We start from the raw sequence: 55,233 nt of genomic DNA on the forward strand, positions 1-55,233 counted from the left end.
TCTTTTTCAAAATGTCAGCGCTGCTGCAGAACTGAAGCCGTACATCTCATGTTTGCTGCGCGACAGCGCAGCCCGGAAGGGCTGGGTGATCTCCCACAGGGAATCACTGCCCTCAGGTTTGGTGATATCACTGTGGGAGCGGGCAAGCCCGCGAAGAGGCCAGCACAGGTAGTACAAAGCTCAGCCCAGCGGATACTTCTGCAAATTCGCCATCATCTGCTGCAGCGCCTGCAAGCTGTCTTGCGGGTGTACCGCTCCATCGAAGTCGCCAATCCGTGCCCAGTTCTCCGCCACCTGTTCCGGGGTAAAACCTTCGCGAGGATCGAAGCCTACCCCCAGGCTACGCTCCCAGCGCACCTTGCCCACCCAGCCGCCACCCACTTCGAACAGCTCGCCAGTGCCCTGGCACTGCTCGCTGCCCAGGTACACCACCAGTGGGCTGACCAGCTCAGGCTTGAGCCGCTCGAACACCTGGGGCGGGATCAGTCCTTCGGTCATCCGCGTGCCACCCGTGGGGGCGATGGCGTTGACCAGGATGCCATGCTTGCGCCCTTCGATTGCCAAGGTACGCGTCAACCCGTACAGGCCCAGCTTGGCCATGCCGTAGTTGGCCTGGCCGAAGTTACCGTAGATGCCGGAGGTGGAAGCGGTGAAGATCACCCGCCCCCAGTTCTGCTCGCGCAGGTGCGGCCAGGCAGCGCGGGTGACCTTGTAAGCCCCCTCGACATGCACCTGATAGACTTGCTCCCAGTCGCTGTCGTCCATCTTGTGGAAGGTCTTGTCACGCAGGATGCCGGCATTGTTCACCACTACATCGACCCGGCCGAAGCTGTCCAGGGCCTGCTCGACGATGCGCGCGCCATGGCTGACCGAATCATGGTTGGCGATTGCGCTGCCCCCGGCAGCGCGGATCTCCTCTACCACCCGGTCGGCGGCGGAGGCGCTGGCACCTTCACCGTGGGTAGAGCCGCCAAGGTCGTTGACCACCACCCGGGCGCCACGCGAAGCGAACAACAGCGCATGCGCACGGCCCAGGCCGCCGCCGGCTCCGGTGACGATCACCACGCGATCTTGCAGACGGACAGGCTCGCTCATGCTCATGGCTCCAGGCAGGTTCAGGTCAGCCGAGTGTCCGCCGCCAGCGGTGGGTGGACAATCAAGCTCACGCAGGCTGAATGCCTGGCAATAACGCAGGGCGATGGTTATGGGGCCGCTGTGCGGCCCATCGCCGGCAAGCCAGCTCCCCACACCGACCGCGCCAACCTCAAGACCTGTGGGAGCCGGCTTGCCGGCGATGAGGCCCTGTCAGGAGCACGCCACTTTCTGCCGGGAATGGTTCAGCGACTGTTCACGAAAGGCCAGGTAATGGCGCAGCACCTGCACCGGCGCTTCGGTATGCGGGTAATGGCCGATGCCCTGCAACTGCACGGTGTCGGGCTCCGGCACCAGTTGCCGGTAGCGCTCCACCATGTGCCCGCCGGAAAGCGGGTCGACCACGCCATTGATGAAGCGCAGCGGCACGCCTTGGCGCTGCATCGCGCCAACCCAGCGGGCGCGATGCAACCTGCGCTCTGGCATGTAACCCACCAGCTTGTGCAGGATGCGCGTGCCATGATTGGCGACGATCAGGCTCCAGAAGTCATCCAGCACGCTCTCACTGGGGTAGGTACACGGGCCGTAGACCTGAGTCACGCTGCGCACCAGATCGTCGCGCCCGAACGAGCGCCCTACCAGCCAGCCCAGGCGGCTGAGCAGCAGCTTCTGGATCAGCAGCATGCGGCAGCTTTCGGGGAACAACCCGCTGTTGAGGAACACGCAACTGGCGATGTCGGCGCGCTGTTCATGATGCCGCGCCAGCAGTTCCTGAGCCACACTGCCGCCGTAATCATGAGCCAGCAGATGTACTGGCTGGTCGACCTTCAGTCCGGCGAGCAAGGCCTGCTGCAGGTCGGCCTGCTCGATCAGGCTGTAGACGTGATCGACCGGCTTGGCCGAATCGCCGAAGCCGAGCATGTCGCAGGCGATCACCCGAAAGCGCTGGGTCAAAGGCCCCCAAAGGTAGCGCCAATCCCAGCTGGCGGTGGGGAAGCCGTGCAACAGAAGCAAGGGCTCTCCTTGCCCTGCGGTCCAGTAGCGGATGCTCTGGCCCCGGAAATCGAAACTCTGTCCCCGGGTACGCCAGATGCACAATGGAATTTCGGCCATGGGCATCAGAACGGTCCCGGTGAAGTGGTGATGGCGGAATAGAGCAAGGCTGCGGTCATTGCATGTCACCTCGGCACATACATGTGCTCTCTATGTCGAGGCTGAGTCTAACCAGCGGTCCAAGGGCTGGGACTTGCGTTGTCAGCCAGCTTGATGACTTGGCGAGTCAGTGGCACGAACGGTCAGAGCAGCATGGCCAGCAGCGGTGCCGCAAACAGGTTCAGCAGCCCGGTAAGGACCATGACCAGGCCGGCCACCGAGCCTTCCTCGCGGCCCACCTCCTGTGCCCGGCTGACCCCGGCGCCATGGGCGCCGACACCGAACAGCGCTCCCCGTGCCAGCGGCGTGCGCAGCGGCAACCAGCGCAGCAGCACGCCGCCGAACATCGCCCCCAGCACACCGGTGAACATCACGAACACTGCCGTAAGCTCCGGTACGCCGCCCAGGTCGTGGGCCAGTGGCATGGCAAAAGGTGTGGTGATCGACCGCGGCACCAGCGACAGGCTGGTCGCGCTGTCCAGCGCCAACAGATGCGCCAACCCCCAGGAACTGGCGATCGAAGCACTGCTGCCGACGACCATACCCACCATCAGCGCCGGCCAGTGGCGCGCCAGCATGCCGCGTTGCTGCCAGATCGGTACCGCGAATGCCACGGTTACCGGGCCAAGCACACTCATCAGCCAGTGGGTGTTGCGGGCGTACTCGGCATAGGCGGTGTGCAACGGCACGGCCACCGCCAGCAACAGTACCGGCACCAGAATCAGTGGCGACAGCAGGTAGCGGCCGCTGCGCCGGTACAGCCAGCGGCTGCCCAGGTAGGCCAGCAAGGTCAGGGCCAGCCAGAACAGCGGCATGGGTTCAAGGCTCATGGCGCAACCTCCAGCGGCACACCAGTTCCACAGTCAGTGCGGTCACCACCATCACCATCAGGGTGCTCACCGCGATCACCAGCAGGATGCGCCAGCCCTCGTCACGGATCAGGGCGCCGTAATCGAGCAGGCTCATCAACGCCGGGATGAAGAACAGCAGCATCTCAGCCATCAGCCAGCCGGCGCCCAGTTGCAGCGTGGCCGGCTTGAGCACACCCGAGGCGAACAGCAACAGCAGCAATGCCAGGCCCATCACGCCGCCGGGAATCGGCCAGCCTAGCCAGCTGGCAAGCTGGCCGCCGAGCAGGAACAGGCCACAGAGGATCGCCAGCTCGACGAGCAGGCGCAGGGCTTTTTTCAGTAACGCGGGTTTCATGGGGGAGTCCTCGACAGGCCCTCATTTTAAGATTCGGCTGTGTAGGCCAGAAGCGAATTGTTAGACTGAACGCCATTCCAGAATGGAATTGCGATCATGGAATTCAAACAGCTGCGCAGCTTTATCGAAGTGGTCCACCGCGGCGGTTTTACCCAGGCGGCGCAGACTCTGCACATCAGCCAGTCGGCGGTGAGCAAACAGGTGGCCCAGCTGGAGCAAGATGTGGGCCAGCCACTGCTGGAGCGCCAGGCCTCGCAGCTGCACCTGACCGCTGCCGGGCGCATCGTGCTGGAGCGCGGCGAGGCCTTGCTGCGCCAGCGTCAGGCACTGCTCGGCGAACTGGACGATCTCAGCCAGATGGCCCGCGGCGAGCTGCGCCTGGGCTTGCCGATGCTGGGCAGCGACGCGCTGTTCGCCGGGTTGTTCGCCGAGTATCGGCGGCGTCACCCGAACATCGCGGTCCACTTGCTCGAAGGCGGCAGCCGCAGTATCGAACAGGCGGTCCGGAGTGGCGAACTGGAGCTGGGTGGTAGCCTGACGCCCGCTTACGAGGCGTTCGACTATCAGCCGTTCTGCAACGAACCGATGGACGCCCTGTTGCCGGCCGGTCATGAGCTTGCGAGCCAAGGCGGAGTGGACCTGCGGCAGTTGGCTGATACGCCGTTCCTGCTTTACCAGCGCAGTTTCGTGCTGAATGACCGGCTGCTGAAGGCGTGCCAGCAGCAGGGCTTTACTCCGAAGGAAGGCGGGCGCAGCGGCCAGGCGGACTTCCTCGCGGCGCTGGCGGCGGCGGGCCAGGGCGTGGTGTTGCTGCCCCGTGTGGTGGCAAAAGCGCTGGAGCGCCCAGGTGTGGTGCGCTTGCCGCTGCGCTCGCCGGGGGATTTGCGTTGGGATATCGCGTTCATCTGGCGGCGCGGTGCGTACCTGTCACGGGCGGCGCAGGCGTGGTTGGCGTTGCTGCGCGAAAGCCACGGCTGACGCGCTTCTTTGTGGGAGCGGGCGTGCCCGCGAAGAATTCAACGCGGTGGATGGCACCGGCTGCGCCGGTGTTCGCGGGCACGCCCGCTCCCACATGGATTGCACAAGCTCTTGGATTTTGTGGAAGACGGTTGCGCCCACAGAAACCGCGCCTGGCTTGGGGTCAGGAGGCTTTCAAGGCAGCAGCCAACTCAGCCAACCAAGGCTCTGCATCCGCCTCCGGGGTCACCGTCTCGCTGGCATCCAGGCGCAGCATCGGCTGCACTTCCCGCACGCCCAGTTCGGCAAACAGTTCGCGCATCTGCTCGCCACCACCGCAATAGGTATCGCCATAACTGCTGTCACCCAACGCAATCACCGCACCTGGCAGGCCACGCCAGGCCGCAGGCAGGGTGTCACGAATGCTGCTGTACAACGGCATGAGGTTGTCCGGCAGTTCGCCCATGCCAGTGGTCGAGGTCACGGCCAGCAAGGCATCGGGGGCAAAACCTTCAAGGTCCTGCAAGGTGGCGCGCGCCGCATGCCAGGCCTCCAGGCCTGCAGCCTTGAGCAGCGATTGAGCGTGGCGGGCGACTTCTTCGGCGGTGCCGTAGACCGATCCGGAAATAATGGCGACTTTCATCGGGTAGAGGATTCCGAAACTGAGTGAAAACGTAGGATACTAGCATCCGGCGCTGGCAAAAGGCCGCCTCTACCAAAGTCACCATCTTCAACCCTGCTTCGCACCCTTGTTTACTCAACGGCCCGAACATGATCAACGCGCAACTGCTGCAATCCATGGTCGATGCATCCAATGACGGCATCGTGGTCGCCGAACAGGAAGGCGACGACACCATTCTCATCTATGTGAACGCGGCTTTCGAACGCCTGACCGGCTATAGCCGTGACGAAATCCTTTATCAGGATTGCCGCTTCCTGCAGGCCGAAGACCGCGACCAGCTTGGCCGCGCCCGCATTCGCAAGGCCCTGGCCGAAGGCCGGCCGTGCCGCGAAGTGCTGCGCAACTACCGCAAGGATGGCAGCGCCTTCTGGAACGAACTGTCGATCACCCCGGTCAGGCACGACGCGGAACAGCGCACCTACTTCATCGGTATCCAGAAAGACGTCACTCGCCAGGTCGAACTGGAGCGGGAACTGGCGCAACTGCGCGTTCGTCCGAAACCCGACGAACGCACCTGAACCAAGTACGCCACGCACGGTCAATCGCGTTGAAGAAATCGCTATCGAGTTCGATCATGCAAGCAGAAGCGCTCCTTACCCAGGACGAGCTGGATTTCATACAGAACATGCAGCATTCGCCGCAGTTGAACCTGGCCGACCCCATGTCGAGCCTGCTGGTCAATGGCGACCGCCGCATCCAGAGCCTGCTCACCCGCTTGGTCGCCAACGAGCAGGTAACCCTGCAGGCCCAGTTCAACAACCAGCAGATAAGCTTCCCGCTGCAACTGGTGGAAGACGAATTCCACGCCCTGCACCTGCAACTGGGCTCACCGGAAATCTACGAAGACGGCCCTATGCTGCGCCCCTGGCGCCTGTCGATGGAAAAGCCGAGTGCACTGCTCGATGCCCATGGGCAGGAAAGCGGCCTGTGGGTTCGCGATATTTCGTTCAAGGGTACGTTGCTGGAAGTCCGTGGCCTGCCAGCGGCGCCAACCCGCTTCGAACTGCGCTTCGCCCCTGGCAGCATCCCTCCCATCGAACTGCATGGCGTGCTGGGCAGGCGCATCGGCCCGGACCTGGCCGCCTACGACCTCAGTCAAAGTCCGGCCGAAGAGATCGAACGCCTGCGCGACTACATCCTCCAGGCCCATCGCCGGGCCCACCCCGAGCTTCACACTCAGGTATCGAGCTGACCGGCCAGAAATTGCCGCAAACGCTGGCGCATAACGCTGCCCTGCGCGCCCAGGCAGGCGATCGGGCTGCCAGCAAGGCTGTCCTGTGCCAGTTCCGCCGCTTCACCCGCCAGTAACAACGGGCATTCCAGCCCTGCCACCAGGCGCGTCAGGCGCCGGGTGAGTTCCGTGGTGGGCGGCTGGTGGGAAAACAGCACCAGGGCATCCGGTTTCAGGCGCTCGCAGACCAGTGTCAGCTCTGCCAGCGGCTGCCCGCTCGCCAGTGGCGTCACGCCAACTTCATCGCTGCCCAGGGTCAGGCTGGTCACCAGCAATTCCAGCTCGTGGCACTGCCCCGGCAACGGCGCCAGGAGCACCTTGTGGGTGCGCGGTGCACGGGCAAGTTGCAAGCGGGCAAACACCCGGCCACGCAGGAACTGATCGAAGAACAGCCACTCGCTGGGCTGCCCGTAGCCGCCATGGCCGACCGCCAGTTCATGCCAGACCGGCATGAACACTTCGCTGAACACCTGGTCCAGGGCGCAGGCGGCAAACACCTCGTCGAACAGGCGGTCCAGGCCAGCCACGTCAAAACACTGTAGCGCCTGGCGAATCTGCTGCTGCCAGTGCACCCAGGTGCCCGTCGCGCCACCTGCCTGCCCGGCAACAGCGTGGCCGCGCGCAAGGATGCTGGCAACCTTGCTCACCGCCACACCGCGCGCCAGCCAGCCCAGGATACGTCGGATATCATCGATGTCGGCCTGGGTATACAGGCGATGGCCACTTTCGGTGCGGGTTGGCTGGATCAGACCGTAGCGGCGCTCCCAGGCGCGCAAGGTCACGGCGTTGACGCCGGTCAGGCGGGAAACCTCACGGATCGGAAACAGGTCCTGCTGCGCGAGGCCCGCATCGATAACCGGATTCAGTCCCTGTTCGTTCATCTGCAAGGTGTACCTTGTGTGCCCAAGTTGAACACCTAGTCTACTACGGCAATACCACACGCTGTGCCGCAACCGTTTGCCGGCTGACAGTTGCCGAAGATCGCACATGGGCGATAATCCGCGCCCGATTCTTGCATGCACGCCTGCGTTGCCCACCACCCCGGGCCACACAGCCAAAGGGGCCGGCTACCCGCCAGCCCCGTTGCCAGGAGATACACGATGTCTACCCCTCCCGTCACCCTGATGGTGTCGCGCCGCGCCGCCCATGGCCGCTACCAGGAACTGCTGGCCTGGCTGCATGAAGGCGAACAGCTGGCCACCGACTTCCCCGGCTACCTTGGCTCGGGCATCCTGGCGCCACCCCGCGACAGCGACGAATTCCAGATCATCTTTCGTTTCAGCGACGAACCGACCCTGCAGGCCTGGGAGCATTCCGCCTCGCGCCGGGCCTGGCTGCAGCGCGGCAACGGCCTGTTCGAACGCCCCAAAGAAGCGCGCGTGAGCGGCATTGACGACTGGTTTGGCACCAACCTGGTGCAAAAACCACCGCGCTGGAAGCAGGCGGTAGCCATCTGGCTGGCCTTCTTCCCGGTCTCGCTGGTATTCAACCTGGTGTTCGGCCACTGGCTGGCAGCACTGGGCCTGGTACCACGGGTATTGCTCAGCACCCTGGGCCTGACGCCGGTGATGGTCTACCTGTTCATCCCCCTGTCCACCCGCCTGCTGGCCGGCTGGCTGCATGCATCCCCGGCCCCCGCTGGCGCCCTGCGCAGCCGCTAAGGCCAGGCCGTACACACGGTAGACAGTTCGGGTATGCTGGGCGGCAACCAAAGGACAGACAAGTTGACCGCCCCGAACATGAACAGCCCCATTCTCGTTACCGGAGCCAGCCAGCGCGTCGGGCTGGCTCTGGCCCTTGAACTGGCGCAGGCCGGCCATACGGTAGTCAGTGCCAGCCGAAGCCTTCAGCCACAGGCGGCCCACCCGAACATCGTGCAGTTCCAGGCCGACCTGTGTCAGGCGGCTGACCGCCAGGCCCTGATCGACTACCTGCACAACCATTACGACGGCCTGCGCGCGATCATCCACAACGCCTCGCTGTGGCTCGACGATGGCCTCGAAAACCTCGAAACCATGTTCCGCCTGCACGTCGAAGCGCCCTACCATCTCAACCTGGCCCTGGGCGACCTGCTGGCCAAGGTGGAAAAGGCCGACATCATCCACATTTGCGACGAAACCTCTTCGCGCGGCAGCAAAAGCCACATCGGCTATGCCGCGACCAAGGCCGCGCTGCAGAACATGGTGCTGTCGTTCGCCGAAAAATATGCGCCCAAGGTGCATGTGAACGGTATCCTGCCCGGGCTGCTGATCCTCAAGGAAGGGGGTGACGAAGCCTACCGCCAGCAAACCCTGAAAAAGGCCCTGCTGGAGTTCGAACCCGGCGCCGGCCCGCTGATCGAGACAGTCAAGTACCTGCTCGCCAGCCAGTACAGCACCGGCAGCCAGGTGGTCATCAACGGTGGCCGCCACCTGAAGAACCGCATGACCTGAGAGAAGCCCATGACCCCACAGCAACAGCTCGAACTCGAGGCCGCCGCGTTCCGGCGCCTGGTCGAACACCTGCAAAAGCGCACCGACGTGCAGAACATCGACCTGATGAACCTGTCCGGCTTCTGCCGCAACTGCCTGTCCAAGTGGTACAAGGCCGCGGCTGACGAGCGCCAGCTCGACCTCAGCCTGGATGACGCCCGCGAAGCGGTGTACGGCATGCCCTACGCCGAGTGGAAAGCCCAATATCAGAAAGAAGCCAGCGCCGACCAGCAAGCGGCGTTCGAAAAAGGAAAACCCCGTGACTGACCTGAACACCCTGCGCGCCAGCCTGGCCAGCGGCCAACACGTGTTTGCCGACACCCTGGCGTTCATTGCCGACAACTACAGCTACCAGCCACAGGCCTTCGACAATGGCGGCGTGGCAAATGCAGCCGGGCAGAACGAAGGTTCCTGCAAGACTCTGGGCCTGGCGCTGCTGGAAGGGCTGAGCGACCAGGAAGCGCTGCTGGCCTTTGGCGAGCACTACCGTGACGTGGTGGCCACGCCCGAGGGCAGCGACCATGGCAACATTCGTGCGCTGATCAAGCATGGTTTGGCGGGCGTGAAGTTTGCCGAGCTGCCGCTGTCGCGCAAGGCGTGAGATAGCCGGGGCCGCTTTGCGGCCCTTTCGCCGGCAAGCCAGCTCCCACAGGTACCCCACTGCCTTCAGGCTTGATGATATCCCTGTGGGAGCTGGCTTGCCGGCGATGAGGCCGGTGCAGGCAGCATCAACCCATGATCTTTCCTGGGACGTCACCCGCCAACCCACCCCGCTGCAACCACTGCAACGCCACCGGCCACAAACTTTCGCGAAACCGGTCATGGAAGAACGCGAAATGGCCAATTTCCTCGACCGAGATATCCTCAGGCGCAATGCGCAGGTGCTGGCGCTCGGCCCGCTGCAGATAACCCAGCAAACGCTCGGTCGCCGCCACAGTGCCAAAGGGGTCATCGGTCAGGCTGATGGCCAGCGTCGCCGCCCGTACCTGGGCGAACGGTAGTGCCTCCAGCGCACGCCCACTGGGCCGCTGCTCATAGCGCGGGGTACGGGTGGTCCAGTCGTGCACCACGCCGGATGGCGTGTCCTCCAGCCAACCCAGGCGCTTGCCGGGAAAGTAACCGAACAACCGGGTGAGCAGCGGCATTACCACATGCCACTTGCCGAACAGTTGCCAGCGCTGATCAACCGCGTAATCGCGCCAGTAGGCAAATTGCGCGCCGACCATCACCACCCGGCGCACCTTGCTTGCCGACGGTGCCAGCCCCACTGCGCAGCCGCCAAAACTATGCCCCACCACGTCCACCGGCTGGCCCGGGAAATGTTCTGTGGCGTGCACCAGCATGGCTTCGAAGTCCAGCCGGCCCCAGTCGCTCCAGGACGCCTGGAAGCCGCGCAACGAGAGCGGTCGGGATTCGCCGATGCCACGGTAGTCGTAGGTCAGCACATCACAACCCTGGGCGAACAGGTAGTCGGCGAAACGCGAGTAGTAGCGGCAGCGTACCGAGGTGGCAGCGTTGATGATCACCAGCGGGCGCTGGGGATCAGGTCGGGCGTGGCGCCAGCGGAAGCCGCCGAGGCTGTAGCCGTCGGCTGCGGTGTGGCGAAAGGCAGTGGCGGGCTGGGTGAGGCTGCTCATGGCACATTCCCTGTTGTTGTGCGCCAAAGCTAGCAAAGTTTTTATAACCTGTACCGGCCTCTTCGCGGGCTTGCCCGCTCCCACAGGGATCTCACCAAGCTTGAAGGCAGTGGGGAACCTGTGGGAGCGGGCGTGCCCGCGAAGAGGCCGGTACAGGCCGGCAGCGGTTACAGCTCGATGCAGTCGAACTTCACCTCGGTAGCCACGTCTTCGTCGTAGTTGACGTCAGCGCGCTCGAAGCCGAACAGGTTGAGGAACTGCTTCTTGTAACCGGCGTAGTCGGTCAGTTCGAACAGGTTCTCGGTGGTCACCTGTGGCCACAGCGCCTTGCAGGCATCCTGTACGTCATCACGCAGTTCCCAGTCGTCCAGGCGCAGGCGGCCCTTTTCGTCGACCTCGGCCGGAGCGCCGTCGGCACGGTACATGCGGTCACGGTACATGCGGTCCAGCTGGTCCTGGGTGCCTTCGTGAACACCCTTCTCCTGCATGATCTTGAACACCATCGACAGGTAAAGCGGCATCACCGGGATGGCCGAGCTGGCCTGGGTAACCACCGACTTCAGCACCGCCACGTTGGCGCCGCCCTTCACTTCTTCGGCCAGTTTCTTGTCCAGGCGCAGGGCAGTTTCGTCCAGGTCCTGCTTGGCCTGGCCCAGCGCACCGTGCCAGTAGATTGGCCAGGTGATATCGCTGCCGATGTAGCTGAAGGCCACGGTGCGGGCGCCTTCGGCCAGCACGTTGGCGCCAGCCAGGGCGTCGATCCACAGCTGCCAGTCCTGGCCACCCATGACGGTGACGGTGTCGGCGATTTCCTGCTCGGTAGCCGGCTCGATGCTGGCCTCGATGATGGTGTCCTTGTTGGTGTCGATGGCGGTCGACTTGTACGGCTGGCCGATCGGCTTCAGGGCCGAACGCACCAGCTCACCGGTCTGCGGCAGCTTGCGCACTGGCGAGGCCAGCGAGTAGATGACCAGGTCGACCTTGCCGCCCATTTCGTTCTTGATCAGTTCGATGACCTTGGCACGGGCTTCGTCAGAGAAGGCGTCACCATTGATCGACTTGCTGTACAGGCCCTCGGCCTTGGCAAACTTGTCGAAGGCTGCAGCGTTGTACCAGCCAGCAGTGCCGGCCTTGGTCTCGGTGCCTGGCTTTTCGAAGAACACGCCCAGGGTGTCGGCCTTGAAGCCGAACGCCGCGGTGATGCGGGCTGCCAGGCCATAGCCGCTGGAAGCACCGATGACCAGGACCTTCTTCGGGCCATCCTCGCGCACGCCCAGCTTGCGGGTGGCTTCGATCTGGTCACGGACGTTGAGCTCGCAGCCCTTCGGGTGAGTCGTGGTGCAGATGAAACCGCGAACCTTAGGATGAATGATGGCCAATGTCTGTACCTCGTCAGGTTTATGCCGGGGGAAGCGCCGCCTTGGGCGATTCCGGTTGATCAGAGGGTGAGACTACCCCCGCAGGTTATCCGACACATATTACGGGGTGATCAGAGGGATTCAAAACCGAGGTTTTCCTGTCCGGCCGCTTCGCGGGCTCGCCCGCTCCCACAGGGACGGCGCAAATCCTGAAGGCTGCGCAGTACCTGTGGGAGCGGGTGAGCCCGCGAAGAGGCCGGCACAGTCAGTCGCGATGCCGACGGCGCCCGGTGATCATCGACCACGGCAGGTTTTCCCGCATGCGCACGCTCTCGTAGATGGCCGCCAGCACATGCACGCAAACCAGCACCAGCAGCGCGTTGGCCAGCCAGCTGTGCAGGTCCATCGGCCAGTCGACACCAAACAGCGCGTCCACCTCCTGCGACGCCCACCCGGTAAGGCCCAGGCCGGCGATGCAAGTCAGCATCAGCACCATCACCAGGGCGCCAATCGGCGAATGCCCCATGTGATGGTCAAGCTCCCCATGCAGCAGCGCCCGGGCATGGCCGACCAGGCTTGTCGGGGTTGGCCAGAAGTCGGCCCAACGCGCGCTGCGTGGCCCGACAAAGCCCCAGATCACACGCACCACCACAACGGCCAGTGCGTAGTAACCCAGCCACTGGTGCCAGTCTTCACCCTCTTCGTTGAAGAAGTAGTTGGCGAAGAACACCAAGGCGATCGACCAGTGGCACAGCCGCAGTAGAGGGTCCCACAGCTGCACCGTACCGTCGCTGTTCAATCGTGGTACTCGGTCTTGACTGCCTTGCCCGTCACTGGGTCATGGTAGATCTCGACCTTCTTGCCATCCTTGTCGAAACCGTAGATCTCGTAGCAGTTACCCTTGGTGACCTTGAACTTGTTGATCTTGTAGCCCTGCTCCTTGAGCTGCGCCTGGAATTTTTCCTGATCCTGCCAGGTGCTTTTGTCAGCAGTGGTACATTCGGTGGCGGCGAACACAGTGCCGCTGCCAATCAGGAGAGTCATGGCGATCAATGTACGCATGGGCATGAACTCCATTCAGATGGATGCAAAAGTGCATCCCTTAGCATAGTTCTGCAGGCCGCTTTACGCTCATTCATTGGCTTTACACATTAATCGCAAAGAAAAACAAACTTAACAAATGAGCCAAAGCCACCGATGCTTGCGGCATTACGCCCATCGCACGGAGAACAACAACATGAACGACGTGGTCATCGTCGCCGCAACCCGTACCGCCATTGGCAGCTTCCAGGGCGCCTTGGCCAATGTGCCTGCAGTAGACCTCGGTGCCGCCGTGATCAAGCGCCTGCTGGAGCAGACCGGGCTGGCCCCGGCACAGGTCGACGAAGTCATCCTCGGCCAGGTGCTCACTGCCGGCGCCGGGCAGAACCCTGCACGCCAGGCAGCGATCAAGGCCGGCCTGCCCTTCAGCGTACCGGCACTGACCCTGAACAAGGTCTGCGGCTCGGGCCTCAAGGCACTGCACCTGGGCGCTCAGGCCATTCGCTGCGGCGACGCCGAGGTGGTAATCGCCGGCGGCCAGGAGAACATGAGCCTTGCCCCCTACGTGATGCCCTCGGCCCGCACTGGCCAGCGCATGGGGCATGGCCAGTTGATCGACAGCATGATCACCGATGGCCTGTGGGATGCCTTCAACGACTACCACATGGGCATCACCGCCGAAAACCTGGTGGAGCAATACGGCCTCAGCCGCGAGCAGCAGGACGCCTTCGCCGCCGAGTCGCAGCGCAAGGCGGTGGCGGCGATTGAGGCCGGCCGCTTCGATGATGAAATCACCCCGATCGTGCTGCCGCAGAAAAAAGGCGACCCCAAAGTCTTCGCGCGGGACGAGCAGCCGCGTCCGGATACCACTGCCGAGTCCCTGGGCAAACTGCGCCCGGCGTTCAAGAAGGACGGCAGCGTCACCGCCGGCAACGCTTCAAGCCTGAATGACGGTGCCGCCGCCGTGCTGCTGATGAGCGCTGCCAAGGCCAAGGCTCTGGGCTTGCCGGTGCTGGCCCGGATCGCGGCCTATGCCAGTGCCGGTGTAGACCCGGCGATCATGGGCATTGGCCCGGTTTCGGCCACGCAGCGCTGCCTGGACAAGGCCGGCTGGCAACTGGCCGAGCTGGACCTGATCGAAGCCAACGAAGCCTTTGCCGCGCAGGCGCTGGCCGTGGGCAAGGCGCTGGAATGGGATGCCGCGCGGGTCAACGTGAATGGCGGGGCGATTGCCCTGGGCCATCCGATTGGTGCGTCCGGGTGCCGGGTGCTGGTGACCCTGCTGCATGAAATGATCAAGCGGGATGCGAAGAAAGGCCTGGCCACCTTGTGCATTGGCGGCGGGCAAGGCGTGGCCTTGGCGATCGAGCGTTGATCACAGGCTGATGTGAGCAGGCCCGGCCTCTTCGCGGGCTTGCCCGCTCCCACAGGGACCCCACTGATGCTTGATCCAGTGATATCCCTGTGGGAGCGGGTTCACCCGCGAAGAGGCCGGCACAAACAGCAAAAAATCAGACAGTGGCACGCAGCTCGCGGGCAGCTGCGACCATGTTCACCAGCGCTGCCTCGGTCTCCGGCCAACCCCGGGTCTTCAGCCCGCAATCCGGGTTTACCCACAGGCGCTCGGCCGGGATACGCCGGGCAGCCTTGCGCAGCAGCTTGACCATTTCCTCACGGGTCGGCACCCGTGGCGAATGAATGTCATACACCCCCGGGCCGATCTCGTTGGGATAGGCAAAGCGCTCGAAGGCCGCCAGCAGCTCCATGTCGGACCGCGAGGTCTCGATGGTGATCACGTCGGCATCCATCGCCGCGATCGACTCGATCACGTCGTTGAACTCGCTGTAGCACATGTGGGTGTGGATCTGGGTTTCGTCACGCACCCCCGAGGCACACAAGCGGAAGGCCTCGGTGGCCCATTCCAGGTAATGGGCCCAGGCGCCATGGCGCAGCGGCAGGCCTTCACGGAAGGCCGCTTCGTCGATCTGCACAATCCTGATACCCGCCGCCTCCAGATCGACCACTTCGTCGCGGATTGCCAGTGCCAGCTGGCGCGCCTGCACTTCGCGGCTCACGTCTTCACGCGGGAACGACCACATCAACATCGTCACCGGGCCGGTCAGCATGCCCTTCATCACCTTGCTGGTCAGGCTCTGGGCATAGGTGATCCATTCCACGGTCATGGCTTTCGGCCGGCTCAGGTCGCCAACGATCACCGCAGGCTTCACACAGCGCGAACCGTAACTCTGCACCCAGCCGAAGCGGGTGAACGCATAGCCATCGATCTGCTCGGCGAAGTACTCGACCATGTCGTTGCGCTCGGCCTCGCCGTGCACCAGCACATCCAGGCCTAGGTCCTCCTGGATTTTCACCGCATGGCGGATCTCGCTGTGCATGGCCTCGACGTAATCGGCCTCGGTCAGCTTGCCCTGCCGGTAGGCCTGGCGTGCCAGGCGAATCGCCGAGGTCTGCGGGAACGAACCGATGGTGGTGGTCGGAAACGCCGGCAGGTCGAGCCCCGTACGTTGCTTGACGATACGCTGGGCAAACGCCGACTGACGCTGGCTGTCAGCGGGCTTGATGGCTGCCAGCCGGGCCTGCACGCCAGGCTTGTGAATACGCGGCGAAGCGGCGCGGCTGGCCTGCACGGCCTGGCTCTGGGCCAATGCGGCGGCCACGTCGGCGGCGTGCGGGGCATTGATGGCCTTGGCCAGCAGCGCCACTTCCTGGCACTTCTGCACGGCGAAGGCCAGCCAGCTGTGCAGTTCGGCATCGAGCTGGTCTTCACGGTCCAGGTCCACCGGGCTGTGCAGCAGCGAGCAGGACGGCGCCACCCACAGCCGCTCACCCAGGCGCTCATGGGCATGGCGCAGTACCTCCAGCGCCTTTTCCAGGTCGCAGCGCCAGACGTTGCGGCCGTTGACCAGGCCCAGCGACAGCACCTTGTAGGCCGGCAGGCGGTCGAGGATGGTCGGGTACTGTTCGGGCGCCCGCACCAAGTCGATGTGCAGGCCATCGACCGGCAGGTTCGCGGCCAGGCCCAGGTTGTCTTCCAGGCCGCCGAAATAGGTGGCGATCAGCTTCTTCAGTGGCGCCCGCTGAAGGATGTTGTAAACGCGCTCGTAGGCATTCTTCCAGGCCTGAGGCAGGTCCAGGGCGAGGATCGGCTCATCGATCTGTACCCATTCCACGCCCTGGGCAGCCAGGCGATTGAGAATCTGGTCATACACTGGCAACAGGCGGTCTAGCAGCTCCAGCTTGTCGAAATCGCCGCCCTTGGCCTTGCCCAGCCACAGGTAGGTCAGCGGGCCGATCACCACCGGCTTGACCGCGTGCCCCAGGGCCTGGGCTTCTGCCACCTCTTCGAACAGCTGCTCCCAGCTCAGGGCGAACTGCTGGTCGACGGTGAACTCGGGGACCAGGTAGTGATAGTTGGTGTCGAACCACTTGGTCATTTCCTGCGCATGGGCGCCGCCGCAGCAGCCATCACCCACGGCGCCACGGGCCATGGCGAACAGGGTTTGCAGCGTTGGCCTGGCGCCGTCATGGCTGCGAAAGCGCTGCGGGATCACGCCGAAGGTCAGCGAGTGGGTCAGCACCTGGTCGTACCAGGCAAAGTCGCCGACCGGCAGCAGTTCGATGCCGGCGTTTTTCTGCACCTGCCAGTGGCGGGCACGCAGCTCGCGGCCGACGGCGCGCAGGCCGGCTTCGTCGAGTTCACCCTTCCAGTAGGCTTCCTGGGCCTTTTTCAGCTCGCGGTCGCGGCCGATACGTGGAAAGCCCAGGTTGTGTGCCAGTGCCATGTCTTGTCCCTCAGCATGCAGAAATGAATGAGGGGATTCTCCGGGCACTGGCATCTTGAGACAAACTCATTAAATTTGAGATGAACTCAAGATTTACTCATGATCATGAATGTGTACTGCCTGTACCGGCCCCTTCGCGGGCATGCCCGCTCCCACAGGGTTCGCCACAGGCTTCAAGGTTCATGCAATACCTGTGGGAGCGGGCGCGCCCGCGAAGAGGCCGGCACAGGCACACACATGTCTCATTCAGAGCATGACCCCACCCGCCTTCTGCCGCACAATGCCACCCTGACCACACCAGGTACCCGGCCCCATGAGCCTGCTGAAAACCGCGCTGCGCGAAAACACCTTCGTCTGCATCATGGAGTTCGTCCCCAAGCCCTCCGCAGAACGCTTCGCCGCCATGGACGCGATCCTGGCCCGTGCGCACCTGTGCGGCTGGCCAATGACTGTGGCCATTGGCGACCGCGTCGGCAGCCCGCTGGACATGTCGCCACTGGACGCCCTCGCCTCGTTCGGCAACCCGGTACCTGCCCTGCCGCATTTCTCCGGCAAGGACCGCGAACGCCACCACCTGCTCGCCCAACTGCAACGCATGGATGCCGCCGGCCTCGACCAACTGCTGCTGCTGACCGGCGACCGTCTGCCCGGCCACCAGCCTGGCCAGCGCCCGGTGCGCTACCTGGAGTCGGTAGCAGCCCTGCAGATCGCCCGCCAGGCCTGCCCGCACTGGCTGCTTGGCGCGGCGCTGAACCCGTTCAAGTACTGCGAGGAAGAAGGCGGTGCCCAATACTTCAAGGCCGAGAAAAAACTGGCGGCAGGCGCCGACTTCCTTACCCTGCAACTGGGATTCGATGCCGGCAAACACCAGGAAGCCATGCACTGGATGCGCCGCCAGGCCACGCCCCGGCCGATGCTGGCCTGCCTGATGAGCCTCACCCACGGGCGTGCGGCGATGCTCGAGCACGTGGCGGGCGTGACCGTCACGCCGTCCATGCGCGACATGCTGGAAGCGGAAGCGGCGCAGTCCAAGGCCTTTGCCCAGGCGCGCAGCGTCGACCGCCTTGCTTTGCAGATCATCGGCGTGAAGCTGATGGGCTACGCCGGCGTGCATTTGTCGGGGGTTCACGAACTCAAGCAACTGCTGGCCCTGGAAGCACGCATCGAGCACTGGCAGGCGCAAATCCACACGCTGGAACAATGGGCGCCGGCCTGGCAGGCCAGCTGGCAGATGCCCGGCCTGCCGGCAGTCAGCTTCCATCCGCCGCAGGCAAGCTGGCGCCAGGGCGAATCACGGGTCGATGCCTCGTTCAAGGAGAAGGCGCGCTATCACCTGATGCACGGCATGCATTCGCTGCTGTTCAGCCGCCGCAATGGGCTGAGCAAGGCATTTGGCTGGGCTGTGCGCCAGCCGATGTGGGCCACCCGCCTTGGCGCGCAGGTGCTGCACAAGGTGGAACACACGGTGAAGAAACCGCTGGTAGGCTGCGACACCTGCGGCCGCTGCCGCCTGGAAGACACCCTGTACATCTGCCCGGAAACCTGCCCCAAGGGCCTGGCCAACGGCCCCTGCGGCGGCACCGCGCTGAACCGCTGCGAGTTCGGCGACCGCGAGTGCATCCACAGCGTCAAGTACCGCACCGCCAAGGCGGTGCGGCAGACAGCACTGCTGACCGAGCGACTGATCCCGTGCATCGAGCTCGATACACGCCACCGCAGCTCGTGGCCGCAGTGGTTCCAGGCCCAGACGCCGCGTCAGTTCAGCCCGCAGCCAGCGCCTCGAAGCCAGCCCGAATCGTAGCTTCGGGCAATTCGTCGGCGATGAACACCATCACGCTTTCGCGGGTTTCACCCTCGGCCCACTCGGCGTCCCAGTCGAAGCCATAGAGCTTGAGTACGCCCTGGAACACCAGCTTGCGCGCCTCTCCGGCAATGTTCAGCACGCCCTTGTAGCGCAGCAGCTGCTTGCCGTGGGTTTCCAGCAGTTCGTTCATGAAGTCGCTGAGGCGGTCGATGTCCAGCGGGCTTTCCGTGCGCAGCACCAAGGTGGAAATCCGGTCCGGGGTAGCGGGCTTGAGCAGCGGGCGTAGCGCTGGCTTCAGGTTCGCGCCCAGATCCGGGTTGAGGTTGAAACCACGCACATCCAGCAGCTCGGCCAGGTCGATGCGACCATGCTCGACCACGCGGACCGCGGCCCGGCCATTGATGCGCGCCAGGCGCTCGCGCAGGGCCTCGACTGCAGCGGGCTCGACCAGGTCGGTCTTGCTCAGCAGCAGGCGATCGGCAAAGCCGACCTGGGCCTGGGCGATGGTCTGGGTCAGGTGCAACTCGGCGTGAGCGGCATCGACCAGGGTGATGATGCCGTCGAGGATGTAGCGCTCACGCAGTTCCTCGTCGATGAAGAAGGTCTGGGCCACCGGCGCCGGGTCGGCCAGGCCGGTGCACTCGATTACCAGGCGGTCGAAGGCGATCTCGCCGGCATCCAGGCGTTCCAGCAGCAGGTACAAGGCGCGGGTCAGGTCGCCATGGATGCTGCAGCACACGCAGCCATTGGCCAAGGTCATTACCTGCACCGGGTCGTCGCCCAGTAGCTGGCTGTCGATGCCGGCCTCGCTGAATTCGTTCTCGATCACGGCGATCTTCAGGCCGTGCTCGGCCTTGAGCATGTGCTTGAGCAAGGTGGTCTTGCCGGCACCGAGGAAGCCAGTGAGTACGGTTACGGGAATAGGCGTCTGCACGCAGAACATCTCCTGTGCGGAAAAAACACTGGCCTCATCGCCGGCAAGCCAGCTCCCACAGGTACCGCACAAACCTTGAGGCCTGTGCAATACCTGTGGGAGCCGGCTTGCCGGCGATGAGGCCGGGACAGGTTAACGCTTGAGGCTCAACAACACTTGGGCCCGGACTTGCCGCCGTAGCGCGCTTCCTGGCGTTCGCGGAAGAACTGCTCGTACGTCATGACCGGCTTGTCCGGGTGCGTTTTCTGCATGTGCTCGACGTAGTTGTCGTAGTCGGGCATGCCGACCATCAGGCGGGCTGCCTGCCCCAGGTACTTACCCAGTCGACCCAGGTCGTTGAACATCGCAGCAGTCCTCTCAAGCTTCAGGCAGGGCCTGGAACGGGGTTTCCTTGTCGGTGCGCTCCTTGCGGCCGAGGGCGGCGAAGCCGACCTTGACAGCGAAGAACAGCACACTGAACACCACAACCAGGAACAGGATCGTCAGGCCGGCGTTGGTGTAGGCGTTGAAAATCACGTGCTGCATCTGTCCGATGTCCTTGGCCGGGGCCAGTACCTGGCCGGCGTCCAGCGCAGTGCTGTATTTCTTGGCCAAGGCCAGGAAACCAACAGCCGGGTTCGGGTCGAACAGCTTGATCAGGCCTGCAGTGGTGGTGCAGATGAGCAACCACACGGCCGGCAGCAGGGTGACCCAGACGTAGCGCTGGCGCTTCATCTTGATCAGCACCACGGTGCCGAGCATCAAGGCGATACCGGCCAGCATCTGGTTGGAAATACCGAACAGCGGCCACAGGGTGTTGATGCCACCCAGCGGGTCGATCACGCCCTGGTACAGCAGGTAGCCCCACAGGGCCACGCAGCCGGCAGTACCAATCAGGTTGGCAGTCCACGACTCGGTGCGCTTGAGCGCCGGCACGAAGCTGCCCAGCAGGTCCTGCAGCATGAAGCGCCCGGCACGGGTGCCAGCGTCTACCGCGGTAAGGATGAACAGGGCCTCGAACAGGATTGCGAAGTGGTACCAGAAGGCCATGGTGTTTTCACCCGGCAGCACCTGGTGCAGGATCTGCGCAATACCCACCGCCAGGGTCGGCGCACCACCGGCACGGGCCAGGATGGTGTGCTCGCCAATGTCGCGGGCAGTGGCCTCGAGCTGCTCAGGGGTAATCAGGAAGCCCCAGCTGCTGACCGTTTGCGCCACCGATGCCACGTCGGCACCGACCACCGCGGCCGGGCTGTTCATGGCGAAGTACACGCCTGGTTCGATCACCGAGGCGGCGACCATGGCCATGATGGCAACGAACGATTCCATCAGCATGCCGCCGTAGCCGATGTAGCGGGCGTTGGTTTCGTTGTCCAGCAGCTTGGGCGTGGTTCCCGAGGAGATCAGCGCATGGAAGCCGGACACCGCGCCACAGGCGATGGTGATGAACAGGAACGGGAACAGGGTGCCCTTCCACACCGGGCCGGTGCCATCGGTGAACTGGGTCAGCGCCGGCATTTTCAGCTCGGGCGCGATGATCAGGATACCAATGGCCAGGCCGACGATCGTGCCGATCTTGAGGAAGGTCGACAGGTAGTCACGTGGCGCCAATACCAGCCATACCGGCAGCACGGCGGCGACGAAGCCATAGCCCACCAGCATCCAGGTGATCTGCACGCCGGTGAAGGTGAACGCCGGGCCCCAGGTCGGATCTGCGGCAATCTGGCCCCCCAGCCAGATCGAGGCCAGCAGCAGCACCACGCCGATGACCGAGATCTCACCGATATGGCCCGGGCGGATGTAGCGCATGTAAATGCCCATGAACATCGCGATCGGAATGGTCGCCATCACCGTGAACATGCCCCACGGGCTCTCGGCCAAGGCCTTGACCACGATCAATGCCAGCACCGCCAGGATGATGATCATGATCAGGAAGCAGCCGAACAGGGCGATGGTGCCCGGGATACGGCCCATCTCCTCACGTACCATGTCGCCCAGCGAGCGGCCGTTGCGGCGGGTGGACAGGAACAGGACCATGAAGTCCTGCACCGCACCGGCCAGCACCACGCCGGCGATCAGCCACAGCGTGCCGGGCAGGTAGCCCATCTGCGCGGCGAGCACCGGGCCGACCAAGGGACCTGCGCCAGCGATGGCGGCGAAGTGGTGACCGAAGAGGATGTGTTTGTTGGTCGGGACGTAGTCCAGGCCATCGTTGTTGAGCACCGCCGGGGTGGCACGGCGCGGGTCGAGTTGCATCACCTTGGTGGCGATGAACAGGCTGTAGTAGCGATAGGCGACCAGGTAGATGGCCACTGCCGCGACCACGATCCACAAGGCATTGATCGCCTCGCCGCGACGCAGGGCAACCACGCCCAGCGCACAGGCTCCTATGACTGCCAGCGCCAGCCACGGAATGTGGCGTAGCAGGCTATTATTGTTGTTCATGGTTTGCTTCCAGCTGGTGGATTGGAAAAGACCGCCCATCGAGTCTAGGGCGAGTCATCGCGCATTGCCACACTTGCTTTGGTCTAGAGCCTCTGCGGCCAGATTGCGGTACCTGATGTACATACCACTCTAACTATAGTCAGGATGTCACCTGAGGACCTATGCGAGGATCTACCCCATGAGCGATCACGACGAACGCCGCCGTTTCCAGCGCATCGATTTCGATGCCCCCACCGAGCTGCGCCAGGGCGACCGCCGCTGGCCGGTAAAACTCCTGGATCTGTCGCTGAAGGGCCTTCTGGTCAATCGCCCCGAGCCATGGGACGCCGACCTGACCCAGGATTTCGATGCGATCATCCACCTCGACCGCGATGTGCGTGTGCAAATGCAGGTTGAATTGCGCCATGAGGAAGCCACCCGCCTGGGCTTTATCTGCCTGTACATCGACGTCGAATCGATGACCCATTTGCACCGTCTTGTGGAATTGAACGTGGCCGACAGCACCGAAATGATGCGTGAGCTGCGCGAACTCATCGAATAATGAAATCTCTTAGCTAGCTAATGGCTCCCCCGCGTTGTGTTTCTTGTCTACCCAGACAGCTTTAAGCCTGGGTAGCGGCGCTTTGTACACACCCCTCTAGCACAGCCTCTGACGAGTTGGTACGCCTTCTGCATTAGATTCCAGCGCATCTTGCGGGCACTCTTGTGCGCGCTACGATCAAAATATTGTATACAATTCTTGTGGCAATCATTTGCCGGAAGTGTCTACAGTAGCGCCACAACAATAAACAGAGAGCCTGCTCCATGACTACGTCCCCTAGCACGTCTCCCGCCAAGCGGCCCGAGGATGAAAACCTCGGTCTTGGTGCCAACCTGGCCTATGGTCTGCAGCATGTGCTGACCATGTACGGGGGGATCGTCGCGGTACCCCTGATCCTGGGGCAGGCCGCAGGCCTGAACGGCGCCGAAATCGGCATGCTGATCGCCGCTTCGCTGTTTGCCGGTGGCTTGGCCACCCTGCTGCAAACCCTTGGCCTGCCGTTCTTCGGCTGCCAGTTGCCGCTGGTGCAGGGCGTTTCATTCGCCGGTGTGGCGACCATGGGGGCCATCCTCAGCAGCGAGGGCGGCGGTGGCCTGCCGGGCGTGCTCGGCGCGGTCATGGCAGCGTCGCTGATCGGTTTTCTGATCACGCCGGTGTTCTCGCGCATCACCAAGTTCTTCCCGCCGTTGGTGACCGGCATCGTCATCACTACCATCGGCCTGACCCTGATGCCCGTGGCCGCTCGCTGGGTAATGGGTGGCAACAGCGCCTCGCCGGAATTCGGCAGCGTGGCCAACATCGGCCTGGCAGCCCTGACCTTCGCCATCGTGCTGCTGCTGAGCAAGCTTGGCAGCGCGGCGATCTCGCGCCTGTCGATTCTGCTGGCCATGGTGGTCGGCACCCTGATCGCCTGGGCGCTGGGCATGGCCGACTTCAGCAAGGTCACAGAGGGCCCGATGTTCGCATTCCCCACGCCGTTCCATTTCGGCATGCCGGAATTCCACATCGCCGCGATCCTGTCGATGTGCATCGTGATCATGGTGACCCTGGTGGAAACTTCGGCCGACATCCTCGCGGTGGGCGAGATCATCGACACCAAGGTCGACTCCAAGCGCCTGGGCAACGGCCTGCGCGCCGACATGGCCTCGAGCATCCTGGCACCGATCTTCGGCTCGTTCACCCAGAGCGCGTTTGCCCAGAACGTCGGCCTGGTAGCCGTGACCGGGGTCAAGAGCCGCTACGTGGTGGCCACCGGTGGCGTGATCCTGGTGGTGCTCGGCCTGCTGCCGATCATGGGCCGGGTAATTGCCGCGGTCCCTACTCCGGTACTGGGTGGCGCCGGCATCGTGCTGTTCGGCACCGTGGCAGCCAGCGGTATCCGCACCCTGTCCAAGGTCAGCTACAAGAACAACGTCAACCTGATCATCGTCGCGGCCTCACTGGGCTTCGGCATGATCCCGATTGCCGCACCGACCTTCTACCATCACTTCCCGAACTGGTTCGAGACCATCTTCCACTCGGGCATCAGCTCGGCGGCGATCATGGCTATCCTGCTGAACCTGATTTTCAACCACTTCACCGCCGGCAATTCGGACCAGCAGTCGGTGTTTGCTGCCGCGTACGAGCGCACCATCCAGTATTCGGACATTTCAGCGCTGCGTGATGGCGACTACTTCAAGGACGGCAAGCTGTTCGATGCCGAGGGTAATGAAGTGCCGATGCTGGAACAGGACGAGCATGGCAATGAAACGGTCAGGCGCAGTGCGGTTGCCGAGCATTGACCGCTGACTGAGCGGTGAGGTGGGGGGCCGATGCGCATCGTCGGCCCCTTTTTCATTTACCGGTACCGGCCTCTTCGCGGGCGCGCCCGCTCCCACAGGGACTGCACAAGCTTCGGAGACCGAGGTGATCCTGTGGGAGCGGGTTTACCCGCGAAGAGGCCGGTACGGGCCACGAATTACTCGAACAGCGCATCCAGGGCCTGCTCCAGCCGGGTAACGGCAATCACCTGCAACCCCGCCGGCGCCTCTTTAGGCGCATTGCCCTTGGGCACGATGGCTCGCTTGAAACCATGCTTGGCGGCTTCCTTCAAACGCTCCTGACCACTGGGCACCGGCCGCACCTCGCCAGACAGGCCAATCTCGCCGAATACCAGCAGCCCATGGGCCAGGGGCCGGTTGCGCAGGCTGGACATCACCGCCGCCAGCAGCGCCAGGTCCGAGGCGGTTTCCAGCACCTTCACCCCGCCCACCACGTTGAGGAACACGTCCTGGTCATGGGTGGGAATACCGCCGTGGCGGTGCAGCACCGCCAGCAACATCGCCAGGCGGTTCTGGTCAAGGCCCAAGGTCACCCGGCGCGGGTTGGCCAGGTGGCTGTCGTCGACCAGCGCCTGCACCTCCACCAGCATCGGCCGGGTGCCTTCCCAGGTGGCCATCACCACGCTGCCCGGTACTTCCTCCTGGGTGCGGTTGAGGAATATCGCCGAGGGGTTGGACACTTCCTTCAGGCCCCGGTCGGTCATGCCGAACACACCCAGCTCGTTGACCGCGCCAAAGCGGTTCTTGACCGCCCGCAGCAGGCGCAGGCGGCCATCGGACTCGCCCTCGAAATACAGCACGGTATCGACCATGTGCTCGAGTACCCGCGGGCCGGCGAGCGAGCCTTCCTTGGTCACGTGGCCGACCAGGAAGATCGCCGTGCCGCTCTGCTTGGCGTAGCGCACCAGCAACGCCGTGCTTTCGCGCACCTGGGCCACGCCGCCGGGTGCCGATTGCAACTGCTCGGTGAAAATGGTCTGGATCGAGTCGATCACCATCACTCGCGGTTTCTCGACGCGGGCCGTGGCGATGATGGTCTCGATGCAGGTTTCGGTCATCACCTTGAGCTGGTCCTGGGGCAGGCCCAGGCGCCGTGAGCGCATGGCCACCTGCTGCTGCGACTCCTCGCCGGTGACATACAGCGCCGGCATGCCCACGGCAATGTTGCACAAGGTTTGCAACAGGATGGTCGACTTGCCGATACCCGGGTCACCACCGATCAACACCACCGAACCATCCACAAGGCCACCGCCCAGCACTCGATCCAGTTCAGTGCTGCTTGTGGTGAAGCGCGGGATTTCCTCGACGCTGACTTCGGCCAGGGTCTTGATCTGCGCCTGCTGCCCGGTCCAGCCGGCACGGCCGCTACTGGGCGCAGCCGCACCGCCGCTTTCGATCATGGTCTCGACCAGGGTGTTCCAGGCCCCGCATTCGCCACACTGGCCGGCCCATTTGGGAAAGGTCGCACCGCACTCGGTGCAGCCATACAAGCGCTTGGCCTTTGCCATGGCTGGGGTCTCCTGGAAAAAACCGCCATGATAGCCGAGCTGGACGTGCCTCGAACGTCTCGGGATGCGACAAAACTATTCGTTCTAACAGCGGTCTGTGGCCCTGAACACAACGCATGAAGCGTTTAAGTGGCTTACAATGCGTAAACCTTACCTTTTGTTACAAGGAACCAGACATGGGCATGATCAGTGAATTCAAGGCCTTCGCGGTCAAAGGCAATGTCGTCGATATGGCGGTTGGTATCATCATCGGCGCGGCCTTCGGCAAGATCGTCTCGTCTTTCGTCGGTGACGTGGTCATGCCGCCACTGGGCCTGTTGATCGGTGGTGTGGACTTCAGCGACCTGGCAATTACCCTGAAGGCTGCCGAAGGTGACGTTCCGGCAGTAGTGCTGGCGTATGGCAAGTTCATCCAGACCGTGATCGACTTCGTCATCGTGGCCTTTGCCATCTTCATGGGGGTGAAGGCGATCAACCGCCTGAAGCGCGAAGAGGCGGTGGCGCCGTCTGCGCCGCCAGTGCCTTCGCCTGAAGAGACCTTGCTGACCGAGATTCGCGACTTGCTCAAGACGCAGAACCAGAATCGGTTGTCTTAAGATCGCTGGGGCCGCAACGCGGCCCCAACGGCCTTACCAGTAGTTTTCCACAGCCACCTGCCCCGGCCGCTTGCTCAGGCTCAGCTGCAGGTCCCGCGCCTTCAGTACCTTGCGCGTTTCATCAATCATCTGCGGGTTGCCACACAGCATCACCCGCGAATGCTCTGGCGACAGTTCCAACCCCGCCGCCTTCTCCAGTTCGCCATTCTCGATCAGCGTGGTAATACGCTGGTTCAACGCCCCCGGATGCTGTTCACGGGTCACCACCGGAATGAACTGCAACTTGCCGGCGAATTCGGCCAGGTAATCGCGCTGCTCCAGCCCGGCGATTTCATCTACATAAGCCAGTTCCTTCGCCTCGCGCACCGAATACACCAGTTTGATGCTGTCGAACCGCTCCCAGGCTTCAAAGTCCTGCAGAATCGACATGAACGGCGCAATGCCAGTACCGGTCGCCAGCAACCACAGGTCGCGGCCACCAACGAAGCGGTCGAGGGTAAGGAAGCCGAAGGCCTGGCGGTCGATCAGCAGGGTATCGCCTGCCCCCAGTCGGCTCAGCTCGCTGGTGAACTCCCCGCCTGGCACCACGATGGAGAAGAAGTCGAGGTGCTCGTCATGGGGCGCGCTGACCATGGAGTAGGCGCGCCACACTACACTGCCATCGGCCTTGGTCACGCCCAGGCGGGCAAACTGGCCGGAACGGAAGCGGAACCCCGCGTCGCGCGTAACCCGCAGGCTGAAGAGGTTCGGCGTCAGCGGCTGAACATCGAGCAGGGTCTGGCGGGTGAACTTTTCGGCGCTTGCGGTCATATCGGACTCCAGGTTTGGCGTGCGCACAGTGTCGCGCAAAGTGACGCGGATAAAAACCACTGCTTTGTAGGGCCTCATCTGCGGCGATCCTGCCGAAGTCATAGAAAATCGTGATCGCTATAACAAAAAATTCCCAACGTTTTGGTAAGTCTTTTCCTACACTCAACCGGGTGTTCAAACGGATTGAAATCTGCATCGCCTGGGAGCGTTAAAGATGCCTGACTGGAAACCCGAACATCTTCATGCGTTTGTCAGCGAACGCAGCCCACGGAAGCTGTTCGACATAGCAGTGCACCTGGCTCAGGACCTGGGCATGGAATACCTTGGGCTGAACATTCGCATCCAGATCGCCACCCAGACGCCCAGGGTCTTCCTCTATAGCAACTACCCGGCCGCGTGGATCGAGCGTTATCAGCGCGATGAGTTCTACAAGCAGGACGCAGCTGCCAGCCTGAGCCACGGCACTACCGAGGCTGTGCTGTGGACCGACGAGTTGTACCGCGAGGCCCCCCAGTACCGTGAAGCAGCCTGCCAGCATGGACTACGGCATGGCTGGACCCAGTCGCTGTACGACTTGCAGCACAATGAAAGCCAGATCAGCGTTGCCCGGCCGGTCGGCAACATCGATATCGTTGAATTCTATGGCAAGGCCGGCAACGTTCAGTGGCTATGCCACACGCTGCATGCCGTGCTGGGCGAGCACCACCTGAGTGCGCTGTGCCCACCGCCGCCGAAAATGAGCGAGCGCGAACTGGAAGTACTGAAATGGTCAGCCGCCGGCAAGACAGCCAGCGACGTGGCCTGCATCCTGTCGCTGTCGCAGAGCACGGTGAACTTCCATATCCGCAGTGTCATCACCAAGACCAACGCCGCCAACAAGGCCGGCGCCATTGCCATCGCCGCCCTGCGTGGCTGGATCTGACCTTCAAACCTGCGACCTTGGGCAAAGCCCTGTAGAATCGCCCGGCAAAGCCCGGGGCGAACCGCAACGGGCAGTTTCGTACCCGAGCCAGACGCCATGCCCCTGTTGACCACCCCCTACGCCGAACTCGACCTGATCCGCCAGCCGGAACAGGCCAACGACCCGCTGCAGGCTTTCGATGCCGCCGACGAGTACCTGCTTGCGCAGCTGCACGAACAGGCCCTCGATGCCACCTGCCGGGTGCTGGTGCTCAATGACAGCTTCGGCGCCCTGGCCGCCAGCCTGGCGGGCAAGTTGCAGGTGGTCAGCAGTGGCGATTCGCACCTGGCGCACCTGGCCCTGGAAAAGAACCTGGTGCGCAATGGCCTGCCCTTCGACAGCGTGCCGTTCGTGCCGGCCAGCGAACACTGGCAAGGACCGTTCGATCGGGTGCTGGTGCGTGTGCCCAAGACCCTGGCCCTGCTCGAAGAACAACTGATTCGCCTGCAAGGCCACCTGGCGCCCAATGCCCAGGTGATTGCCGGGGCGATGATCAAGCACTTGCCACGGGCTGCCGGTGACCTGATGGAGAAGTACATCGGCCCGGTGCAAGCCTCGCTGGCGCAGAAAAAGGCACGCTTGCTGACCGCGACGCTGGCCGAACGGCCTGTCGCCCGCTCGCCCTACCCTAGCCGCTACAGCCTCGACGCGCCGCCGCTGGAGCTGGTCAACCACGCCAACGTGTTTTGCCGTGAGGGCCTGGACATTGGCACACGGGCGTTCCTGCCACACCTGCCCCGCGAACTGGGCCGCGCGCGGGTGGCAGACCTGGGCTGCGGCAACGGCGTGCTGGCGATCGCCAGCGCGCTGGTCAACCCGGATGCCCAGTACACCCTGGTCGACGAGTCGTACATGGCGGTGCAATCGGCGCGGGAGAACTGGCAGGCCGCGCTGGGTGAGCGCCCGGCGGCGTTCGAAGCAGCCGATGGATTGGCGGGGGTAGAGAAGCAGTCACTGGACGTGGTGCTGTGCAACCCGCCATTCCACCAGCAGCAGGTGGTGGGTGACTTCCTCGCCTGGCGCATGTTCCAGCAGGCGCGTGAGGCGTTGGTGGTGGGCGGGGCGCTGTATATCGTGGGTAACCGGCACCTGGGCTATCACAGCAAGCTGGCGCGGTTGTTCCGGGGGGTGGAGCAGGTGGCGGCGACGCCCAAGTTCGTTATTCTGAAAGCCCGCAAGTAAAAGCGCCGCCGCCCCTGTGGGAGCGGGCATGCCCGCGAACACCGGCGAAGCCGGTGCCATCTATCGCGTTGTCTGCTTCGCGGGCACGCCCGCTCCCACAGGTGCCCCCATTGGTTCAATGGGTGGTCAGCCCCGCAGCCCCCATGAACAGGCGCATCACCCAGGCCGCCACACCCAGGGCCGCCACACTCATCGCCCAGATCAGCAGCAGCCAGCCCAGCCGCTGCCACAGGGGTTTCTTCTCGTCCAAACCATGCTTGCCGGTCATCATGCGGCCCTCCTAGTGATAGCCGTCTTCATGGGTAACCTTGCCGCGGAACACGTAATAGCTCCAGAAGGTATACATGAGGATGAACGGCAGGATGAACAGGGTACCCACCAGCATGAAGCCCTGGCTCTGCGGTGGCGCCGCGGCATCCCAGATCGAGATCGACGGCGGGATGATATTCGGCCACAGGCTGATGCCCAGGCCGCTGTAACCAAGGAAGATCAGCACCAGCGTCAGCAGGAACGGTGTGTAGTGCGCATTGCGCGCCACCGCCTTGAGCAACCCGTAGAAGGTGACCAGCACCAGGATCGGCACCGGCATGAACCAGACCAGGTTAGGCATGCTGAACCAGCGCTCGGCAATCTGCGGGTAGGCAATCGGTGTCCACAGGCTGACGATGCCGATCACCACCAGCAGCACCAGCGCCAGCGGCCGGGCGATGTCGTGCATCTTCTGCTGCAGCGGCCCTTCGGTCTTCATGATCAGCCAGGTACAACCCAACAGGGTGTAGGCAACGATCAGCCCCAGGCCGCAGAACAGGCTGAACGGGGTCAGCCAGTCAAGGGTGCCTCCGGCGAAATGCCGGTCGACCACCTTGAAGCCTTCGAGGAAGGCGCCCAGTGCCACGCCCTGGAAGAAGGTGGCAACCAGCGAGCCTCCGATGAACGCCTTGTCCCAGATATGGCGCTTGTCGGCGGTGGCCTTGAAACGGAACTCGAAGGCCACGCCGCGGAAGATCAGACCGATCAGCATCAGGATCAACGGCAGGTACAGCGCCTCCAGCACTACCGAGTAAGCCATCGGGAATGCCCCGAACAGCCCGGCACCGCCCAGCACCAGCCAGGTTTCGTTACCGTCCCATACGGGGGCGACGGTGTTCATCATTACATCGCGGTCCCGCTCGCCCTTGACGAACGGGAAGAGCATGCCGATACCCAGGTCGAAACCATCCATCACCACGTACATCATGACGCCGAAGATGATGATCACGGCCCAGATCAGCGAAAGGTCGATACCCATGGCTCAGTGTTCCTTGCTCAGGCTGGCGGAATTGGCCTCATGGCCATCATCGGCGGCAGACAGCGGCCGCGCCGGTGTGCGTTTGGTGCCAGGGCCACCGGGGTTGTGTTCGTCCCCTTCACCGGTTTTCGGCCCTTTGCGCACCAGGCGCATCATGTAGCCAAGGCCGGTGCCGAACAGGGCGAAATACACCACCACGAAGGCCACCAGGGTGAAGCCAAGCTGGGCGTAACTGTGGTTGGACACACCGTCTGCCGTGCGCATCAGGCCATATACCGCCCAGGGCTGGCGGCCGATTTCCGTTGTGAACCAGCCGGCCAGCAGTGCGATCAGCCCGGAAGGCCCCATCCACAGGGCCAGGTGCAGGAACGGCCGCGAGGTGTAGAGCGTGCCGCGCTTACGCAGCCACAGGCTCCACAGGCCGACGAAGATCATCAGGAAACCCAGCCCGACCATGATCCGGAACGACCAGAAGACGATGGTCGAGTTGGGCCGGTCTTCGGGTGGGAACTCCTTCATCGCCGGTACCTGCTTGTCCAGGCTGTGGGTCAGGATGAGGCTGCCGAGCGCCGGGATCTCGAGCTTGAAGCGGGTGGTTTCGGCCTGCATGTCGGGGATGCCGAACAGGATCAGCGGGGTCGGCTCGCCGGGCACGTTTTCCCAGTGGCCTTCGATCGCTGCAATTTTCACCGGTTGGTGCTTGAGGGTGTTGAGGCCATGGAAGTCACCGATCACCGCCTGGATCGGCGCGACGACCAACGCCATCCACATGGCCATCGACAGCATCTTGCGCACCGCCGGGTTGTCACGCCCGCGCAACAGGTGCCAGGCCGCCGAGGCACCGACGAAGAACGCGGTGGCAACGAACGCGGCAGTGGCCATGTGCATCAGGCGGTAGGGGAAGGAGGGGTTGAACACCACCGCAAACCAGTCCACCGGCACCACCCGGCCATCGATGATCTCGTGGCCTTGCGGGGTCTGCATCCAACTGTTGGAGGCGAGGATCCAGAAGGTCGAGACCAGGGTGCCGAGTGCCACCATCACCGTGGAGAAGAAGTGCAGGCCACGGCCAACACGGTTCCAGCCAAACAGCATGACCCCCAGGAAGCCAGCCTCGAGGAAGAACGCCGTCAGCACCTCGTAAGTGAGCAACGGGCCGGTAATGGCGCCGGCGAAGTCGGAGAAGCGGCTCCAGTTGGTGCCGAACTGATAGGCCATGACCAGACCGGAAACCACGCCCATGCCGAAGTTGACGGCGAAGATTTTCGACCAGAAGTGATAAAGGTCACGGTAGACCTGGTTGTTGGTCCGCAGCCAGAGGCCTTCGAGAACGGCCAGGTAACTCGCCAGGCCAATGGTGATGGCCGGGAACAGGATATGGAACGATACGGTAAAGGCAAACTGCATTCGGGCGAGCTCTAAGGCCTCTATTCCGAACATGGTGCTTCCTCTTCAGATAATCCGGCGTCCGGGCCGCTGGCCCAATCGCCCACTGCCCCCACGGTAGTCGAGTGCGGCGCGTTGGAATTGTTCTGTTCGATCGCAGGGATTTCGGCCCAAGGGCCCGATCGTTACATCTGGAACGATTGATCCAGATCAACGATTGCTAGGAAGCATAGTCCTGAATGGCCAGACGGGCCGTGTGGTTGATTGCCGCGTGACCGGTTGCCCCACCCCCTTTCATGACCCGTGAAAAAGTGCAGACCACGGCAAACAGTAACTGTTTGTTACAAACAGATGATACGCTGCGCCCCCTCTACTGCGCCGAGGCCGCTGATTTCCGATGTCCGATTCCGCACCGCAGTTGTTACGCCACCATCGCCCCTTCCTGGCGTTCTGGCTGGCCCGCGTATTCACCGCCAGCGGCTTCCAGATGCTTACCGTGGCCATCGGCTGGCACCTCTACCAGTTGACCGGCAATGTGCTGGACCTGGGCCTGGTCGGCCTGGTCGAGTTCGCCCCACGGGTGCTGTTCATGCTGCACACCGGGCATGTCGCCGACCGCTATGACCGGCGCAAGGTCGCCGCGCTGTGCCAGAGCCTGCAGGGGCTGATAGCCCTGGCACTGGCGCTGGGCAGTGCCACTGACAACGTCACCCGCGAGCTGATCTTCGCCCTCGCCTTCCTGCTCGGTGCCACGCGTTCGTTCGAAATGCCGGCGACCCAGGCGCTGCTGCCCAACGTGGTACCGGCCGGGCTGTTCCCACGCGCGGTGGCGGCTTCGGCCTCGGCCACCCAGGCAGCAACCATCGTGGCGCCGGCGGTGGGCGGTTTCCTGTACGCCTTCGGCAGCATCTGGGTTTACGGCCCCACCGTGGCCCTGTACGCCATTGCCTGCGTGCTTACCCTGAGCCTGCAGGCACGCGGCCAGGTGACCCAGCGTGGGCGCGCCAGCATCGAATCGCTGCTGGCCGGTATCCGCTTCATCCGCAGCCGGCCCGACATCCTCGGCGCCATCTCGCTGGACTTGTTCGCCGTGCTGCTGGGCGGGGCGACCGCACTGCTGCCAGTGTTCGCCAAGGACATCCTGCTGACCGGCCCGCTGGGCCTCGGCCTGCTGCGCTCGGCGCCAGCGGTGGGGGCGTTGCTGATGTCACTGTGGCTGGCGCGCTTCCCGTTCGAGCGCAACGTGGGGCGGACCATGTTCACCGCCGTGGGTGTGTTCGGCGTGGCGACTATCGCCTTCGGCCTGTCGACCTCGTTCTGGTTCTCGCTGGCAGTGCTGGTGGTGCTGGGTGCGGCGGACATGATCAGCATGGTCATCCGCGGCGCCTTCGTGCAGTTGGAGACGCCGGATGAAATGCGCGGGCGGGTGAGCGCGGTGAACGGCTTGTTCATTGGTGCCTCGAACCAGCTAGGCGAGTTCGAATCGGGGGTGACCGCGCACTGGTTTGGCACAGTGCCGGCGGTGGTAATGGGCGGTGTGGGCACGTTGTTGGTGACCGGGGTGTGGATAAAACTGTTCCCGACATTGGCCAGACGGGACCGGTTGCATAACGGTTGAGCACTCGCCTGTACCGGCCTCTTCGCGGGCTTGCCCGCTCCCACAAGGACCGCGCCGCTTCAGGCCCTGCGCGGCAAGCCCGCGAAGAGGCCGGCACAGGGAAAAAATTACCATTCCCCAACGGCCATAGGCCCCCGCCAAGCATGCTGGTATGATGCGCGGCTTTTTTCCGCCCCACACAAAACCACGGCAACCGGTACGGTCTGTGCTTTGCTGATGGGGTCGATACATTCATGGCGCCGGGAGCGCCTTGGGAGCAGGCATGCTGGAAAGGCTGTTTCAACTGAAAGCACACGACACCAATGTGCGTACCGAGATTCTCGCGGGCGTCACCACCTTCCTGGCCATGGCCTACATCCTGTTCGTCAACCCGAGCATCCTCGGCGAGACCGGCATGGACAAGGGCGCGATCTTTGTCGCCACTTGCCTGGCCGCGGCCATCGGCTCGGTGACCATGGGCCTGATCGCCAACTACCCGATCGCGCTGGCGCCGGGCATGGGGCTGAACGCGTTCTTCACCTACACCGTGGTGCTGCACATGGGCCACACCTGGCAGGTGGCACTGGGCGCGGTGTTCCTTTCGGCGGTGATGTTCTTCCTGTTGTCTATCTTCCGCATCCGCGAGTGGATCGTGAACAGCATCCCGCTGCCGCTGCGTTCGGCCATTGCCGCCGGTATCGGTCTGTTTCTGGCGCTGATCGCCCTGCATAACGCCGGTATCGTCGTCGATAACCCGGCCACCCTGGTGGGCCTGGGCGACCTCAAGCAGCCAGCACCGATCCTCGCCACCCTGGGCTTCTTCCTGATTGTCGGCCTGGAGTCGCTGAAAGTGCGCGGTGCCGTGCTGATCGGCATTCTTGCCGTGACCATCGCCTCGATCGTGATGGGCGTGACACCCTTCGGCGGCATCGTCTCGATGCCACCGTCGCTGGCCCCGACCTTCCTGCAACTGGACATCGCCGGCGCGCTGGACGTTGGCCTGGTCAGCGTGATCTTCGCCTTCCTGTTCGTCGACCTGTTCGACAACTCCGGCACTCTGATCGGCGTGGCCAAGCGCGCCGGGCTGATGGGCAAGGACGGGCACATGCCGAAGATGGGCCGTGCCCTGATTGCCGACAGCACCGCCGCCATGGCCGGCTCCCTGCTGGGCACCTCGACCACCACCAGCTACATCGAATCTGCCGCGGGCGTGAGCGCCGGTGGCCGTACCGGGCTGACCGCCATCGTGGTTGCCGTGCTGTTCCTGCTGGCACTGTTCTTCGCCCCGCTGGCCGGCAGCGTGCCGGCCTTCGCCACTGCACCGGCGCTGCTGTTCGTCGCGGTGCTGATGGCCTCGGGCCTGGCGGAAATAAACTGGGACGACGTCACCGAAGCCGCACCAGTGGTAGTGACCGCCCTGGCCATGCCGCTGACCTACTCGATCGCCAACGGCATCGCCTTCGGCTTCATTTCCTGGACCGCCGTCAAGCTGATCTCCGGCCGCCACCGCGACCTGAACCCGGCCCTGGTGATCCTTTCCATCCTGTTCGTCATCAAGCTGGGCTGGTTCAACGCATGAGTGCTGCTTTCGACCCCTCCTCCTACACCACCCAGCTGGACGCCAAGGTGGCCCGGCTGCGCGAGCTGCTGGCGCCGTTCGGCGCGCCGGAGCCGGCTGTTTTCGACTCGCCGCGCGAGCATTACCGCCTGCGCGCCGAATTCCGTCTGTGGCGCGAGGATGGCCAGCGTCACTACGCCATGTTCGCCCCGGGCGAGAAGCACAAGGCGATCCTGATCGACGACTTCCCCATCGCCAGCCAGCGCATCAATGCATTGATGCCACGCCTGAAAGCCGCCTGGCAGGCCAGCGAGGAACTGGGCAACCGCCTGTTCCAGGTGGAGTTCCTCACCACCCTGGCCGGCGATGCCATGGTCACCCTGTGCTACCACCGCCCGCTGGATGAGGCCTGGGAAGTGGCCGCACGGCAACTGGCCAAAGAGCTGGGCGTGAGCATCATTGGCCGCTCCAAGGGCAAGCGCCTGGTCATCGGCCGTGACTACGCGGTGGAAAAACTCGATGTCGCCGGCCGTGTGTTCAGCTACCGCCAGCCGGAAGGCGCGTTCACCCAGCCCAACGGCGCGGTGAACCAGAAGATGCTGAGCTGGGCCTTCGAGGCCATCGGCGAGCGGGACGACGACCTGCTGGAGCTGTACTGCGGCAACGGCAACTTCACCCTGCCGCTGGCCACTCGTGTGCGTAAGGTGCTGGCTACCGAGATCAGCAAGACGTCGGTCAATGCCGCGCTGAGCAACCTCGACGAGAACGCTGTGGGTAACGTGCGGCTGGTGCGCCTGTCGGCAGAAGAGCTGACCCAGGCGCTGAATGGGGTGCGGCCGTTCCGCCGGCTGGAAGGCATCGACCTGAAGAGCTACGCGTTCGGTACGGTGTTCGTCGACCCGCCGCGGGCGGGCATGGACCCGGATACCTGCGAGTTGACCCGGCGTTTCGAGCGGATCCTGTACATCTCGTGCAACCCGGAGACGCTGGCGGCGAACATTGCCCAGTTGCAGGACACCCACCGCATCGAGCGGTGTGCGTTGTTTGACCAGTTCCCGTATACCCACCATATGGAGAGTGGGGTGCTGCTGGTTCGGCGTTGACCTTCAGATCGCCGGGGCTGCTTTGCAGCCCCGAGGTCCAACTCAGAAGTCGAAGAACACCGTCTCCCCTTCCCCCTGAATACGGATATCGAAACGATACGCCGTCTTCCCGTCCACCTCGCAACGCTTGGCCACCAGAGTCTCGCGTCGCTGCGGCTGCTCGATCAGGTTGAGCACCGGGCACTTGGCATTGGCCTCGGCCTCGTCATCGAAGTACAGCCGCGTGTGCAGGTGGATGTTGATCCCCCGGGCAAACAGGCTGATGTTGATGTGCGGTGCCATCGGCAAGCCTGCAGCGTTATTCACCACACCCGGCTTGACCGTGTGCAGGGTCCATTCGCCGGCATCGAAGGTGGTGGCGGTGCGGCCGAAGCTGTTGAAGGCGTTTTCCAGGTTGTAGGCATCCTGGTACTCGCCGTTGGCATCGGCTTGCCACACTTCCAGGAACGAGTCACGCACCAGGTGGCCATTACCGTCATACACCTGGCCGATCAGCAAAATGTGCTCGCCTGGCGCATCTGGCTTGGCCAGGCGGTTCCAGATTTCCTGATCGCGGGTCGGGTTGCCGGCAGCCTCCAGGGCCAGGCCGATGTGCACGTAGGGGCCGGCAGTCTGCGAAGGGGTTTCCGGCAGCAGTTCGATTGGCATGGCGGGGTCCTCAGCAGTTTTCGAAGTGGGTCTTGCGCTGGCCGCGCAGCACGATGTCGAAGCGGTAGGCCAGGCAGTCCATCGGGTTGGCGTTGCTCATGTCGAGCTTGGCGATCAACTGCTGCACGGCTTGCGGGTTGGCGATCGACTTGACGATCGGGCACATCGGGATCAGCGGGTCACCCTCGAAGTACAGCTGGGTGATCAGCTTGGTGGCGATCGACGGGCCGCTGATGGCGAAGTGGATGTGCGCCGGGCGCCAGTCGTTCGGGCCGTTGCGCCATGGGTACGGGCCCGGCTTGATGGTGCGGAAGCTGTAGTAGCCGTCACGGTCGGTCAGGCAGCGGCCGACGCCACCGAAGTTCGGATCCAGAGGTGCCAGGTAGCGGTCGTTCTTGTGGCGGTAGCGGCCCCCGGCGTTGGCTTGCCACATTTCTACCAGGGTGTTCGGCACAGGCTTGCCGTACTGGTCGACCACACGGCCGGCGACGATGATGCGCTCGCCGATCGGCAAGCCACCGTTGTTGAAGTTCAGCAGCAGGTCATGGTCGTGGGCGCCGAAACCCAGGTGGGAAAAGTCCGGGCCAGTGGTTTCGCTGATCGACTGCGGGATGCTGACCAGTGCCTGGCGTGGCGAGCGGGCAATGGACGTCTTGTAGTCAGGCGTAAGGGCTTTCGGGTGCCAGTTGCGATCACGGATCACGAAGCGGCTGTTGTCCTGGGCGGGCATGCCGGTTTCCTCTCTTGGAATTATGGAAATGCGAGGGGGGCTTCTTCGAAACCCTGCCGCGGGCAAGCCCGCTCCCACATGAAGTTTCGGACAGGTAGCGGGCGATGAATATTGAAATCAGGCGTTTCAAACATAACCATCTGGTTATGGATAAACACCTTGGCCTGACATTCGCCGCTGACGTGGACTAATCTTGTCTTTTTGTTTCACGCTCCGGAGAGCATTCATGGATTGGCGAAAAGGCCGACGCAGCGACAATGTGGTCGATGCCCGAGGCGAAGGTGGTGGCGGCGGCATGCGCTTCGGCGGCGGCAAGGGGCTGGGGCTTGGAGCGGTGCTGCTGATCGTCGGCATCGGCTGGCTCACCGGCCAGGACCCGTTGCAGATTCTTGGCCAGCTCGCCGGCCAGATGGAACAGCAACAACAGCAGGCGCCCAGCAGCGTGGGTGGCAAGGCCCCGCCGGCCAACGACCAGCAGGCCGAATTCGTCGCCTCGATCCTGGGCGACACCGAAGACACCTGGAAAGCTCTGTTCGCCGAAGGCGGCAAACAGTACCGCGACCCCAAACTGGTGCTGTTCAGCGGCCAGGTCAATTCGGCCTGCGGCTTTGCTTCGGCGGCGGTGGGGCCGTTCTACTGTCCGGCCGACCAGCGGGTCTACCTGGACATGTCATTCTTCCGCGAAATGGAAACCCGCTTCGCCGCGGCCGGCGACTTTGCCCAGGCCTACGTGATTGCCCATGAAATCGGCCATCACGTGCAGACCCTGCTAGGCGTGTCGGCCAAGGTCGATGCCGCGCGCCGCAGTGGCCAGCGCATGGAAGGCGACAATGGCCTGCTGGTGCGCCAGGAGCTGCAGGCCGACTGCCTGGCCGGGGTATGGGCCTACCAGGCGCAGAAGCGCCTGAACTGGCTGGAGCCAGGTGACGTCGAAGAGGCGCTGAATGCGGCCAATGCCATTGGCGATGACCGCCTGCAGCAGCAAGGCCGCGGGCGCGTGGTACCAGACTCGTTCACCCACGGCACCTCGGCGCAGCGGGTACGCTGGTTCAAGGCCGGGTTTGCCGAAGGTGAGGTGAACCGTTGCGATACTTTCAGTGCGCGCAACCTTTAAATAGCCGCCACAGCCGGCGCAATCCCTGTGGGAGCGGGCATGCCCGCGAAGAATCCAGCGCGGTGGATAGCACCGGCTCCGCCGGTGTTCGCGGGCACGCCCGCTCCCACAAGGACTGCGCTAGCTTTTAGATTCTCCCTCAATTCTGCTTTTTTGCTGAAAAAGCGTTTCAGCTTCCCCCATCACTGCCGATAACCCCTGCACGAATCAGCAGGCATCCAGAACAACAACGCCTGGCGATCGTCGATCAAGCGAGCGAAAAACTTCTGGAGAGCGTGCATGAACAACTGGTTCGCCAACATCAGCGTCAACCTTAAACTCGGCCTGGGCTTCGGCCTGGTACTGATCCTCACCGGCCTGCTAGCCCTGACCGGCTGGACCAGCCTCGGTAGCCTGATCGACCGCAGTAACTGGATGGGCGATATCGGCCAGCTCAACAAGGACCTGACCGACCTGCGCATTGCGCGCCTGCAGTACATGATCGCCAACGGCGACGATGCCGCCGCCGCCAACACCCAGACCAAGCTGGACGCCTTCAGCAAGCAGCAGGCCTACCTGGCCAGCACCTTCAAGAGCCCGGAAAACATCAAGCTGCTGGGTGAACTGGGCGAGACCATCAGCGCCTACAAGGTGTCGCTGAACAAGATGCGCCAGGGCTACGACGCCACCCGCACCGCGCGCGCGGCCATGGACGGCTCGGCCAGCCAGGCCGACCAGGCCATGGACGCCCTCAGCCAGGAAGTGATGGCACGCCCCGAGGCCGACAGCGTGCGCCTGGCCCAGTACCAGCTGGTCAGCAAGGCCCGCCAGCAACTGTTGCAGGTGCGCATCGACGTACGCGGCTACATTGCCGACAACAGCGCCGCCAACGAGCAGGCCGCCCTGCGCCAGCTGGACGGCGCCCTGGCCGAAATCGACAACCTCAAGCGCCAGCTGCCGGCCGAAGACACGCGCCTGCAACAGTTCGAAGGCTCGGTGCTGGCCTACCGTGACGCCGTGCGCCAGTTCCGCGATGCCGTCGCCAATATCAATACTGCGCGCGCCGAAATGACCGTGCAGGGTGCCGATATCGTCAAGCGCAGCGACGCGCTGTACCAGATCCAGCTGCAGCGCCGTGACATCGAGAGCACCCAGGCCCGCAGCCTGCAGACCATCGCCACGCTGCTGGCACTGCTGGTCGGCGTGCTAGCGGCAGTGCTGATCACCCGGCAGATCACCCGCCCGCTGCGCGACACCCTGGCGGCAGTGGAAAAGATCGCCAGCGGCGACCTCACCCAACACCTGCGCGTCACCCGCCGCGACGAACTGGGCATGCTGCAACAAGGCATCGCCCGCATGGGCTCCACGTTGCGCGAGCTGATCAGCGGCATCCGCGACGGCGTCACCCAGATCGCCAGTGCTGCCGAGGAACTGTCGGCGGTGACCGAGCAGACCAGCGCCGGCGCCAACAGCCAGAAAGTCGAGACCGACCAGGTAGCCACCGCCATGCACGAAATGGCCGCTACCGTTCAGGAAGTGGCGCGCAATGCCGAACAGGCCTCGCATGCCGCCACCGGTGCCGATGACGAAGCCCGCGCCGGCGACCGCGTGGTAGGCGAAGCCATTGGCCAGATCGAGCGCCTGGCCGAGGACATGCACCGCTCCACCGAGGCCATGAACCTGCTGCAGCAGGAAAGCCAGAAGATCGGCAGCGTGATGGATGTGATCAAGTCGGTGGCTGAACAGACCAACTTGCTGGCACTGAACGCAGCAATCGAGGCGGCGCGTGCCGGCGAGGCCGGTCGTGGCTTTGCCGTGGTTGCCGACGAAGTACGCGGCCTGGCCCAGCGCACACAGAAATCCACCGAGGAGATCGAAGAGCTGATCGCCAGCCTGCAGCACGGGACCCAGCAAGTGGCTGCGGCCATGCACGGCAGCCGTACCCTGACCGACAGCAGCGTCGAGCTGGCGCGCAAGGCCGGGGCTTCGCTGGAAAGCATCACCAGCACAGTGTCGAGCATCCAGTCGATGAACCAGCAGATTGCCGCAGCGGCCGAGCAGCAAAGTGCGGTGGCGGAGGAAATCAGCCGCAGCATCCTGAATGTGCGCGATGTATCGGAACAGACGGCGGCGGCCAGTGACGAGACGGCGGCGTCCAGCGTGGAGCTGGCGCGCCTTGGTGGGCAGCTGCAGACGCTGGTCAGCCAGTTCCGCGTCTGATCCTGGAATCCGGGGCCGCTTTGCGGCCCATCGCCGGCAAGCCAGGCTCCCACAGGGATAGCACAAGCCTCGGGGCTGCGCCGTACCTGTGGGAGCTGGCTTGCCGGCGATAGGGCCGGCACTGACGAACCGCTTACTTGACGATCATCCCCACACCACGCCCACGCGGATCCGAAGCGGTCTCAAGCTTCGTCCCGTCCACCCGGATCGCCTGGATGTCACCCATCTCCCAACCCTGGTCCTCCAGCACATAACCCATCTTCTTCAGTTCATCGGCCACCGGCCCGGTCAGCGGCGCATAGCTGTCGAAGTAGACGGTGTCCTTGGGCAGCAACTGATGATGCACGCGCTGCGCCGCCACTGCCTTGTCCAGCGGCATACCGTAATCGTACAGGTTGTTCATCACCTGGAAGATCGAGGTAAAGATCCGCGAGCCGCCCGGGGTACCTATGACCAGCTCGACCTTGCCATCGCGGGTCATCAGGCTGGGGCTCATGGACGACAACATGCGCTTGCCCGGCGCGATGGCGTTGGCATCGCCACCCACCACGCCAAAGGCATTCGCCGCCCCCGGCTTGGCGCTGAAATCGTCCATCTCGTCGTTGAGCAGGAAGCCGGCGCCTTTCACCACCACGCCACTGCCGTAATCAAGGTTGAGGGTGTAGGTGTTGCTGACCGCGTTGCCCTGCTTGTCGACGATCGAAAAATGCGTGGTCTGGTGCGGTTCCAGGCCCGGCTTGACCTGGTCGGTGGCGGAAATGGCCTTCGGGTTGACCTGCGCGGCGCGCTTGGCCAGGTAATCCTTGGCCACCAGCTGGTCCACCGGCACGTTGGTGAAACCCGGGTCGCCGAGGTAGTCGGCGCGGTCGGCGAACACGCGCTTCTCGATTTCGGCCAGCAGGTGGATGTACTGCGCCGAGTTGTGCGCCACACCCTTGAAGTCCGCCGCGCGGTTTTCCTTGATGCCCAGCAGCTGGGCCAGGGCGACGCCACCAGAGCTTGGCGGTGGCGCGGTGTAGACCACGTTGCCACGCCAGCTCACGGCCATCGGCTCACGCCATACGGCCTGGTAGTCCTTGAGATCCTGTTTGGTGATCAGGCCCTTGTCGGCCTGCATCTGCGCCACCAGCAGGTCGGCGGTCTTGCCCTGGTAGAACTCGCTCACGCCTTTGTCGGCAATGCGCTCCAGGGTCTGGGCCATTTCCGGTTGCTTGAACAGCTCGCCGACCTTCATGTTGCCGAAGTAGTCGTTGAAGTTGGTCGCGGTCTTGAACATGCCCTGGGCATCGTTGCGGTACTGGTACTGCTTCGCCGCCACCTTGAAGCCGTTTTTCGCATAGCCGATGGCCGGGGTCAGCAGTTCGCTCCAGGGCAGCTTGCCGAACTTCTGGTGCGCCTCCCACAGGCCCATCACCGTGCCCGGTACGCCAGCTGCGCGCGCCCCAACCAGGCTGAGATTCTCGATGACCTCTCCCTTTTCGTCCAGGTACATGGACCGCGTGGCGGCCTTGGGCGCGACTTCGCGGTAGTCGAGGAAGTAGGGTTTGCCGTCGACGAACAGGGTCATGAACCCGCCACCGCCGATGTTGCCAGCTTCGGGATAAGTCACCGCCAGGGTGAAGGCAGTGGCCACTGCCGCATCCACCGCATTACCGCCTTTCTTGAGGATGTCGGCGGCCACCTGTGCACCATATTGATCAGGCGCGGCCACTGCGCCACCCTCAAGGTTGGCGGCATGAACCGAGGAACAGCTCAGGATCGCGGCTGCAAGAGCCAGGTACTGGAACGGTACAATACGCATGACACTTCCTTGGTGTTGTTTTTGTTGATCAGTCAGTAAGGCCGAAGCGTTCCGACTGTGCAATCAAACGCAGGAAGTTTCGCCGCCTGTGGACAGGCTCTGTCGCATTCAGGCAACTCAGCTGGCGTACATCGCCAACTTGCGCTGGATGAAATCGAGGAAGCACTGAATACGCAGCGCCAGCTGGGTGTTGCGGTAGTACACCGCATGAATCGGCTGGCGGTAGCCGTTGTTGGCCCCGCTCAGCAACACCTGCAGGCGCCCGGCGCGGATGTCCTCATGGGTCATGAAGTGCGACAGGCTGACAATGCCCTCGCCGGCCAGCGCCAGCTGGCGCAAGGTCTCGCCACTGGAGGCGATCAGCGACGGGCGGATGCTCCAGCGGTCACCTTGGGCATGGCGCAGAGGCCAGTGGTTGAGCGATTCGGGCTGGCTGAAGCCGAGCAGGCAGTGGTTGGCCAGGTCCTCGACCCGCTGCGGCGTGCCGTGCTGCTCGAGGTAGGCCGGGCTGGCCAGCACCTGTACCGGGCTGCATCCCAGACTGCGCGCGTGCAGGCTGGAGTCGGCCAGTTCGCCGATGCGGATCGCCACATCGGTGCTCTGCTCCAGCAGGTCGATGATCAGGTCGTCGGTATTGAGTTCCAGTTCGATGCCAGGGTATTGGCGGCGGAACTCGCCGATCCATGGCAGGATGGCATGCAGCATGAACGGCGCGGCGGCATTGATGCGCAGGCGCCCGGTGGGGGTCTGCCGGTTCATCGACAGACGCTCTTCCATCTCGTCCATCTGCTCCAGGATCAACCGCGCACGTTCGAGGAAGAAGCGGCCCTCCTCGGTCAGGTCCATGCGCCGGGTGGTACGGTTAACCAGCGTGGTGCCCAGCTTGCCCTCCAGGCGCGACAAGGTACGGCTGACGGCGGACGGGGTCTGGCCCATCTGCTCGGCAGCCGCGGAAATCGAGCCGCAGTCGATGACGGCGACGAATACCTGGAGTTCTTCGGATCGGGTTTTCACATCTGCGCCTGTGGTTGGTCTCTGCAGGGATTAGATAGCCGCTTGTCGAGGCCAAGTCCAGCGGTGCCGGTGTTGGCCTCTTCGCGGGCTTGCCCGCTCCCACAGGGATCACACCGATTTCAAGGACTGTGGAGTACCTGTGGGAGCGGGCAAGCCCACGAAGAGGCCGGCACAGAGAAAACCTTACTGTGCCTTGCCAAATACCTTGTCCAGATGCGCCTCATAGGCCGCCAAAGCAGCCGGCACATCCGGCCGCTTCATCACATCCACCGCCAGGAAAGTCGGCAACCCGGTCATGCCGAGGAACTGGTTGGCCTTGTGGAACGGGAAGTACACCGCATCCACCCCCTTGCCTTCGAAGAAATCGCTCGGATCGTCGAATGCCTGCTGCGGTGCATTCCAGGTCAGCGAAAGCATGTACTGCTTGCCGTGCACCAAACCACCGCTGCCGTACTTCTGCGAGTGGTCCGCACGGGTACGGCCGTCGTTGGCATACAGGCTGCCGTGGCCAGCAGTGAACACCTCGTCGACATACTTCTTCACGGTCCAGGGCGCGCCCATCCACCAGCCTGGCATCTGGTAGATCACCACATCGGCCCAAAGGAACTTATCCACTTCTTCCCGGGCGTCATAGCCGCCATCGATGAAAGTTTGGCGCACATCGAAACCGGCCCGGTCCAGATGGGCGATGGCCGCTTCATGCAAGGTCGCGTTGAGGCGACCATCAGAGTGAGCGAACTGTTTACCACCGTTGAGCAAAAGGATCTTCTTCATGCGGGCCTCGCGGAAAATTCAGGCCGGCAGGTTAAGAGCACGCGGGCGCGGGATACAGCCATGCAGGGGCAAAATACAATTGATCTGAAGTCACGAATAAACAACCCATTATTGCATTAGAATCGCATCACCTCCCATCACCCGAGTAGCGATCCATGAGTGAGCAGTACGCCTTCATCCTCAAAGCCAAGACCCGCCCGGAAATGGCTGAAGCGTTCGAAACCCTGTTCCGCGCCTACGTCGAGCCAAGCCGCCAGGAGCCGGGCTGCATCGAGTACCACATGCTGCGCGACAAGCAGGACCCGAGCCTGTTCGTATTCTTCGAGGTGTGGGCCGACAAGGCCGCGCTGGATGTGCATTCAGCCCTGCCACACATGACCGCGTTCTTCGAAAAACGCATGGACTACCTGGAACGCGATTTCGACATCCAGATGATCGACATGCTCAGCGCATCCAGCGCTAACCGCTGACCAGCAAATGGCCGCCGAGCGCGGCCAGGCCGATGAAGAAGCACCGTTTGAACAGCAGCGCGCTGATGCGCTGTCGCAGCCACTGGCCAGCCAGCATGCCGAGCAAGGCCGGCGCCAGCATCAGCAGCGAAGCACCCAGTGCCTGGCCACCCAAGGCATCCTGCCCGGCCAGGCCAACGCCCAAGGCCAGGGTCGAAACCGTGAACGACAGGCCCAGGGCCTGAATCATCTGTTCCCGGTTCAAACCCAGGCTCTGCAGGTAGGGCACCGCCGGTATCACGAATACCCCGGTTGCCGCCGTGACCACGCCCGTAACCAGCCCGCAAAGCGGCCCCAGCCAACGCTCCCGCCCCGGCGCCAGGCACAAGCCCGGGCCGACCAACCCGTACAGCGCATACACCACCAAGGCCGCGCCCAGTGCATGCACGGCCCAAGGGCCGCTGTTGATCCCCAGCCAGGCGCTGCCCAGCAAGGTACCGACCAGGATCATGGCCAACATTGGCCACAAGCGTGCCAGCAACCGCCGCAGGTGCCCGCCGCTGGCCAGCTGCCATAGATTGGTCAGGGTCGAAGGCACGATCAGCAATGCCGCAGCCTGCGCCGGTGGCATAGCCAGGCCCAGCAGCCCCATGGCAATGGTCGGCAGGCCGAGGCCGATCACCCCCTTCACCGCGCCGGCCAGCAGGAAGGTCAGTACCACCAGCAGCGACAGCGCTGGGCCAATATTCTGGTAGAAAGCGAGCAAGGTATCCATGGGCCGATGATGGCGTGTGCCAGCCGGGCTGAAAATCTGCCATATACTCAGCCAGACTCTTGCCAGGACAGAGCCACATGCATTTCGACCTGATCGACCTCAGGCTGTTCCAGCACACCCTGGAGTGCGGCAACATCACCGCCGGCGCCAGCCGCAGCCATCTGTCGCTGGCAGCAGCCAGCGCGCGCATCCGCGCCATGGAAGCATCGCTGGGCATCCCTTTGCTGGAACGCAACCGCCGTGGTGTGCAACCGACCCCGGCCGGCCAGGCACTGCTGCAGCATGCCCGGCTGATCACGCAGCAGGTCGAGCGCCTGCAGTTCGACCTGGGCCAGTACGCACAAGGGCAACAGGGCCAGGTGCGCCTGCTGTGCAACACGGCTGCGCTCACGGAGTACCTGCCGGAACTGCTGGCAGGCTACCTGGCTGAAAACCCCGCAATCAGCGTGGATGTACAGGAGTTGCCGAGCCTGCGCATCGTGCAGTCTATTACCCAAGGCATGGCGGACCTGGGCATCGTTTCCACTGCCGCGCCCAGCGAGCACCTGCAAACCCGGCCGTTTCGCGACGACCCGCTGGTGCTGGTAACGCCGCTGCGCCACCCGTTGGCCAGCGAGATCGCACCCAGCTTCATCGATAGCCTGGCCCATGGCTACGTCGGACTGGGGGCCAGTAGTGCATTGGCGTTGTACCTGGAAGAGCAGGCGCTGCGCGAAGGGCGGCGGATGCGGGTTCGGGTGCGGGCCGAGGGGTTCGATGGGGTGATCCGCATGGTTGCCGGCGGGGCCGGGGTTGGAGTGGTACCCCTCGCTGCAGTGAAGCGTTGGCAGGGGCTGTTGCCGTTGCATTGGGTAGCGCTCACAGAACCATGGGCCAATCGCCGCTTGCTGTTGTGTGCACGCGATTTTTCAGCATTGCCGGGGTATGCCGCAGGGTTGGTAACCACCCTCACCAGCTGACGCGGTGGATGGCACGGGCTTCGCCCGTGTTCGCGGGTAAACCCGCTCCCACAAGGTATGCGCTATCTCTCGGGTTGATGCTGTACCTGTGGGAGCGGGCATGCCCGCGAAACAGGCACCGCGGTGGATGGCACGGGCTTCGCCCGTGTTCGCGGGCAAGCCCGCTCCCACGGGGTATTGCGCTATCTCTCGGATTGACGCTATGCCTGTGGAAGCGGGTTTACCCGCGAAGAAGGCTCGCACACAATGGCGCCCTAACGCCCCACCGAAAAGGATTTTCCCGTGGCATCGATCTACCAGCTCAAACCGCGCTTCCAGGCCCTGCTCCGCCCTGCTGTCCAGCGCCTCCACGACCGCGGCGTCACCGCCAATCAGGTCACCGTCGCCGCAGCCCTGCTATCCGTCCTGCTGGGCCTGCTGCTGGCCGCCCTCCCGCATCTCGCCTGGTTGTTCATCCTGGTGCCGGTCTGGATGCTGCTGCGCATGGCGCTGAACGCCGTCGACGGCATGCTCGCCCGGGAATTCGGCCAGCAATCCACCCTCGGCGCCTACCTCAACGAACTGTGCGACGTGATCGCCGACGCCGCGCTGTACCTGCCCTTCGCGCTGCTGGCTGGTGTATCGCCAGCCTTGGTCGTACTCGTGGTGCTCAGCGCCACCTTCAGCGAATACGCCGGTGTCATGGGCCCGCTGGCCGGTGCCTCTCGGCGCTACGACGGGCCCATGGGCAAGAGCGACCGGGCCTTCGCCTTCGGCGTGCTGGGCACCGGTGTCGCCTTCGGCCTGCTGAACGGTGCCTGGATCAACGGCTTGTTGCTGGTCATCCTCGCACTCTCGCTCTATACCCTCTACAACCGGGTTCGCTTGGGACTGGCCGAAACCCGCTGAGCCCACTGCCGTCGTAAAAGGATGTCGACCATGCGCCAAGCGCAAACGCAGCACTTCTCCACCCATGACGGCGTCGAGCTGCACTACCGTCACTGGCCTGCCACCCGCAACCAACACCAGCCACGCCGGGCCGTGGTGATGTTCCACCGCGGCCACGAACATGGCGGGCGCATGGCCCACCTGGCCGATGAACTGGACATGCCAGGCTACGACTTCTTCGCCTGGGATGCCCGTGGCCACGGCCAGTCGCCGGGCGCGCGCGGCGACAGCCCGGGGTTCGCCACCAGCGTGCGCGATGTGCAGACCTTCATCGAGCATATCCAGGCCCGCCACGGCATCGCCGAACAGGACCTGGTGGTGCTGGCACAGAGCGTCGGGGCCGTGCTGGTCGCCACCTGGGCCCATGACTACGCACCCAAGGTGCGCTGCCTGGTGCTGGCCTCGCCAGCGTTCAAGGTCAAGCTGTACGTACCGTTCGCCCGCCCCGGCCTGAAGCTGCTGAAGGCCGTGCGCGGCAATTTCTTCGTCAACAGCTACGTCAAACCTCGCTTGCTCACCCACGACCCTGAGCGGGTCATGTCGTATGTAGCCGATCCGCTGATCAGCCGACCGATTTCGGTGACCATGCTGCTGGGCCTGTACGAAGCCGCCGACCGCGTGGTGGCGGATGCCCAGGCTATCCAGCTGCCGATCCAACTGCTGGTGTCCGGTGCCGACTTGGTGGTCGAACGCCAGCCGCAGGAGCGCTTCTTCGAACGCCTGGGCAGTACGCGCAAGGAAATGCACATCCTGCCAGGCTTCTTCCACGACACCCTTGGCGAGCGTGATCGGGCCCATGCCCTGCGGCGCATCGAGCGGTTCGTCGAACATTGCTTCGCCAGCCCCGCCGCATTGCCGTCACTGCTCGATGCCGACAAGACCGGCGCCAGCTGCGCCGAGGCCGAGAGCCTGGCCGCACCGCTGCCGCGCAACTCGCCCCGCGACCTTTACTGGCGCGCCACTCGTGCCGCGCTGCGCCTGGGCAAGGGGTTGTCCGAAGGCGTCAAGCTGGGTTTCGACACAGGTTTCGATTCCGGCAGTACCCTCGACTACGTCTACCGCAACCAGGCGACCGGCAATGGCAAGCTCGGCCGCCTGGTCGACCGGAACTATCTCGATGCCATCGGCTGGCGTGGCATCCGCCAGCGCAAGCTGCACGTCGAAGAGCTGCTGCGCCTGGCCATCGCCCAACTGCGCGAACAGCAACGGCCAGTACACATCGTCGATATCGCTGCCGGCCATGGCCGCTACATCCTCGAAGCCCTGCAAGAGCTGGAGCAACTGCCAGACTCGATCCTGCTGCGCGACTACAGCGAGCTGAACGTGCAGCAAGGCAGCGCGCTGATCGCGGAAAAAGGCCTGGCTGATATCGCCCGCTTCGTCCAGGGCGATGCCTTCGACCGCCAGAGCCTGGCCACGCTGGAGCAACCGCCTACCTTGGCTGTGGTCTCCGGCCTGTATGAACTGTTCGCCAGCAACCAGCTGGTAGGCAACTCGTTGGCCGGCCTGGCCGACGCGCTGGAGGATGGCGGTTACCTGGTCTACACCGGCCAGCCGTGGCACCCGCAACTGGAGATGATCGCCCGCGCCCTCACCAGTCACCGCGGCGGCGAGGCCTGGGTAATGCGCCGCCGCAGCCAGGCCGAGATGGACCAGCTGGTGGAAGCCGCAGGGTTCCGCAAGCTGGCCCAGCGCATCGATGAATGGGGCATTTTCAGCGTCAGCCTGGCACAACGGGTGCGCTGAATGAACCCATCGCGCGAGCCCGGGCTGATTCGCCGGGGCGTGTTCTGGCTGCTATTGCTGGGGCCGCTGTTTTTCCTCAGCTACGGGCTGGCGAACAACCATACCGCCGGGCGCGGTGATGTCGGCAGCCTGGTGTTCGGCTGGGAAAGCCGCATGCCGTTGTGGCCGTGGACGATCATCCCGTACTGGTCGATCGACCTGCTCTACGGCTTTTCCTTCCTGCTGCCGCGCACGCGCCAGGAGATGGACCGGCACGCGCTGGCGCTGCTGACCGCACAGCTGATCAGCGTCAGTTGCTTCCTGCTCTGGCCACTGCGCTTCACCTTCGAACGACCGGAACTGGGCGGGGTATTCGGCTGGATGTTCGATGTACTGATGGGCTTCGACAAGCCTTTCAACCAGGCGCCTTCGCTGCATATCGCCCTGCTGGTGATCATCTGGACGATGTTTGCCCGGCACGTACAGCGCCAGCCCTGGCGTTGGCTGATGCATGGCTGGATGGCACTGATCGGGGTGTCGGTGCTGACCACCTGGCAGCACCATTTCGTGGACGTTCCCACAGGAGCACTGGCCGGGTTTGCCTGCATCTGGTTGTGGCCACATCAAGGGCCGCTGCCCTGGCAGCAGGCGCGCTTTGCGCGGGATGCCAAGCGTTGGCGGTTGGCGTTGGTTTATACAATGGGTGGGTTGCTGTGCGCAGTGCCTGCCATCACGCTGGGCGGGGCCTGGCTGTGGTTGGCCTGGCCAGCCGTGTCGCTGGCGTTGGTGGCGCTGAACTATGCCGTGCTCGGTGCAGGCGGGTTTCAGAAAGGCGCTGATGGGCGCTTGTCGAAGGCAGCCAGCTGGCTGCTGGCGCCGTACCTGGTGGGGGCGTGGATCAATTCACGGCTGTGGACCTGGCGGCATCCGCAGGCGGATGAAGTGTGTGATGGCGTCTACCTCGGGCGGGTTCCAGGGCGTGGCGCGCGGTTCGCTGCGGTGGTCGATTTGTGTGCAGAGCTACCGTGTCATGTTCAGGACAGCGCAGCCCTTTCGCGACACAAGGCCGCTCCTACACAGGTCGCGTCCGCCGTTGGCTACGCATGTTTTCCCACCCTGGACCTGATCGCCCCGGAAAGCCCATTGCTGCACCAGGCCGCCGTAACCATCGAACGCCTGCGCTCCCAGGGCCCGGTGCTGGTCTGCTGCGCCCTGGGCTATTCGCGCAGCGCCAGCGCCGTGGCCGCCTGGCTGGTGCTCACGGGCCGCTGCAGTGATGCTCGTCAGGCCGAAGCGCTGATCCGCAAGGCCCGCCCAGGCGTAGTCCTGCACAGCACGCACCGCCAGGCCGTGCAACAGCTGGGGGCGCAACCATGAACCTGCACGTGGTGGCCAGCCTGCTGGGCCGTGGCGAGCAACTGGCACGCCTGTCGGACGGCCTCACCCTGCTGGCCCTGGCCTACGGCCTGGCGCCCTTGCTGGGTGCCCAGCTGCAACCGCTGGCCAGCCTGCTGTGCATTGTGCTGCTGGTACTGGGCGTGCTGCACAAGTACTGGGCCATCCGCGTAGCCCTGGATGCCGAACTGTTCGCCCGCCTGGCCGCCAGCCACGACCTGGCGACGGATACCCAGGCCCTGGACCACGTTCTGTTCGAGCTGAAACTCAAACCGCAGGCCACCGACTCCCGCGCCTGGCCTGCACGCAGCCAGGCCGCGCTGGCCCTGTTGCGCCGCCAGGCAGTGTGCCTGGGCCTGCAACTGTCGCTGGCCCTGGCTACCCTGCTGACACTGCCTTTGAAGGGATGACTACCGATCCATGCTCGCCAACCTGACCGCCTACCTCATCACCTCCGCCGCCCGCCTGATCACCGGCGCCCGCGCCCTGTGGCTGGGCTGCACGCCGCTACCGGTGCAGCGCCTGTACTTCGCCAACCACAGCAGCCATGGCGACTTCGTACTGTTGTGGGCCTCGCTGCCGCAGCCGCTGCGCAAGCGTACCCGTCCGGTAGCCGGTGCCGATTACTGGGCCAGGCCGGGCATTCGCGATTTTCTTATCCGCAAGGTCTTCAATGGTGTGCTGATCAACCGGCAGCACAGCGCCGGCCAGGGCAGCCCATTGCAGCCGATCCTCGAAGCCGTGGCCCAAGGCGACTCGCTGATCTTCTTCCCGGAGGGTACCCGCAACCTCGGCGACGAGCCGCTGATGCCCTTCCGGAGCGGGCTGTACCACCTGGCAGCAGCCAACCCCGAGGTCGAACTGGTGCCGGTGTGGATCGCCAACCTGAACCGGGTGATGCCCAAGGGCCGCGCCCTGCCATTGCCGTTGCTGTGCACATTGAGCTTTGGCGAACCGCTGCACCTGCAGCCGGATGAAAACAAGCAAGCCTTCCTCGAGCGGGCCAGCCAGGCCCTGCTGAACCTGGCCCCCAAGGATGCCTGAGATGGACGACAACACCCTTTCCCTGTTTGCCGGCATCGGTGCCCTGCTGCTACTCGCCAGCGTGATCGGCCGCCTGCTCAAGTGGCGCGCCGGCCCCGCCCCGCACGCGGTGATCGACAACCTCAACGCCCGCATCAACGCCTGGTGGGTGATGGTGCTGGTGATCGGCATCGCCTTCCTGTTCGGCAAGTACGGCGTAATCGTGCTGTTCTACGGCGTATCGTTCTACGCCCTGCGCGAATTCATGACTCTCACCCCGACCCGGCGCAGCGACTACCCGGCGCTGGTGGCGGCGTTCTATGTGGCGCTGCCGGTGCAGTACGTGCTGATCGCCATGGACTGGTACGGGCTGTTCAGCATCTTCATCCCGGTGTACCTGTTCCTGTTGCTGCCGATCCTGGCCAGCTTCGGCGGCGACACCACGCGCTTTCTCGAACGCGCCTCGAAGGTACAGTGGGGGCTGATGATCGCGGTGTACTGCGTGTCATCGGTGCCGGCATTGATGACCCTGGATATCCCGGGTTACGAGGGCCGCAACCTGCTGCTGATCGCCTGGCTGATCCTGGTGGTGCAGATCAGCGACGTGTTGCAGTACGTGTGCGGCAAGCTGTTCGGCAAGCACAAGGTCGCGCCCAACCTGTCGCCATCCAAGACCGTCGAAGGCCTGGCCGGCGGGGTGGCACTGGCCACCCTGGTCGGCGCACTGCTGTGCTGGATCACCCCCTTCACCTTCTGGCAGGCCGCACTCATGGCGTTGGCGGTCAACGCAATGGGCTTCTTCGGCGGGCTAGTGATGTCGGCGATCAAGCGCGACCGCGGGGTGAAGGACTGGGGGCACATGATCGAGGGCCACGGCGGCATGCTCGACCGCATGGATTCGGTGTGCTTTGCCGCGCCGGTGTTCTTCCACTTTGTGCGGTATTGGTGGGCATAGTGAAAGCGTGCGCACCGATCAGTGTGAAAGCGCCAACTCTCGCAGTGCAGCCGAAGCCAGAAAACCGGAGCGGGACGCATAGCGATGATCACGCTTCACTTTTTCGTCGATTCGTTGAAGCAGGTTTTCCGGCAGCGTTGCATTGAAGCGAACCGCCTTGCCCAGATACGGGGTGACATCAAAATCCACAACGGCCCAGACCCCACCTTCATAGTCAGGGTTCGCCACATGGATGTCGACTTCCTGTGCCTGCGGCAATGCCTCGTTATCTGCGACCAACCCTTCAAAATGTAGTGCCAGCGCTTCCTGAACATTCTCCAGTGCTTTTGCAACAGTGGCACCGGCGCTGAAGCAACCGGGCACATCAGGAACGGTCACGCCGTAGTCCGAGTCGGCGTCTTTGTGCAATACGACCGGGAATTTCATTGACTACCTCCGTTGATGCTCGTGCTGGCAGTGCCGCTGGCTTGAACCAAGCCAGCCTGCTTCAAGATGCTGCGTACTGTGCCCTTGGGGGAGCTCACTCCTGGGATGAGGAACCGTGACTCGCCCCCTTTTTGTCGGGTGCCTGAACTGGTGATGACTACCTTTCACATCAACCTGGTACCAACCGTCGGCTTCAATAAGCTGGATAACTTCACGACTGCGCATTCATTCTTCCTCGGCAGTCGATGTGTATCATACACACCGAATTGGCCAGAACAAAGCGCACTACACACTATGCACACGTGTCGCGACCAGCGGACAGACTGGATGGCAAAGCAAGAACATGCCTTCTGACACGTAGGAAATCAGCAAGTCCCATCGGGTACCAATACCCCCTGGGGTATCGGAACCACCGGTCTGCTACTTAAGGTACGACCGCAGCAACGTCGCCACCTTGTCCGCCTCGTCCTGCCGCTCCTCGGCAGTCAGCCCGTCCGCCACCAGGTGTTCGCGGATATGCCCTTCCATCACTTCGGCCATCAGCCCGTTCACCGCGCCGCGCACGGCGGCAATTTGCTGCAGGATCGCCAAGCAGTCCTTGTCCTGCTCCAGCGCTGTCTCCAGGGCGGCGGCCTGGCCTTTGATCTTGCGCACCCGGGTCAGCAGCTGCTTCTTGCTCTTCAGGGTATGTGCCATTGGGTTTCACACCTTTCTAGGTATACTGGGGTATAGTATATTTCTCGACGTTCCGGGAGCATGATAAACCATGGCGACACAAACCTCAGACCGCTGGCAGCACAGCCACCAGTTCCATACCAGCAACCTGGGCGCCGAGCGCAAGACCCGCCTGGCGGTGTGGCTGACCGCGGTGATGATGGTGGCGGAAATTACCGGTGGCTGGTTCTTCAATTCCATGGCGTTGCTGGCCGACGGCTGGCACATGAGCTCACATGCCCTGGCCCTGGGCCTGTCGCTGCTGGCCTACGCCGCCGCGCGGCGTTATACCGGCGACCGGCGTTTTGCCTTCGGCACCTGGAAGATCGAGATTCTTGGCGGCTACTCCAGCGCCCTGCTGTTGCTGGGCGTGGCCGGGCTGATGGCCTTCCAGTCGGTGGAGCGCCTGCTGGCACCAGGGCCGATCCACTACGACGAGGCGATCTTCATCGCCGCCGTGGGCCTGGCCGTCAACCTGATCTGCGCCTGGCTGCTGCGTGATGACCATCACCATCATGATCATCACCACCATGGCCATGACCACCATCACCACGACCTGAACCTGCGCTCGGCCTATCTGCATGTGATGGCCGATGCCGCCACCTCGGTGCTGGCGATTGTCGCATTGCTGGCTGGCAAATACTGGGGCGCCGGCTGGCTCGACCCGGTCATGGGCCTGGTCGGTGCGCTGCTGGTAGCGCTGTGGGCCCGCGGGCTGTTGCGCGATACCGGGCGAGTGCTGCTGGATGCGGAGATGGATGCGCCGGTAGTGGAGGAAATCCGCGAGGTGGTCGCGCAGCTGCCGGTGCCGGCCAGCATTACCGACCTGCACGTTTGGCGCGTGGGCAAGGACCAGTACGCCTGCATTCTCGGCCTGGCCGCCCGGGCCGAGCTCAGCGCCGACAGCGTGCGCCAGGCCATGGGCGTACACGAAGAACTGGCGCACATCACCGTCGAGGTCAACCGCCTGGCATAGCGCGACCAGACAGCTGGACGTCGAACCCAGGCAACTGCGGCTCGGCCAATGGCCCTATGGTGACGAGTCATTCAGCCAGTCACCAGGAGTTGTGCCATGTCCGATTTCATCACCGTCCTGCGCGAAACCTGCCCGACGCCGGTCGTGGACGCCACCAAGTGGAAGCGCATCGGCGGCGATCCGCACACCGTCAACCTCAACGCTTACCTGTCGGCCGACGGCAGCAAGATCATGGGCACCTGGATTTGCACCCCGGGCAAGTTCGAGGTCAACTACGAGAAGTGGGAGTTCTGCCACTTCCTCGATGGCTACTGCATCATCACCCCGGAAGGCGAAGAGCCGAAGCACCTGAAAGCGGGTGATGTGTTCGTGATCGAGCCGGGGATGAAAGGCACCTGGGAAGTGGTCGAGACGGTGCGCAAGTACTTCGTTTTCGCCTGATCAAGGCTTACACCCCCTCTCTGTGGGAGCGGGCGCGCCCGCGAAG

Annotated in this window: 56 protein-coding genes and 1 pseudogene; 29 read left to right on the forward strand and 28 right to left on the reverse strand. The window is 63.7% G+C overall.

Annotated features, from left to right (window positions below):
* Window positions 1–180: 180 nt before the first annotated feature.
* The 4 genes from CAF70_RS23110 to CAF70_RS23125 form a co-directional block, all read right to left on the reverse strand.
* The gene (locus CAF70_RS23110; RefSeq protein WP_085626900.1) at window positions 181–1,095 is read right to left on the reverse strand and encodes an SDR family oxidoreductase; all 915 of its coding nucleotides are present in this window, start codon (window positions 1,093–1,095) and stop codon (window positions 181–183) included.
* A 210-nt stretch (window positions 1,096–1,305) separates the two neighbouring features.
* The gene (locus tag CAF70_RS23115) at window positions 1,306–2,211 is read right to left on the reverse strand and encodes an alpha/beta fold hydrolase (protein ID WP_085626898.1); all 906 of its coding nucleotides are present in this window, start codon (window positions 2,209–2,211) and stop codon (window positions 1,306–1,308) included.
* A gap of 176 nt (window positions 2,212–2,387) precedes the next feature.
* Window positions 2,388–3,074: an LrgB family protein gene (locus CAF70_RS23120; protein ID WP_085626896.1), complete on the reverse strand. Its 687-nt coding sequence runs from the start codon at window positions 3,072–3,074 to the stop codon at window positions 2,388–2,390.
* Complete coding sequence (locus tag CAF70_RS23125) at window positions 3,064–3,450, reverse strand: CidA/LrgA family protein (RefSeq protein WP_085626894.1); 387 nt, start codon at window positions 3,448–3,450, stop codon at window positions 3,064–3,066. Before CAF70_RS23125 ends, CAF70_RS23120 begins: the two co-directional genes overlap by 11 nt.
* 96 nt (window positions 3,451–3,546) lie before the next feature.
* Here CAF70_RS23125 and CAF70_RS23130 point away from each other — a divergent pair, with 96 nt between their 5' ends.
* Window positions 3,547–4,428 carry a LysR family transcriptional regulator gene (locus tag CAF70_RS23130; RefSeq protein ID WP_085626892.1) on the forward strand — a complete coding sequence of 294 codons (882 nt, stop codon included), beginning with the start codon at window positions 3,547–3,549 and terminating at the stop codon, window positions 4,426–4,428.
* 163 nt (window positions 4,429–4,591) lie between these two features.
* On the opposite strand, the gene CAF70_RS23135 is transcribed toward CAF70_RS23130, so the two are convergent.
* Window positions 4,592–5,050, reverse strand: a complete 459-nt coding sequence (locus CAF70_RS23135; protein WP_085626890.1) for a flavodoxin — start codon at window positions 5,048–5,050, stop codon at window positions 4,592–4,594.
* Between the two features lie 128 nt (window positions 5,051–5,178).
* On the opposite strand from CAF70_RS23135, the gene CAF70_RS23140 reads away from it, so the two are divergent.
* Together CAF70_RS23140 and CAF70_RS23145 are read left to right on the forward strand one after the other, a co-directional pair.
* Window positions 5,179–5,607, forward strand: a complete 429-nt coding sequence (locus tag CAF70_RS23140) for a PAS domain S-box protein (protein ID WP_085626888.1) — start codon at window positions 5,179–5,181, stop codon at window positions 5,605–5,607.
* 56 nt (window positions 5,608–5,663) lie between these two features.
* Window positions 5,664–6,281: a hypothetical protein gene (locus CAF70_RS23145; protein WP_085626887.1), complete on the forward strand. Its 618-nt coding sequence runs from the start codon at window positions 5,664–5,666 to the stop codon at window positions 6,279–6,281.
* Here CAF70_RS23145 and CAF70_RS23150 read toward each other — a convergent pair.
* The gene (locus tag CAF70_RS23150; RefSeq protein ID WP_085626885.1) at window positions 6,266–7,201 is read right to left on the reverse strand and encodes a MerR family transcriptional regulator; all 936 of its coding nucleotides are present in this window, start codon (window positions 7,199–7,201) and stop codon (window positions 6,266–6,268) included. The two genes, CAF70_RS23145 and CAF70_RS23150, sit on opposite strands and share 16 nt — an antisense overlap.
* Before the next feature lie 219 nt (window positions 7,202–7,420).
* On the opposite strand from CAF70_RS23150, the gene CAF70_RS23155 reads away from it, so the two are divergent.
* Genes CAF70_RS23155 through CAF70_RS23170 form a run of 4 tightly spaced genes read left to right on the forward strand, consistent with a single transcriptional unit; the run spans window position 7,421 to window position 9,392 of the window.
* Window positions 7,421–7,981, forward strand: a complete 561-nt coding sequence (locus CAF70_RS23155; protein WP_085626883.1) for an antibiotic biosynthesis monooxygenase — start codon at window positions 7,421–7,423, stop codon at window positions 7,979–7,981.
* A 33-nt stretch (window positions 7,982–8,014) separates the two neighbouring features.
* Window positions 8,015–8,752, forward strand: coding sequence for a dihydromonapterin reductase (gene folM, locus CAF70_RS23160; RefSeq protein ID WP_085626881.1), 738 nt, complete (start codon window positions 8,015–8,017; stop codon window positions 8,750–8,752).
* A gap of 9 nt (window positions 8,753–8,761) precedes the next feature.
* Entirely contained in the window at window positions 8,762–9,058 is a 297-nt protein-coding gene (locus CAF70_RS23165) for a DUF1244 domain-containing protein (protein WP_003260708.1), read from the forward strand.
* Window positions 9,051–9,392, forward strand: a complete 342-nt coding sequence (locus CAF70_RS23170; protein ID WP_085626879.1) for a HopJ type III effector protein — start codon at window positions 9,051–9,053, stop codon at window positions 9,390–9,392. The genes CAF70_RS23165 and CAF70_RS23170 overlap by 8 nt, the downstream gene beginning before the upstream one ends.
* 127 nt (window positions 9,393–9,519) lie before the next feature.
* Here the strand turns inward: CAF70_RS23170 and CAF70_RS23175 are convergent, their stop codons facing one another.
* The 4 genes from CAF70_RS23175 to CAF70_RS23190 all read right to left on the reverse strand — a co-directional run bounded on the left by CAF70_RS23175 (window position 9,520) and on the right by CAF70_RS23190 (window position 12,848).
* On the reverse strand, window positions 9,520–10,428 hold the full coding sequence (locus tag CAF70_RS23175; protein WP_085626877.1) for an alpha/beta fold hydrolase: 909 nt from the start codon (window positions 10,426–10,428) through the stop codon (window positions 9,520–9,522).
* A gap of 167 nt (window positions 10,429–10,595) precedes the next feature.
* On the reverse strand, window positions 10,596–11,807 hold the full coding sequence (gene fabV, locus CAF70_RS23180; RefSeq protein ID WP_085626875.1) for an enoyl-ACP reductase FabV: 1,212 nt from the start codon (window positions 11,805–11,807) through the stop codon (window positions 10,596–10,598).
* A gap of 244 nt (window positions 11,808–12,051) precedes the next feature.
* Window positions 12,052–12,585 (reverse strand): cytochrome b/b6 domain-containing protein, encoded by a 534-nt coding sequence (locus CAF70_RS23185; RefSeq protein ID WP_085626873.1) that lies wholly within the window; start codon window positions 12,583–12,585, stop codon window positions 12,052–12,054.
* On the reverse strand, window positions 12,582–12,848 hold the full coding sequence (locus CAF70_RS23190; protein ID WP_085626871.1) for a PepSY domain-containing protein: 267 nt from the start codon (window positions 12,846–12,848) through the stop codon (window positions 12,582–12,584). Before CAF70_RS23190 ends, CAF70_RS23185 begins: the two co-directional genes overlap by 4 nt.
* A gap of 175 nt (window positions 12,849–13,023) precedes the next feature.
* Between CAF70_RS23190 and CAF70_RS23195 the strand changes: the two genes are divergently transcribed.
* Complete coding sequence (locus CAF70_RS23195; protein WP_085626869.1) at window positions 13,024–14,202, forward strand: acetyl-CoA C-acetyltransferase; 1,179 nt, start codon at window positions 13,024–13,026, stop codon at window positions 14,200–14,202.
* 136 nt (window positions 14,203–14,338) lie between these two features.
* Here the strand turns inward: CAF70_RS23195 and metE are convergent, their stop codons facing one another.
* Complete coding sequence (gene metE / locus CAF70_RS23200; RefSeq protein WP_085626867.1) at window positions 14,339–16,630, reverse strand: 5-methyltetrahydropteroyltriglutamate--homocysteine S-methyltransferase; 2,292 nt, start codon at window positions 16,628–16,630, stop codon at window positions 14,339–14,341.
* A gap of 313 nt (window positions 16,631–16,943) precedes the next feature.
* On the opposite strand from metE, the gene CAF70_RS23205 reads away from it, so the two are divergent.
* Window positions 16,944–18,431, forward strand: a complete 1,488-nt coding sequence (locus tag CAF70_RS23205) for a methylenetetrahydrofolate reductase C-terminal domain-containing protein (RefSeq protein ID WP_085626865.1) — start codon at window positions 16,944–16,946, stop codon at window positions 18,429–18,431.
* Here the strand turns inward: CAF70_RS23205 and yjiA are convergent.
* The 3 genes from yjiA to CAF70_RS23220 all read right to left on the reverse strand — a co-directional run bounded on the left by yjiA (window position 18,391) and on the right by CAF70_RS23220 (window position 21,792).
* Entirely contained in the window at window positions 18,391–19,368 is a 978-nt protein-coding gene (gene yjiA / locus CAF70_RS23210) for a GTPase (RefSeq protein ID WP_085626901.1), read from the reverse strand. The two genes, CAF70_RS23205 and yjiA, sit on opposite strands and share 41 nt — an antisense overlap.
* Before the next feature lie 146 nt (window positions 19,369–19,514).
* A complete protein-coding gene (locus CAF70_RS23215) occupies window positions 19,515–19,712 on the reverse strand; it encodes a YbdD/YjiX family protein (RefSeq protein WP_085626863.1) in 198 nt (65 codons plus the stop codon).
* A gap of 13 nt (window positions 19,713–19,725) precedes the next feature.
* A complete protein-coding gene (locus tag CAF70_RS23220) occupies window positions 19,726–21,792 on the reverse strand; it encodes a carbon starvation CstA family protein (protein WP_085626861.1) in 2,067 nt (688 codons plus the stop codon).
* A 178-nt stretch (window positions 21,793–21,970) separates the two neighbouring features.
* On the opposite strand from CAF70_RS23220, the gene CAF70_RS23225 reads away from it, so the two are divergent.
* Both CAF70_RS23225 and CAF70_RS23230 read left to right on the forward strand, forming a co-directional pair.
* Window positions 21,971–22,333, forward strand: a complete 363-nt coding sequence (locus tag CAF70_RS23225) for a PilZ domain-containing protein (protein ID WP_085626860.1) — start codon at window positions 21,971–21,973, stop codon at window positions 22,331–22,333.
* A 263-nt stretch (window positions 22,334–22,596) separates the two neighbouring features.
* Window positions 22,597–24,114, forward strand: coding sequence for a nucleobase:cation symporter-2 family protein (locus CAF70_RS23230; protein ID WP_085626858.1), 1,518 nt, complete (start codon window positions 22,597–22,599; stop codon window positions 24,112–24,114).
* Window positions 24,115–24,290: 176 nt separating this feature from the next.
* Here CAF70_RS23230 and radA read toward each other — a convergent pair whose 3' ends face one another.
* Window positions 24,291–25,661: a DNA repair protein RadA gene (gene radA, locus CAF70_RS23235; RefSeq protein ID WP_003251626.1), complete on the reverse strand. Its 1,371-nt coding sequence runs from the start codon at window positions 25,659–25,661 to the stop codon at window positions 24,291–24,293.
* 176 nt (window positions 25,662–25,837) lie between these two features.
* Here radA and mscL point away from each other — a divergent pair, with 176 nt between their 5' ends.
* The gene (gene mscL, locus CAF70_RS23240; protein WP_085626856.1) at window positions 25,838–26,257 is read left to right on the forward strand and encodes a large-conductance mechanosensitive channel protein MscL; all 420 of its coding nucleotides are present in this window, start codon (window positions 25,838–25,840) and stop codon (window positions 26,255–26,257) included.
* 33 nt (window positions 26,258–26,290) lie between these two features.
* On the opposite strand, the gene CAF70_RS23245 is transcribed toward mscL, so the two are convergent.
* A complete protein-coding gene (locus tag CAF70_RS23245; protein ID WP_085626854.1) occupies window positions 26,291–27,067 on the reverse strand; it encodes a ferredoxin--NADP reductase in 777 nt (258 codons plus the stop codon).
* Between the two features lie 214 nt (window positions 27,068–27,281).
* Between CAF70_RS23245 and CAF70_RS23250 the strand changes: the two genes are divergently transcribed.
* Window positions 27,282–27,989, forward strand: a complete 708-nt coding sequence (locus CAF70_RS23250) for an autoinducer binding domain-containing protein (protein ID WP_085626852.1) — start codon at window positions 27,282–27,284, stop codon at window positions 27,987–27,989.
* A gap of 96 nt (window positions 27,990–28,085) precedes the next feature.
* A complete protein-coding gene (locus CAF70_RS23255; protein ID WP_085626850.1) occupies window positions 28,086–29,210 on the forward strand; it encodes a methyltransferase in 1,125 nt (374 codons plus the stop codon).
* Between the two features lie 115 nt (window positions 29,211–29,325).
* On the opposite strand, the gene CAF70_RS23265 is transcribed toward CAF70_RS23255, so the two are convergent.
* Genes CAF70_RS23265 through CAF70_RS23275 form a run of 3 tightly spaced genes read right to left on the reverse strand, consistent with a single transcriptional unit; the run spans window position 29,326 to window position 31,938 of the window.
* Window positions 29,326–29,481: a DUF2474 domain-containing protein gene (locus CAF70_RS23265; RefSeq protein WP_085626848.1), complete on the reverse strand. Its 156-nt coding sequence runs from the start codon at window positions 29,479–29,481 to the stop codon at window positions 29,326–29,328.
* 9 nt (window positions 29,482–29,490) lie between these two features.
* The gene (gene cydB / locus CAF70_RS23270) at window positions 29,491–30,498 is read right to left on the reverse strand and encodes a cytochrome d ubiquinol oxidase subunit II (protein ID WP_085626846.1); all 1,008 of its coding nucleotides are present in this window, start codon (window positions 30,496–30,498) and stop codon (window positions 29,491–29,493) included.
* Window positions 30,499–30,501: 3 nt separating this feature from the next.
* Window positions 30,502–31,938: a cytochrome ubiquinol oxidase subunit I gene (locus CAF70_RS23275; protein WP_085626844.1), complete on the reverse strand. Its 1,437-nt coding sequence runs from the start codon at window positions 31,936–31,938 to the stop codon at window positions 30,502–30,504.
* A 343-nt stretch (window positions 31,939–32,281) separates the two neighbouring features.
* On the opposite strand from CAF70_RS23275, the gene CAF70_RS23280 reads away from it, so the two are divergent.
* The 3 genes from CAF70_RS23280 to trmA all read left to right on the forward strand — a co-directional run bounded on the left by CAF70_RS23280 (window position 32,282) and on the right by trmA (window position 36,142).
* Window positions 32,282–33,502, forward strand: coding sequence for an MFS transporter (locus CAF70_RS23280; protein ID WP_085626842.1), 1,221 nt, complete (start codon window positions 32,282–32,284; stop codon window positions 33,500–33,502).
* A gap of 262 nt (window positions 33,503–33,764) precedes the next feature.
* Entirely contained in the window at window positions 33,765–35,060 is a 1,296-nt protein-coding gene (locus CAF70_RS23285) for an NCS2 family permease (RefSeq protein WP_085626840.1), read from the forward strand.
* Window positions 35,057–36,142, forward strand: a complete 1,086-nt coding sequence (trmA, locus tag CAF70_RS23290) for a tRNA (uridine(54)-C5)-methyltransferase TrmA (protein ID WP_085626838.1) — start codon at window positions 35,057–35,059, stop codon at window positions 36,140–36,142. The genes CAF70_RS23285 and trmA overlap by 4 nt, the downstream gene beginning before the upstream one ends.
* 42 nt (window positions 36,143–36,184) lie before the next feature.
* Here trmA and pcaG read toward each other — a convergent pair whose 3' ends face one another.
* Window positions 36,185–36,790, reverse strand: a complete 606-nt coding sequence (gene pcaG, locus CAF70_RS23295; RefSeq protein WP_085626836.1) for a protocatechuate 3,4-dioxygenase subunit alpha — start codon at window positions 36,788–36,790, stop codon at window positions 36,185–36,187.
* A gap of 10 nt (window positions 36,791–36,800) precedes the next feature.
* Entirely contained in the window at window positions 36,801–37,520 is a 720-nt protein-coding gene (pcaH, locus tag CAF70_RS23300; protein ID WP_003251597.1) for a protocatechuate 3,4-dioxygenase subunit beta, read from the reverse strand.
* Window positions 37,521–37,746: 226 nt separating this feature from the next.
* Between pcaH and CAF70_RS23305 the strand changes: the two genes are divergently transcribed.
* Window positions 37,747–38,634 (forward strand): neutral zinc metallopeptidase, encoded by an 888-nt coding sequence (locus CAF70_RS23305; RefSeq protein ID WP_085626834.1) that lies wholly within the window; start codon window positions 37,747–37,749, stop codon window positions 38,632–38,634.
* 414 nt (window positions 38,635–39,048) lie between these two features.
* Window positions 39,049–40,833, forward strand: coding sequence for a methyl-accepting chemotaxis protein (locus CAF70_RS23315; RefSeq protein ID WP_371915962.1), 1,785 nt, complete (start codon window positions 39,049–39,051; stop codon window positions 40,831–40,833).
* A 133-nt stretch (window positions 40,834–40,966) separates the two neighbouring features.
* Here the strand turns inward: CAF70_RS23315 and ggt are convergent, their stop codons facing one another.
* From ggt to CAF70_RS23335, 3 genes are all read right to left on the reverse strand, one after another.
* The gene (ggt, locus tag CAF70_RS23320) at window positions 40,967–42,634 is read right to left on the reverse strand and encodes a gamma-glutamyltransferase (protein WP_085626828.1); all 1,668 of its coding nucleotides are present in this window, start codon (window positions 42,632–42,634) and stop codon (window positions 40,967–40,969) included.
* Window positions 42,635–42,751: 117 nt separating this feature from the next.
* Window positions 42,752–43,648, reverse strand: coding sequence for a LysR family transcriptional regulator (locus CAF70_RS23325; RefSeq protein ID WP_085626826.1), 897 nt, complete (start codon window positions 43,646–43,648; stop codon window positions 42,752–42,754).
* A gap of 183 nt (window positions 43,649–43,831) precedes the next feature.
* Window positions 43,832–44,422 carry an NAD(P)H-dependent oxidoreductase gene (locus tag CAF70_RS23335; protein WP_085626824.1) on the reverse strand — a complete coding sequence of 197 codons (591 nt, stop codon included), beginning with the start codon at window positions 44,420–44,422 and terminating at the stop codon, window positions 43,832–43,834.
* Between the two features lie 155 nt (window positions 44,423–44,577).
* On the opposite strand from CAF70_RS23335, the gene CAF70_RS23340 reads away from it, so the two are divergent.
* Window positions 44,578–44,892 (forward strand): putative quinol monooxygenase, encoded by a 315-nt coding sequence (locus CAF70_RS23340; protein ID WP_003258316.1) that lies wholly within the window; start codon window positions 44,578–44,580, stop codon window positions 44,890–44,892.
* Here the strand turns inward: CAF70_RS23340 and CAF70_RS23345 are convergent.
* On the reverse strand, window positions 44,882–45,646 hold the full coding sequence (locus tag CAF70_RS23345) for a sulfite exporter TauE/SafE family protein (protein ID WP_085626822.1): 765 nt from the start codon (window positions 45,644–45,646) through the stop codon (window positions 44,882–44,884). The two genes, CAF70_RS23340 and CAF70_RS23345, sit on opposite strands and share 11 nt — an antisense overlap.
* Before the next feature lie 77 nt (window positions 45,647–45,723).
* Between CAF70_RS23345 and CAF70_RS23350 the strand changes: the two genes are divergently transcribed.
* The 7 genes from CAF70_RS23350 (at window position 45,724) to CAF70_RS23380 (ending at window position 52,630) form a co-directional block, all read left to right on the forward strand.
* Window positions 45,724–46,605: a LysR family transcriptional regulator gene (locus CAF70_RS23350; RefSeq protein WP_085626820.1), complete on the forward strand. Its 882-nt coding sequence runs from the start codon at window positions 45,724–45,726 to the stop codon at window positions 46,603–46,605.
* A gap of 282 nt (window positions 46,606–46,887) precedes the next feature.
* Complete coding sequence (locus CAF70_RS23355) at window positions 46,888–47,493, forward strand: CDP-alcohol phosphatidyltransferase family protein (RefSeq protein ID WP_085626818.1); 606 nt, start codon at window positions 46,888–46,890, stop codon at window positions 47,491–47,493.
* 30 nt (window positions 47,494–47,523) lie between these two features.
* Window positions 47,524–49,278, forward strand: a complete 1,755-nt coding sequence (locus tag CAF70_RS23360; RefSeq protein ID WP_085626816.1) for a bifunctional alpha/beta hydrolase/class I SAM-dependent methyltransferase — start codon at window positions 47,524–47,526, stop codon at window positions 49,276–49,278.
* A complete protein-coding gene (locus CAF70_RS23365; RefSeq protein ID WP_085626814.1) occupies window positions 49,279–50,634 on the forward strand; it encodes a phosphatase PAP2/dual specificity phosphatase family protein in 1,356 nt (451 codons plus the stop codon). It abuts the gene before it with no gap.
* Window positions 50,631–51,062 (forward strand): hypothetical protein, encoded by a 432-nt coding sequence (locus CAF70_RS23370; RefSeq protein WP_085626812.1) that lies wholly within the window; start codon window positions 50,631–50,633, stop codon window positions 51,060–51,062. Before CAF70_RS23365 ends, CAF70_RS23370 begins: the two co-directional genes overlap by 4 nt.
* 10 nt (window positions 51,063–51,072) lie before the next feature.
* A complete protein-coding gene (locus CAF70_RS23375) occupies window positions 51,073–51,696 on the forward strand; it encodes a lysophospholipid acyltransferase family protein (protein WP_085626810.1) in 624 nt (207 codons plus the stop codon).
* Window position 51,697: 1 nt separating this feature from the next.
* On the forward strand, window positions 51,698–52,630 hold the full coding sequence (locus CAF70_RS23380) for a phosphatidate cytidylyltransferase (protein ID WP_085626807.1): 933 nt from the start codon (window positions 51,698–51,700) through the stop codon (window positions 52,628–52,630).
* Between the two features lie 18 nt (window positions 52,631–52,648).
* Here CAF70_RS23380 and CAF70_RS23385 read toward each other — a convergent pair whose 3' ends face one another.
* From CAF70_RS23385 to CAF70_RS23395, 3 genes and pseudogenes are all read right to left on the reverse strand, one after another.
* Entirely contained in the window at window positions 52,649–53,056 is a 408-nt protein-coding gene (locus CAF70_RS23385) for a type II toxin-antitoxin system HicB family antitoxin (protein WP_085626805.1), read from the reverse strand.
* Window positions 53,053–53,281, reverse strand: a pseudogene (locus CAF70_RS23390) (type II toxin-antitoxin system HicA family toxin). Before CAF70_RS23390 ends, CAF70_RS23385 begins: the two are co-directional and overlap by 4 nt.
* Window positions 53,282–53,476: 195 nt before the next feature.
* Window positions 53,477–53,752: a metal/formaldehyde-sensitive transcriptional repressor gene (locus CAF70_RS23395; protein WP_085626803.1), complete on the reverse strand. Its 276-nt coding sequence runs from the start codon at window positions 53,750–53,752 to the stop codon at window positions 53,477–53,479.
* Between the two features lie 70 nt (window positions 53,753–53,822).
* On the opposite strand from CAF70_RS23395, the gene dmeF reads away from it, so the two are divergent.
* Together dmeF and CAF70_RS23405 are read left to right on the forward strand one after the other, a co-directional pair.
* On the forward strand, window positions 53,823–54,746 hold the full coding sequence (gene dmeF / locus CAF70_RS23400) for a CDF family Co(II)/Ni(II) efflux transporter DmeF (protein ID WP_085626801.1): 924 nt from the start codon (window positions 53,823–53,825) through the stop codon (window positions 54,744–54,746).
* 96 nt (window positions 54,747–54,842) lie between these two features.
* Entirely contained in the window at window positions 54,843–55,187 is a 345-nt protein-coding gene (locus tag CAF70_RS23405) for a cupin domain-containing protein (protein WP_003258412.1), read from the forward strand.
* Window positions 55,188–55,233: the final 46 nt, after the last annotated feature.

This window comes from Pseudomonas sp. B19(2017), from assembly GCF_002113165.1.
Taxonomy (GTDB): domain Bacteria; phylum Pseudomonadota; class Gammaproteobacteria; order Pseudomonadales; family Pseudomonadaceae; genus Aquipseudomonas.

Coding starts and splice junctions, on each gene's coding strand:
- CAF70_RS23110 (WP_085626900.1), bottom strand. CDS start 1,095: ATGAGCGAGCCTGTCCGTCTGCAAGATCGCGTGGTGATCGTCACCGGA.
- CAF70_RS23115 (WP_085626898.1), bottom strand. CDS start 2,211: ATGCCCATGGCCGAAATTCCATTGTGCATCTGGCGTACCCGGGGACAG.
- CAF70_RS23120 (WP_085626896.1), bottom strand. CDS start 3,074: ATGAGCCTTGAACCCATGCCGCTGTTCTGGCTGGCCCTGACCTTGCTG.
- CAF70_RS23125 (WP_085626894.1), bottom strand. CDS start 3,450: ATGAAACCCGCGTTACTGAAAAAAGCCCTGCGCCTGCTCGTCGAGCTG.
- CAF70_RS23130 (WP_085626892.1), top strand. CDS start 3,547: ATGGAATTCAAACAGCTGCGCAGCTTTATCGAAGTGGTCCACCGCGGC.
- CAF70_RS23135 (WP_085626890.1), bottom strand. CDS start 5,050: ATGAAAGTCGCCATTATTTCCGGATCGGTCTACGGCACCGCCGAAGAA.
- CAF70_RS23140 (WP_085626888.1), top strand. CDS start 5,179: ATGATCAACGCGCAACTGCTGCAATCCATGGTCGATGCATCCAATGAC.
- CAF70_RS23145 (WP_085626887.1), top strand. CDS start 5,664: ATGCAAGCAGAAGCGCTCCTTACCCAGGACGAGCTGGATTTCATACAG.
- CAF70_RS23150 (WP_085626885.1), bottom strand. CDS start 7,201: ATGAACGAACAGGGACTGAATCCGGTTATCGATGCGGGCCTCGCGCAG.
- CAF70_RS23155 (WP_085626883.1), top strand. CDS start 7,421: ATGTCTACCCCTCCCGTCACCCTGATGGTGTCGCGCCGCGCCGCCCAT.
- folM (WP_085626881.1), top strand. CDS start 8,015: ATGCTGGGCGGCAACCAAAGGACAGACAAGTTGACCGCCCCGAACATG.
- CAF70_RS23165 (WP_003260708.1), top strand. CDS start 8,762: ATGACCCCACAGCAACAGCTCGAACTCGAGGCCGCCGCGTTCCGGCGC.
- CAF70_RS23175 (WP_085626877.1), bottom strand. CDS start 10,428: ATGAGCAGCCTCACCCAGCCCGCCACTGCCTTTCGCCACACCGCAGCC.
- CAF70_RS23190 (WP_085626871.1), bottom strand. CDS start 12,848: ATGCGTACATTGATCGCCATGACTCTCCTGATTGGCAGCGGCACTGTG.
- CAF70_RS23195 (WP_085626869.1), top strand. CDS start 13,024: ATGAACGACGTGGTCATCGTCGCCGCAACCCGTACCGCCATTGGCAGC.
- metE (WP_085626867.1), bottom strand. CDS start 16,630: ATGGCACTGGCACACAACCTGGGCTTTCCACGTATCGGCCGCGACCGC.
- CAF70_RS23205 (WP_085626865.1), top strand. CDS start 16,944: ATGAGCCTGCTGAAAACCGCGCTGCGCGAAAACACCTTCGTCTGCATC.
- CAF70_RS23215 (WP_085626863.1), bottom strand. CDS start 19,712: ATGTTCAACGACCTGGGTCGACTGGGTAAGTACCTGGGGCAGGCAGCC.
- CAF70_RS23220 (WP_085626861.1), bottom strand. CDS start 21,792: ATGAACAACAATAATAGCCTGCTACGCCACATTCCGTGGCTGGCGCTG.
- CAF70_RS23225 (WP_085626860.1), top strand. CDS start 21,971: ATGAGCGATCACGACGAACGCCGCCGTTTCCAGCGCATCGATTTCGAT.
- CAF70_RS23230 (WP_085626858.1), top strand. CDS start 22,597: ATGACTACGTCCCCTAGCACGTCTCCCGCCAAGCGGCCCGAGGATGAA.
- radA (WP_003251626.1), bottom strand. CDS start 25,661: ATGGCAAAGGCCAAGCGCTTGTATGGCTGCACCGAGTGCGGTGCGACC.
- mscL (WP_085626856.1), top strand. CDS start 25,838: ATGGGCATGATCAGTGAATTCAAGGCCTTCGCGGTCAAAGGCAATGTC.
- CAF70_RS23245 (WP_085626854.1), bottom strand. CDS start 27,067: ATGACCGCAAGCGCCGAAAAGTTCACCCGCCAGACCCTGCTCGATGTT.
- CAF70_RS23250 (WP_085626852.1), top strand. CDS start 27,282: ATGCCTGACTGGAAACCCGAACATCTTCATGCGTTTGTCAGCGAACGC.
- CAF70_RS23255 (WP_085626850.1), top strand. CDS start 28,086: ATGCCCCTGTTGACCACCCCCTACGCCGAACTCGACCTGATCCGCCAG.
- CAF70_RS23265 (WP_085626848.1), bottom strand. CDS start 29,481: ATGATGACCGGCAAGCATGGTTTGGACGAGAAGAAACCCCTGTGGCAG.
- cydB (WP_085626846.1), bottom strand. CDS start 30,498: ATGGGTATCGACCTTTCGCTGATCTGGGCCGTGATCATCATCTTCGGC.
- CAF70_RS23275 (WP_085626844.1), bottom strand. CDS start 31,938: ATGTTCGGAATAGAGGCCTTAGAGCTCGCCCGAATGCAGTTTGCCTTT.
- CAF70_RS23280 (WP_085626842.1), top strand. CDS start 32,282: ATGTCCGATTCCGCACCGCAGTTGTTACGCCACCATCGCCCCTTCCTG.
- CAF70_RS23285 (WP_085626840.1), top strand. CDS start 33,765: ATGCTGGAAAGGCTGTTTCAACTGAAAGCACACGACACCAATGTGCGT.
- trmA (WP_085626838.1), top strand. CDS start 35,057: ATGAGTGCTGCTTTCGACCCCTCCTCCTACACCACCCAGCTGGACGCC.
- pcaG (WP_085626836.1), bottom strand. CDS start 36,790: ATGCCAATCGAACTGCTGCCGGAAACCCCTTCGCAGACTGCCGGCCCC.
- pcaH (WP_003251597.1), bottom strand. CDS start 37,520: ATGCCCGCCCAGGACAACAGCCGCTTCGTGATCCGTGATCGCAACTGG.
- CAF70_RS23305 (WP_085626834.1), top strand. CDS start 37,747: ATGGATTGGCGAAAAGGCCGACGCAGCGACAATGTGGTCGATGCCCGA.
- CAF70_RS23315 (WP_371915962.1), top strand. CDS start 39,049: ATGGGCGATATCGGCCAGCTCAACAAGGACCTGACCGACCTGCGCATT.
- ggt (WP_085626828.1), bottom strand. CDS start 42,634: ATGCGTATTGTACCGTTCCAGTACCTGGCTCTTGCAGCCGCGATCCTG.
- CAF70_RS23335 (WP_085626824.1), bottom strand. CDS start 44,422: ATGAAGAAGATCCTTTTGCTCAACGGTGGTAAACAGTTCGCTCACTCT.
- CAF70_RS23340 (WP_003258316.1), top strand. CDS start 44,578: ATGAGTGAGCAGTACGCCTTCATCCTCAAAGCCAAGACCCGCCCGGAA.
- CAF70_RS23345 (WP_085626822.1), bottom strand. CDS start 45,646: ATGGATACCTTGCTCGCTTTCTACCAGAATATTGGCCCAGCGCTGTCG.
- CAF70_RS23350 (WP_085626820.1), top strand. CDS start 45,724: ATGCATTTCGACCTGATCGACCTCAGGCTGTTCCAGCACACCCTGGAG.
- CAF70_RS23360 (WP_085626816.1), top strand. CDS start 47,524: ATGCGCCAAGCGCAAACGCAGCACTTCTCCACCCATGACGGCGTCGAG.
- CAF70_RS23365 (WP_085626814.1), top strand. CDS start 49,279: ATGAACCCATCGCGCGAGCCCGGGCTGATTCGCCGGGGCGTGTTCTGG.
- CAF70_RS23370 (WP_085626812.1), top strand. CDS start 50,631: ATGAACCTGCACGTGGTGGCCAGCCTGCTGGGCCGTGGCGAGCAACTG.
- CAF70_RS23375 (WP_085626810.1), top strand. CDS start 51,073: ATGCTCGCCAACCTGACCGCCTACCTCATCACCTCCGCCGCCCGCCTG.
- CAF70_RS23380 (WP_085626807.1), top strand. CDS start 51,698: ATGGACGACAACACCCTTTCCCTGTTTGCCGGCATCGGTGCCCTGCTG.
- CAF70_RS23385 (WP_085626805.1), bottom strand. CDS start 53,056: ATGAAATTCCCGGTCGTATTGCACAAAGACGCCGACTCGGACTACGGC.
- CAF70_RS23395 (WP_085626803.1), bottom strand. CDS start 53,752: ATGGCACATACCCTGAAGAGCAAGAAGCAGCTGCTGACCCGGGTGCGC.
- dmeF (WP_085626801.1), top strand. CDS start 53,823: ATGGCGACACAAACCTCAGACCGCTGGCAGCACAGCCACCAGTTCCAT.
- CAF70_RS23405 (WP_003258412.1), top strand. CDS start 54,843: ATGTCCGATTTCATCACCGTCCTGCGCGAAACCTGCCCGACGCCGGTC.